Source organism: Aeribacillus sp. FSL K6-8394 (assembly GCF_038008865.1).
GTDB classification, from domain to species: domain Bacteria; phylum Bacillota; class Bacilli; order Bacillales; family Aeribacillaceae; genus Aeribacillus; species Aeribacillus composti.
In genome coordinates, this window is record NZ_JBBPAA010000002.1 from 732,874 (window position 1) to 790,544 (window position 57,671).

Consider the following 57,671-nt stretch of genomic DNA (forward strand, 5'->3'; position numbering starts at 1 on the left):
AAGGCCGGAAGATGTGTATTTAAGTGCTGTTGTCGGATTAGGTGAGTTACTTAAAAGCGGCTGTACGGCATCAGCTGACCATTTTTACGTTTTTCCGAATGGAGTCAGCTGTGAATTAATTGATGAGGAAATACGGGCAGCACGTGAGATCGGAATTCGTTTTTACCCAACTAGAGGTTCTATGAGTTTAGGACGATCAAAAGGGGGATTGCCGCCAGATGAAATCGTTCAGCCGGAGGATGTTATTCTTCGAGATACCATGAGAATTATTGAAACCTATCATGATCCTAGTAAATTTTCGATGCTGCGGGTAGGTGTTGCACCTTGTTCACCATTTTCGGTTAGCAAAGACTTGCTGCGTGAATCAGCGGATTTAGCACGCAGTTATGGCGTTCGGATGCATACCCATTTGGCGGAAACGACCGATGAAGAGGATTTTTGCAGAGAAAAGTTTGGCATGCGTCCTTTCGAACTAATGGAAGAAACAGGTTGGGTCGGCGAAGACGTGTGGTATGCGCATGGAATCTGGTTTGATGACAAAGAAATTGCCAAGCTGGGTGCTTGTGGCTGCGGAGTTGCTCATTGTCCGAGCAGCAATATGAAAATGGCATCCGGAACGATGCGAATTATGGACATGCTGCAGGCAGGGGTAAAAGTGGGATTTGGTGTTGATGGTTCAGCTTCTAATGATTCTTCCAATCTATTATTAGATTTAAAAATTATGAACCTGCTCCATAATCTTCAGCATGGAACGACAGCGCTAAGTGCTGAAGATTGTTTGTCGATTGCGACGAGAGGTTCAGCTAAAGTGCTTGGCTGGGAAGATGCCATTGGCTCATTGGAAGTCGGCAAGGCTGCAGATATGTTTATGATTGATACGAATCGATTAGAATTTGCCGGTGCGCTTTTCAACGATACGGCGCTTCCGATTCTAGCGGGCACACCGACAGTCGATATGACTATCGTTGGCGGACAGATTGTTGTAGATAAAGGGCGTCTTGTCAATATCGATGAAGAATCATTTGCCATGCGGGCGCAAAAAGCTGCTGAAAGAATGCTGGAAACGGCTCTTGAGCATACAAAAGTCAATTATAAAAAACCAAGAATAAGAAACTCAGCTATTCTAACTTAGATAAGGGGGGATAAGCAGTGGAAGCAATTCGAAACGAGATTGTCGCATTTCATCATGTTAGTAAGATTTACAATACCGGCACAGTCGCTTTAAGCCAATTCCATTTTTCCATCACAGAAGGGGAATTTATAAGCTTCCTCGGTCCGTCTGGCTGCGGGAAATCAACGGCATTAAGAATGGTGGCAGGTTTAGGCGAACCTACTGAGGGCAAGGTAGAAGTATTTGGGCAAAACCCGAAAGAAGTTATAAAAAATACAAATGATGTTGCGTTTGTATTCCAAGATGCCAACTTGCTTCCATGGAGAACGGTGCTGGAAAATGTGATGCTGCCTTTAGAATTAAGGGGTTCGGATAAAAAAAGCCGCAAAGAGGATGCGATCAAAGTATTGGAGATGGTTGGACTAAAGGATCATATAAAGTCATATCCTAGGCAGTTGTCAGGCGGAATGAGAATGAGGGTGTCTATAGCTCGAGCGTTGGCTGCAAAACCTAAATTGCTGTTAATGGATGAACCGTTTGCTGCATTAGACGAGATTACAAGACAGACCTTGCAGACGGAGCTGCTTGAAATATGGAAAAGGGAGAAAATGACAATTTTGTTCGTGACTCATAATGTATTTGAAGCTGTCTATCTTTCTACTAGAATTGCAGTGTTGTCAGCTCGGCCCGGACGATTATCATCTATCATCGATGTCGATCTTCCTTATCCGAGGGAGCGGACAGATGAACGGTTTACAGAATATGTCGATATTTCCTCGCAAAGTCTTGAGAATAGTTCAACCCGAAGGGAGTTGGTATAAATGTCTGTACAAACAGCAACCACTCAAACGAAGGAAATTGTCGCTCAATCAAATAATACTGGCAAACTGAAAATATGGAGCAAATCAAAATGGAAGATTATTGGTCCGATTGCTGCGCTTGTTGTTTTTCTTTCTTTATGGCAGTTTGTACCGATTATGGTTGGCGTGCAGCCGTTTATACTTCCAAAACCGACAGACGTCCTTCAAGCGGCGGTTGAAGATTGGGAGTTATTATGGCCAGCCATACAAATAACGGTGGCTGAATCTGTGATCGGATTTGTAATAAGCGCCATCATTGGAATTGGCTTTGCGGTTTTATTAGCAAGCTCAAAAATTTTAGAAATAAGCATTTACCCGTATGCGGTTATTTTACAAACGATACCGGTTGTAGCTGTTGCACCGATCGTTGTTATCTGGTTCGGCTCGGGCTTCAATTCGATTGTGATGATTTCATTTTTAATCGGATTTTTTCCGATTATTTCAAATACGTTAATGGGATTGAATTCAATCGATAAAAATATGAGCGAATTATTTACTTTATATAATGCGTCAAAATGGCAAAAAATGTGGAAGCTCCGAATTCCGGCTGCTATGCCTTACATGATGACCGGCTTAAAAATATCCAGCACGCTATCGATCGTTGGAGCTATTACGGGTGAATATATAGCTGGAATTGGCGGAGGAAAAGGCGGTTTAGGGTATGCCATTACGGTAGCAGCCGTTCAATTAAAAACACCATATTTATTTGCTTGCGGAATTGCCGCTGCTATTTTTGGGATTGTCTTTTACTTACTCGTAAGTTTGTTTTCTCATTTCATGCTGAGATCATGGCACGAATCCGCGATGAAGGGAGAAAAATAAAAAATTTGATCAAAAATTAAGTTGACATAATCACTATTGCTTACAAGAGCTGAATTTAATTTGCCAATTTTTTTTGCATAAAAATGGTTTGCTGCGTTAGGGAACGAGCTTTATTGAGTTTCAAAAAAAGTGCAAAAAGGGGGAAAAAGAATTGAAAGCATGGCGCAAAGCGAGTTTTCTATTAATCGGGATTATATTCATGTTCTTCCTCACCGCCTGCGGCGGACAAGAGTCGAGCAGCTCAACAAACGAGGGAGACAGCGCTTCGAATGAAGAGAAAAAAGACTTAAAAGATGTAAAAATTGTATTAAATTGGTTTCCGAAGGCGCAGCATGGCGGTTTGTATGCAGCACAAGAAAACGGATTGTTTGAAAAAAACGGTTTAAAAGTCACGATCGAACCGGGTGGGCCGCAAGTCTCGTCTATTCAAATGGTTGCATCTGGAAGTGCTGACTTTGGGCTTGCACATGCTGACCAAATGGTTATTGCTAGAAATCAAGGAATTGAATTAGTCGCTGTAGCTGCTGCCATGCAAGGAAGCCCGCAGGCATTAATGTTCCATAAAGGAAAGGGAATTGACGATTTTGATGAATTAAATGGAAGAAAAGTATATATACAGCCTGGTATTACGTATTGGGACTTTTTGAAATCTAAATATAATTTAAGTAATGTACAAGAATTGGCTTATACAGGACAGCATTCGAATTTTATTAGCGATCCCAATTCTGTAAGCCAAGCCTTTGTGACTTCAGAGCCGTTTTTCTTAAAAAAAGATGGAGTAGATGTAGAAACGAAGCTCATATCTGATGCAGGTTATAATCCTTATAACGTTGTGTTATATGTTACAAAAGACTATTTAGAAAAAAATAAAGAAACTGTCAAAGCATTTGTGGATGCTTTTGTCGAAGGATGGTATTTATACAAAGATTCTTACGAAGAGATTAATAAAGTGATTCAGAAAGACAACGCTGATATGGAATTAGAATCATTAAAATTTGAAGCCGAAACACAAGTGGATTTTGTATATGGAGGAGATAGAGCAGAGCATGGAGTCGGATATATGACGGAAGAACGCTGGGCAACATTAATTAAACAATTGCACGATCTCGGTTTATTAGAAAAAACATTTGATGCAAAGGAAATTTTTACGACAGAATATTTGCCAAAACATGAATCGAAATAAAAACAAAAACGAAAACTGGGCAGCTTATATTTGCTCAGTTTTTTGTTTTAACCATAAGTTTTACTGCAAAAAAAAGAAATCGGCTTATATGCCGACTTCAAAAACTGATCTCATACATTAAAATTTAAAAGTCCTTTTACTCCTCGTTTTTCACTTGATTATATGCTTGATCAAGATTTTGCAGTCTTTTCAATATTTCTGCATTTTTGGTTAGCTGGTCGTAAATTAAAGTTGAGACGACAGATCGGTAGTAGCTGTTCATGGCATCAATCTTTGAAGATTTTTCTTTATTCATTTCAATGTACTGTTTAAAGTTTTCTTTAAAATAGGAAACAGAAAAAAGCTGTGTCATGTTCGTTCCTCCAAAATTTTAGATTCTTTTTTTAAATTCTTCATGTAAAATAGAACTAAAGGGGGGGAGTTCTGATGCATATAAAAATGGACTTAGTCCAAAACCAATCCTTGAGATTGGCGATGACGAAAGAGCTGAAGCAAGCCATTGGGCTTTTGCAATATTCTACAATCGATTTAGTATCTTACTTGAGGGAAATTACGCTTGAAAACCCCTTTGTGGAATTGGAAGAATCCCATCCACCGATATTTTATCATAATCAAAGAAAGCAGCAGAGGGCTAGCAAGGAGGATGGCCGCTGGATCGAAAATATGCCGAAAAAAGGGATGGGGCTAAAAGATCATTTGCGAAATCAGCTCGTAGAATTTCGTTTTACCGAAAACGAACGGCGTGCTATTCATATTTTAATCGATGCAGTGGACTCAAATGGTTATATGTCAGAAGACTTATCCCGCCTATCGGAAAAGTTCCAAATTTCGATCGATCTTTTTGAAAAACAGCTGTCTGTGCTGCAATCATTAGATCCAATTGGCGTCGGGGCACGTTCGCTTCAAGAATGCTTGCTTTTGCAGGCTAAAGAAATCGAGGAAAAACCTGAAGGCTCCGAGTTCGTGTTAAAAGAGCATTTTCATCTGTTTGCCACAAAAGCTTGGAAGGATCTTTCCAAAAAGACAGGTCTGTCGCTGAATGCTCTTCAGCAAATTTTCGATTTTGTTCAAACATTGAATCCAAGACCTGGTCTGCAATTTGATGAGGAAACCCCGAATTATATCATCCCTGATTTAATGATTGAAGAGCGAAATGGAGATTGGATTGTATATTATAATGAAGATCTTTTGCCGCAAATTAAAATCAATCGGGACTATGAACCGATTGTACAAACAGAAAAAGAAGTAAAATCTTACGTACAGACTAAACTCCATCAAGGACGCTGGCTGTTAAAATCGCTTGAGCAGCGGAAGGAAACGCTTGTCAAAGTTATGCAGGAAATTATACGATTTCAGAAAGACTTTTTCTATTTGAAAAACAACATTTTGAAACCGCTAACATTAAAAGATATCGCTAATTCTCTTAACATTCACGAGTCGACTGTAAGCAGAGCGGTCAATGATAAATTTGTTCAAACTCCTTTCGGCTTATATGAGTTGAAATATTTTTTCACTAACAAAGTGGGAGAAGAAGATACATCAAGTGCGAATGTTAAACAGGTCATTCAGCAATTAATTGATCAAGAAAATAAGCAAAGACCGCTTTCAGATCAAAAAATTGCCAACCTGTTGAAAGAGAATTATAATATGAATGTTTCGAGAAGAACAGTGGCCAAATACCGCGATCAGCTCAATATCCCTTCGTCCAATTTGCGAAAAAGATATAATTAGAAAGGAATTGGATTCGTGAATCAAGTGGTTCTTTATACGAAGCAAACATGTCCATTGTGTGATGAAGCAAAGGAATTGCTGTATAAGCTGCAAGCTGAAATACCCTTTGATCTGAAAGAAAAAGATATTTATCAAGATGACCGGCTGCTGGAAAAATATCAACTAATGATTCCAGTGATTGAAGTGAATGGAAAGATTGTTATTTTTGGGAAAATTGAAGAAAATTCTTTAAGAAAACGTTTGCTGGAACTTGTTTCTGTTGATTAACATTTGCGCTCCTGCTAAAATAATATATGTAGCAAGGGGTGAATTTTTTTGCTATAATTGGGACATAATTTGTCTTACAGGGACAAAAAAAGTCCCGGAAAGAAAGAGCTGAAGGGTCTTGAAAATGCAATCATTAATTGAAGCTCAAAAAAAATTATTGCCTGATCTTCTCCAAACTATGCAAAAGCGCTATCAAATTTTGCAGTCCATTCGACTGATGCAGCCTGTAGGAAGACGAAGCTTGTCAAACAATTTAGGCATCAGTGAAAGAATTCTGCGTGGAGAAGTGCAATTTTTAAAAGAACAAAATTTAATTCATATTCACCCCTCGGGAATGACCTTAACGAAAGAAGGGGATGATCTTCTTTCATCATTGGAAGAAATGATGAAAGATGTTTTAGGTTTAACTTTTTTGGAAACTACATTAAAAGAGAAGCTTCATTTAGATGAAGTGATTGTTGTTTCAGGTGACAGCGACCATTCGCCCCTCGTGAAAAAAGAAATGGGAAGAGCTTGTGCACAATGCATTATGAATCATTTGCAGGATGACGAGGTTGTTGCTGTGGCAGGCGGCACAACGCTGGCAGCTGTTGCTGAAATGATGATTCCGTTAGGTCATCGCCGAAATGTTTTATTTGTCCCTGCAAGAGGCGGACTAGGGGAAAATGTTGAAAACCAGGCGAATACGATTTGCGCCAAAATAGCTGAACGTGCACATGGGAAATACAGGCTGCTTCATGTTCCTGACCAGCTAAGCAAGGAAGCATATGAATCCATTATCGAAGAACCGGAAATAAAAGACCTTTTAAAAATTATACGTTCAGCGAAAATGCTTGTTCATGGCATCGGGGATGCTCAAACAATGGCGGAGCGAAGAAAGACTCCGAAGGAAGATTTCGAAAAAATTAAAAAAGGAAATGCAGTAGGCGAAGCTTTCGGTTATTACTTCAACCAAAAAGGTGAAGTCGTCCATAAAGTTCAAACGGTTGGAATGCAGCTGGAGGACTTAAAAAACATACGAAATGTGATCGCGGTTGCTGGAGGAGCCTCTAAAGCAAAAGCGATCAAAGCGTATATGAATCAATCATTAGCCACGATTTTAGTAACTGACGAAGTGGCAGCTAAAGAGTTATTAAGGGAACTGTAAAGCTCCCTCAATATAAACATCATTCCTAAAATTGAAGGAGGACTTAAAGATGGCAGTGAAAATTGGTATTAATGGTTTTGGTCGTATTGGACGCAATGTATTCCGCGCAGCATTAAAAAATCCTGAAGTAGAAGTAGTAGCAGTAAATGATTTAACAGATGCAAACATGCTTGCACATCTTTTACAATACGATTCCGTTCATGGAAAACTCGATGTGGAAGTCGGGGTAAACGGAAATAACTTGGTCGTGGATGGAAAAGAAATTCAAGTATTATCCGAGCGCGATCCAGCTCAATTAGGCTGGGGAGACCTTGGCGTTGACATTGTAGTAGAATCTACTGGTCGCTTCACAAACCGTCAAGATGCAGCAAAACACCTTGAAGCAGGTGCGAAAAAAGTAATCATTTCTGCGCCGGCTAAAGAAGAAGATATCACAATTGTTATGGGCGTAAACGAAGACAAATATGATCCAAGCAATCATCATGTCATTTCCAACGCTTCATGTACAACAAACTGCTTAGCTCCGTTTGCAAAAGTTTTGCATGAAAAATTTGGCATTGTTCGAGGCATGATGACAACTGTGCACGCTTATACAAATGACCAACAAATTTTAGACTTGCCTCACAAAGATTACCGCCGCGCTCGCGCTGCAGCAGAATCTATCATACCGACAACAACTGGTGCGGCTAAAGCAGTTGCGCTCGTATTGCCTGAATTAAAAGGAAAACTTAACGGTATGGCAATGCGTGTTCCGACACCAAATGTGTCCATCGTTGACTTAGTGGCTGAGCTTGAAAAAGACGTAACAGTGGAAGAAGTAAATGCGGCGCTTAAAGAAGCAGCTGAAGGAGAATTGAAAGGTATTTTAGCGTACAGCGAGGAGCCGCTTGTATCCAGAGACTATAATGGTGATACTCATTCTTCTACGATTGATGCGCTTTCTACTATGGTGCTTGAAAACCGCATGGTGAAAGTTGTTTCTTGGTACGATAACGAAACAGGATACTCAAACCGCGTGGTAGATTTGGCGGCTTACATTGCAAAACAAGGTTTATAATCTTTAAATACGGACTTGTAGCTTGCCTGTTTAAAAAGCTATAATGAAAAGCGGGAAGGGGAAGGGGACGTTTACATTCCCCTTTCCCTTTCAACATGTAGGAAGAATTTTTTCCTGATCGTTATTGTGAAGGAGGAGCTTGAGCCATGAACAAAAAAACGATAAAAGATGTCGATGTGAAAGGGAAAACGGTATTTTGCCGAGTTGACTTTAATGTACCGATGCAGGATGGCAAAATAACCGATGATACACGCATTCGAGCTGCACTCCCAACGATCCAATACTTGGCAGATCAAGGAGCGAAAGTATTGCTTGCCAGCCACCTTGGCAGACCAAAAGGACAGGTTGTGGAAGAGCTTCGATTGACGCCTGTAGCGAAGCGTTTAGAAGAACTGTTAGGCAAAAAGGTGGTCAAAGTAGATGAAGCTTACGGTGCGGCTGTAAAAGCGGAAGTAGACAAGTTAAACAATGGCGACATTCTCGTTCTGGAAAATGTACGCTTTTATCCTGGCGAAGAAAAGAATGATCCTGAGCTTGCTAAAGCTTTTGCTGAATTGGCGGATCTATATGTTAACGATGCCTTTGGCGCCGCTCACCGCGCACATGCATCCACCGCAGGCATTGCGGAATATTTACCATCTGTTGCAGGATTTTTAATGGAAAAAGAAATCAATGTTTTATCTAAAGCGCTTGATAATCCTGACCGCCCATTTACAGCGATTATCGGGGGTGCAAAAGTAAAAGATAAAATCGGAGTTATCGAAAATTTATTGGAACGTGTAGATAATTTGATTATCGGCGGAGGACTTGCTTATACGTTTGTAAAAGCGCTGGGTCACGAAATCGGCAAGTCTTTGCTTGAAGAAGATAAAATAGAACTGGCAAAATCGTTTATGGAACGTGCCAAAGAAAAGGGCGTTCGCTTTTATATGCCTGTAGATGTTGTGGTAGCAGATGATTTTTCAAATGATGCCAATACAAAAGTAGTGGATATTGACAGCATTCCGGCTGATTGGGAAGCACTTGACATTGGACCTAAAACGGCTGAAATTTATGCGGATGTCATTCAACAATCAAAGCTTGTTGTTTGGAACGGACCGATGGGCGTTTTTGAAATGGATGCTTTTGCAAAGGGAACAAAAGCTGTAGCGGAAAGCTTGGCGAAAGCAGAACATACTTATACGGTCATCGGCGGCGGTGATTCAGCAGCAGCAGTAGAAAAATTCGGCCTTGCGGATAAAATGAACCACATCTCAACCGGAGGCGGAGCATCTTTAGAGTTCATGGAAGGAAAGAAACTTCCGGGAGTTCAAATATTGGAAGACAAATAACCACAACCATTTCCGTAAAAAGGAAGGTGTAAAGATGAGAAAGCCGATTATTGCAGGGAATTGGAAAATGCATAAGACGTTGGAAGAAGCAAAAAGCTTTGTAAAGGAAGTTAAATCACTCGTTCCCCCACAGGATAAAGTTGATTCCGTTATATGTGCACCTGGCTTATTTTTAGGTCAGCTTGTGGAATTGGCTGAAGGCTCTGAACTAAAAATTGGCGCTCAAAATATGCATTTTGAAGAAAGCGGAGCTTATACAGGGGAAATCAGCCCTGTTGCATTGGCGGATATCGGTGTTGATTATGTGATCATTGGACACTCCGAACGCCGGGAAATGTTTGCCGAAACAGACGAAACCGTGAATAAAAAAGTGTTGGCTGCTTTCAAACACAAATTAACTCCGATCGTATGTGTAGGCGAATCATTAGCTGAGCGTGAAGCTGGAAAAACGAATGAAATTGTTGGCGATCAAGTCAAAAAAGCGTTGGCTGGAGTCGATGCGTCGGCTGTGAAAAGCATCGTGATTGCTTATGAGCCGATTTGGGCGATTGGCACAGGAAAATCGTCTTCTCCGGAGGATGCCAATGAAGTATGTGCCCATATTCGGGGTGTAATTGCCGATATTTATTCCGATGATGTTGCAAACAAAGTTCGCATTCAATATGGCGGCAGTGTTAAACCGGAAAATATTAAAGATTTTCTAAACCAGCCGGAAATTGACGGAGCATTAGTCGGAGGCGCAAGCCTGGAACCACGCTCTTTCTTGCAGCTATTGGAGGAAGGCCAAAATGAGTAAAAAACCAGTAGCATTAATTATATTAGACGGTTTTGCTCTGCGTGACGAAGTGAAAGGAAATGCTGTGGCTCAAGCGAACAAGCTGAATTTTGATCGATTTTGGAATACATACCCGCATGCAACGTTAAAAGCATGTGGAGAAGCTGTCGGCTTGCCGGAAGGTCAAATGGGAAATTCTGAAGTTGGACATTTAAACATCGGTGCAGGCAGAATTGTATACCAAAGTTTAACACGCGTTAACATAGCGATTCGTGAAGGCGAATTTTTTGAAAATGAAACATTTCTTTCAGCTATGAACCACGTGAAAGAAAAAGGAACGAACCTTCACATTTTCGGCTTATTATCGGATGGCGGCGTTCACAGCCACATTAACCACTTATTCGCCTTGTTAAAATTGGCGAAAGATCAGCAAGTGAAAAATGTGTTCATTCATGGATTTTTGGACGGACGCGATGTTGGTCCGCAAACGGCGAAGCAATATATTGATGAGCTGAATGAAAAGATCAATGAATACGGAGTAGGACAGATCGCAACGATTTCAGGCCGCTATTACTCGATGGACAGAGATAAAAGATGGGATCGAGTAGAAAAAGCATACAGAGCGATGGTGTATGGTGAAGGGCCAGCTTACAAAAACGCATACGAATGTATTGAAGATTCTTATGCACACGGGATTTATGATGAGTTTGTCATCCCTTCTGTTATGACAAAAGAAGACGGCAGTCCTGTTGCAACGATTCAAGATGATGACGCGGTCATTTTCTATAATTTCCGTCCGGATCGCGCCATTCAAATTTCGAATACATTCACAAATGAAGATTTCCGTTCCTTTGATAGGGGACCGAAACATCCAAAACGTTTATTCTTCGTTTGCTTGACCCATTTTAGCGAAACGGTGAATGGATATGTTGCCTTCAAGCCGGTTAACTTGGACAACACAATTGGTGAAGTCATTTCCCAAGCCGGATTGAGGCAGCTGCGCATAGCAGAAACAGAAAAATATCCGCATGTTACGTTCTTTATGAGCGGAGGCCGGGAAGAGAAGTTTCCTGGCGAAGAACGGATTTTAATTAATTCACCGAAGGTAGCCACGTATGATTTAAAACCGGAAATGAGCGCATATGAAGTAACTGAGGCGCTTTTAAAAGAAATTGAGGCTGACAAGCATGATGCGATCATATTGAATTTTGCTAATCCGGACATGGTCGGCCACTCCGGCAAACTTGAGCCAACGATAAAGGCAGTCGAAGCGGTTGATGAATGTCTCGGAAAAGTGGTGGATTTGATTCTCGAAAAAGGCGGAACAGCTATTATAACTGCTGACCACGGAAATGCGGACGAAGTCGTCACACTTGACGGAAAACCGCAAACCGCACATACGACAAATCCAGTGCCGGTTATTATAACGAAAAAAGGAATCGAATTGAGAGAAGACGGAATTTTAGGCGATTTGGCACCAACGATGCTCGAGCTGCTCGGGCTGGAAAAACCGAAAGAAATGACAGGGAAAAGTCTTATTAAATCATAAATAAAGGAGATGAAGCAATATGCCAGCTATTACTGATGTTTATGCACGTGAAGTGCTTGATTCAAGAGGAAATCCGACAGTTGAAGTAGAGGTGTATACAGAATCAGGTGCATTTGGACGGGCGCTTGTACCTAGCGGTGCATCCACAGGTGAGTACGAGGCTGTTGAATTGCGTGACGGTGATAAAGAACGCTACCTTGGAAAAGGGGTTTTAACAGCAGTTAAAAACGTGAACGAAATTATTGCCCCAGAACTGTTAGGCTTTGATGTGACGGAACAAAATGCCATCGATCAACTATTAATTGAACTTGACGGAACAGAAAATAAAGGAAAGCTGGGAGCAAACGCAATTTTAGGTGTTTCTATGGCCGTTGCTCGTGCTGCAGCTGATTATTTAGGTGTTCCGCTGTATCAATATCTCGGCGGCTTCAATGCGAAAACTCTTCCTGTGCCGATGATGAACATTTTAAACGGCGGCGCTCATGCAGACAACAATGTTGATATTCAAGAATTCATGATTATGCCGGTCGGCGCAGAAAGCTTCCGGGAAGCACTGCGGATGGGAGCGGAAATTTTCCATTCATTAAAATCTGTATTAAAAGGAAAAGGATATAATACAGCTGTTGGTGATGAAGGCGGATTCGCTCCAAATTTACAATCAAATGAAGAAGCTTTGCAAACTATTATCGAAGCAATTGAAAAAGCCGGCTACAAACCTGGCGAACAAGTTAAGCTTGCGATGGATGTTGCTTCTTCTGAACTGTTTAATAAAGAAGACGGCAAGTACCACCTAGAAGGAGAAGGCGTTGTAAAAACGTCGGAAGAAATGGTGCAATGGTATGAAGAGCTTGTCTCCAAATATCCGATCATTTCGATTGAAGACGGACTTGATGAGAACGACTGGGAAGGCCATAAACTGTTAACAGAACGTTTAGGCGGAAAAGTTCAGCTTGTCGGAGACGATTTATTTGTAACAAATACAAAAAAATTAGCGGAAGGCATTGAAAAAGGAGTCGGCAACTCTATTCTGATTAAAGTTAACCAAATCGGAACGTTAACAGAAACGTTTGATGCGATCGAAATGGCAAAACGCGCCGGCTATACAGCGGTCATCTCCCATCGCTCAGGCGAGACGGAAGACAGCACCATTGCAGACATTGCTGTGGCAACAAACGCAGGCCAAATTAAAACAGGCGCACCTTCCCGCACGGACCGCGTTGCGAAATACAATCAATTGCTTCGCATCGAAGATCAACTTGGCGATACTGCAATTTACCAAGGAATTAAATCTTTCTATAACTTGAAAAAATAACACTATCTATGAAAAGGTCTAACCGAGTTATTTGGTTAGACCTTTTTAATTAAGCTCAAAGCACACAAAATCATAGCCTAGACGATGTGTAAATATTTTCTTATTGCCAATAAACAAACATATAATAAAAACATAGACAGCATAAAAACACAGTCCCGGTTGGTAGTCCGGGCGCACTCCGAAAGAGTGTCAGTATCCTTCCCCTCCTTGGGATGTCCATCGCTGTCGTTACGTTTTACAAGGAGGGCCCTTTCATGAAGTTGACTTTTTTTTACGATGGACAATTCTGGATCGGTGTGGTTGAGCAAAAGGAAGGTGAAGCTTTAAAAGCGGTTCGCTACGTATTTCGTCCAGAGCCAAAAGATGATGAAGTTTTGGCATTTGCGAATGGCCCGATGCTATCGATACTGCACAAGTGCCGCACAACAACCGCTGTGCCGCTTGAAATGAAAAAGCGCAAAAATCCGAAGCGACTGCAGCGTGAAGCTGCAAAGGAAATGAAAACAAGGCCGCTTTCCACATATGCACAAACAGCTCTTCAGCTAGAATTGGAGCATCGTAAAAAAGAGAGAAAAGTTTTGCGCAAGGAGCTTTCGCGAAGCTCTCATCAAGCGAAAAAGAGAGTTAAAGCGTTTAAAAGCGAAGGCAAAACATCGTGGAAGGTAATACAGAGTTGGATGACTTGCTTCAAGACATCCGCTTTCGTATTTTCTGAATGGATACGCTATTGTGTAATGAGCCAATTTATGATACATTAAAACTATTGTAATGTGCGTTTTTTTAGGAGGTGGAGTGGACATGCATACTCTGCTTGTCATACTATTAGCAATTGTATCTATTGCGCTGATCGCTGTGGTGATACTGCAGTCTGGAAAAAGTGCTGGATTATCTGGAGCCATTTCCGGCGGTGCTGAACAGCTTTTTGGGAAGCAAAAAGCGCGTGGAATAGATTTAATCTTACATCGTATTACAATCGTTCTTTCTGTGTTATTTTTTGTTTTAGCAATTGCTGTTTCATGGTTTGGATTATAATAGCTAGAAAGGTCTGTCAAACAGGCCTTTTTTCTATGGGAAATTAAAGCAGTTGAATGAATAATGTTTTTGGTATATAATGGAATTTAAACTTTTTTCATACTACAGTTCGTTGTAAAAAATAAAGAATTTAAAAAGAGAAGGAGATTTTAAAATGAAAGTTTTACCGCCGAAACCTTTTACGTTTGAAGGTGGGAATCGTGCTGTACTGCTGCTTCACGGCTTTACTGGAAATTCAGCAGATGTGCGGATGCTTGGGCGTTTTTTGCAAGATAAAGGGTATACTTGTCATGCCCCTCAATATAAAGGCCATGGGGTTCCTCCGGAAGAATTGGTTCATACCGGTCCCGATGACTGGTGGCAAGATGTGATGGGCGGCTACGAACATCTGAAAGACTTAGGTTTTAAAGAAATTGCAGTTGCCGGTTTGTCTCTTGGAGGAGTTTTTTCTTTAAAACTGGGATACACTGTACCTGTAAAAGGAATTATTCCAATGTGCGCCCCGATGTATATTAAAAGCGAAGAAACGATGTATAAAGGGATTTTAAAATATGCCCGCAAATATAAACAATTTGAAGGAAAGCCGGAAGAACAGATTGAGGCGGAAATGGAAGAGTTTCAAAAAACACCAATGAAAACGTTGAAAGCTCTGCAGCGTTTGATTTCTGATGTGAGAGAAAATGTCGATATGATTTATGCCCCGACATTTGTGGTTCAGGCGCGCCACGATGAAATGATCAATCCGGATAGTGCAAATATTATTTATAACGAAGTAAGCTCAAATATAAAAAAAATCAAATGGTATGAAGAATCGTCGCATGTTATTACGCTTGGCAAGCAGCGAGATGAACTGCATCAGGACGTCTATGAATTTTTGGAGAGCCTTGATTGGCAGGAGTAAAAGGAGGTTATCGTATTGGCAGAACCCGATATGCAATTAGCTGAAAGGCTTCTTTCTTTTATGAAGGAAGAGGCTTATAAACCTTTGACTGTGGAGGAATTAGAAGAAGCTTTTCAGCTAGAGGACGCAGACGAATTTAAAAAGCTGATTATTACTTTAAATAAGATGGAAGAAAAAGGCCTCATTGTGCGAACGAGAGCAAATCGATACGGTGTTCCAGAAAAAATGAATTTGATCCGCGGAACACTGGTCGGACATGCCCGCGGATTTGCTTTCGTTGAACCGGATGAACCAGGTTTTGATGACGTGTTCATTCCGCCCGGCGAGCTGAATCATGCGATGCATGGAGACAAAGTTCTTGTGCGGCTAAGCCCGAAAACAAGCGGAGCGAGACAGGAAGGCACGGTCATACGCATTTTGGAAAGAGGAATAACGGAAATTGTCGGAACATATACGGAAAGCAAAAACTTCGGATTTGTCATACCTGACGACAAAAAGATTGTCAACGACATTTTTATTCCGAAAAATGCATCAAATGGGGCGGTTGAAGGTCATAAAGTAATTGTCCGACTCACGTCATATCCTGAAGGACGAATGAGTGCAGAAGGAGAAGTCGTACAAATTTTAGGCCATAAAAATGATCCTGGCGTCGATATTTTATCAATCATTCATAAGCATCAGCTGCCATTGAGCTTTCCGGAGGATGTATTAAAGCAAGCAAACGAAACACCTGATGAGATTAAGAGCGAGGAAATCAAGAACAGACGAGATCTTCGCAACGAATTAATCATTACTATTGATGGTGAAGATGCAAAAGATTTGGATGATGCCGTAACAGTAACAAAGTTAAATAACGGCTGCTATAAGCTTGGCGTGCATATCGCAGATGTCAGTTATTATGTAAAAGAAGGAACTCCGATTGACAGAGAGGCATTTGCACGCGGGACAAGCGTATATTTAGTTGATCGCGTCATTCCGATGATACCGCATCGCTTATCAAACGGAATTTGTTCACTGAATCCGAAGGTGGATCGTCTGACATTATCGTGCGAAATGATTGTGGATGAATATGGGAACGTAGTTCAGCATGATATTTTTCAAAGTATTATTCGCTCCGCTGAGCGGATGACTTATTCAAATGTCAATAAAATTTTGATTGAAAAGGATGAACAGCTTCGGGAAAAATATCAAGAAATTGTCCCCATGCTGGAGGATATGGCTGAGCTTGCGTCGATTTTACGGAAAAAAAGAATGCTGCGCGGAGCGATCGATTTTGATTTTAAGGAAGCGAAAGTTTTGGTGGATGAGAAAGGCAAACCGTATGATGTCATTATTCGGGAACGATCTGTAGCGGAACGGTTAATTGAAGAATTTATGCTGCTTGCAAATGAAACAGTAGCAGAACATTTTCACTGGTTAAATGTACCGTTTTTATATCGAATTCACGAAAAACCGAATGAGGAAAAACTAAGACGTTTCTTGGAATTTATTACAAATTTCGGTTATGTCGTGAAGGGAACAGGAAACAATATTCATCCGCGCGCTTTGCAGCAAATTTTAGATGAAGTACGGGGAAAACCTGAAGAAATGGTGATTTCAACTGTCATGCTTCGGTCTATGAAGCAAGCGAAATATCATCCGGAAAGCGTCGGGCATTTCGGATTGTCGACCGAATTTTACACCCATTTTACTTCCCCGATTCGCCGTTATCCTGATTTGATAGTTCATCGACTCATTCGCAAATATTTGCTTGAAGGGAAAATAGACGAAAAGACACAGGTGAAATGGGCATCAATTTTGCCGGAAATTGCAGAACATTCTTCTAATATGGAACGGCGGGCTGTTGATGCGGAGCGTGAAACGGATGATTTGAAAAAAGCAGAATTTATGCTGGATAAGATTGGGGAAGAATTTGATGGAATCATCAGTTCTGTCACAAACTTCGGCATGTTTGTCGAGCTCCCGAATACTGTTGAAGGTCTCGTTCATGTAAGCTATATGACGGATGATTACTACCATTATGATGAACGTCATTATGCGATGATCGGCGAAAGAACGGGAAATGTTTACCGTATCGGCGATGAAATTACCGTCCGCGTTGTGAATGTTGATAAAGAGGAACGATCCATCGATTTTGAAATTGTCGGTATGAGAAAAAAACGAAAAAAATCAACACGGCCTGAAACGGTGAAGGTGATTAAGAGCAAACATCAGGAAGAAGAGGAAGAATGGTCAACGAGACCGCCGAAATCAAAAAAGAAAAAGTTTTATAAAAACGTATCGAAAAAGAAGCGGAAGAAGAAAAAGCGTTAAAGCGAGGCCAGATGTCTAAAAAACAAACTCATTGAAACAGCAAAATTTCATTTAGAAAGAATCTTGATTGAGGCGAAAATGTTCATTTGCTATAATTATCTTTACCCCTAATTTTCACGAAAGGGTGACAGAGAATGTCAAAGGGAGAAGGGAAACTGATTGCCCAAAATAAAAAGGCGCACCACGACTATTTTATTGAAGAAACGTATGAAGCTGGGATCGTCCTCCAGGGAACGGAAATTAAATCGATTCGCGCCGGCCGCGCCAATTTAAAAGATGCGTTCGCAAGAGTGGAAAAAGGGGAAGTTTTTCTTCATAACATGCATATCAGCCCGTATGAGCAGGGAAATCGATACAACCATGAGCCGTTAAGAACGAGAAAGCTTCTTTTGCACCGAAGAGAAATCAATAAGCTGATCGGGGCCACAAAAGAACAGGGTTATTCATTAGTTCCGCTGAAGCTTTACATTAAAAATGGATTTGCGAAAGTGCTTATCGGGCTAGGAAAAGGGAAAAAGAAATACGATAAGCGGGAGGATTTAAAACGAAAAGAAGCGAAAAGAGAAATTGAACGGGCATTTCAACAAAAACAAAAAGGGATCTATTAATGATAACAATAAATGACAATTGAAAAATATATTGTTTTTGTTATAATAATATATGTCGTTGCCAGTTGAATATATTTCTCAAGCACTAGCTCGAATAAAACGGGGACGTTTTGGATTCGACAGGGATAGATCGAGCTTAAGCTGCGAGCCGGAGGGATCGTCTCCGTCATCAACGTCGCCTAAAGATAACTGGCAAACAAAACAACTACGCTTTAGCTGCTTAATGCTAAAGGCTCCTTTCTTCCATCGCCCATGTGGAGGAAAAGGGGTTCAACTTAAGTGGGCTACGCCCGATTCCGCCGTCTGAGGAAGAGGGAAGAGACGAATCAGACTAGCTGTCCGGATGCCTGCCGACAGGCTAAGGAACAGTGAAATGTTAAATATGTCGGATACGCTCGTAGATGCTTAAGTGGCGATATCTCTGGACGTGGGTTCGATTAGGAAATAGTCGCCTTGTGTGGCAACACACAAGTGAAAATCCGGCTTAATCGGTGAAACCTAAGTCGTTTCTGCGATATGGCAACACCGAGCGGTATGTGGAGCAATCCAACAGCCGTGTATCGACTCATAGGCTGCCTTCAAGGTAGTACTAGGATGCGAAATTCTGCCGTACGGCAAATCTAAATTTCGCATAACACGCCGGAGGACCTGTTTAGGTTCAAGATATAGTCAGTGCCATTGCGAAAGCATGGATCAGCACGTCCCACCGTCTCCATTATAGAAAGATGTTTCCCGTGATTTTTATAAAATTAACAATGAAATAAAAGAAATCGGCAAACATGCCGGTTTCTTTTATTTACATGCTCTGCCTAAAGGAAAGGGCTTCAGTTCAAAGCTGAGGCCCTTTTTTTCTTATTATTTTGCAGCTTTCAATACTTTTTGAGCGAGAAAATAGGCTGTTAGCAATAAGCAATGATATAAGCAATGGTATGGAAGAAGGCTCGCCGAACACTACCTCTTGACTAAGACTGCCCGTTTTGGCAGAAAAATCTGGCGTGTAAAAAGCAGTTAAAACAGTACCCGATAGTATTTGAAATACCGTATAGAGCAATAGAAAACGAATGATAAAAACAAAATATTTTTTCAAAAATGATCCCGCATTTTTTGTATTTAAGTATACGATCATTTTCTTTTTTGCCACATCCTTGTTAATTGAATTTATCAATAGAGCTCTTATTGAAAAAAAGCGCACATGCTGTGAAAAGCAAGTGCGCTTTTTGATTAAAAGACAATCGTTTTGTTTCCGTGAACAATGATGCGGTCTTCCAAATGCAATTGTACAGCGCGGGCGAGAACGTCGCGTTCAATCGTTCTTCCGACCCTTTTTAAATCTTCAACATTGTACCGATGGCTGACCTCTTTAACCCCTTGTTCAATAATTGGTCCTTCGTCCAAATCTTCCGTCACATAATGGGAAGTGGCTCCAATAATTTTGACTCCGCGTTCATATGCGCGCTCATACGGTCTTGCACCGACAAATGCAGGCAAGAACGAATGATGGATGTTAATAATTCGATGCCGGTAATGCTTGATGAAATCTGGAGATAAAATTTGCATATAACGGGCGAGAACGACGAAATCAATATTATATTTCTTCAACAGTTCAAGCTGCTGCTTTTCCGCTTCCGGCTTATTGTCTTTATTGACCGGTATGTAATAATACGGAATTCCAAGCGATTCAACTGGTTCACGCAAATCTGGATGGTTGCTGATTACCAAAGGTATTTCGCAAAAAAAATCGCCTGATTGATAACGCCAAAGAAGATCGAGCAGGCAATGATCTTGTTTCGATACGAAAATCGCCATTCGCTTTAATTGGTTCATATATGAAAATTGCCATTTCATTTGCAATTCTTTTCCGATCGGCTCAAAGTCTTTTTCAAGCTCGCCTTTTTTACGTTCTATATCCGGTAATTCAAATTCAACGCGCATAAAAAAAGTGCCGCCTGAAGGATCTGTTGAATATTGATCTGATTGGACGATATTGGCGCCGTGTTCATATAAAACTTTAGAAATTTTTGCAACAATTCCTGGCTGGTCGTTGCATGTAATAAGAAGACGTGCGCGATCTTTATATTGATGTAAAAAAGATTCAAGATTCGTTTGTTTCGTATGTAACATAAACCTTTCCTCCAACCCAAATGTGATCTGTACAAAGGATACTAATAGTTTGCTTTCTTGTCAATTTGAACAAGGAAAAAAATATTTATAAGTATTCAATGTAAGAAAATCTCACAATAAAAATTAAAAAATACGAAAAAAAATTGTATAATAAAGTTAATGGCTGAAAATGTTATAAATTTTAACGTAATAACGTTATAAAAGGAGGTATAACAATGTCAGAATCATATAAGGATAAAAAAGTCATTACGATCGGTATCGTTAGTGAACTAACAGGGCTATCACCAAGAAAAATACGATATTATGAAGAAAGAAAATTAATTTTTCCCGAAAGAACGAAACAAGGAACGAGAAAATATTCCTTTTCAGATATTGAAACATTAATGGAAATTGCAGATAAAATCGAAGACGGCGTTCAAACGTTTGAAATTAGAAAAGAAATGCTGAAAAAAGAAAGAGATAAAATGCTCGAAGATAAGAAAAAAATGATTCAAGGCCAGCTGAATGCACACTTCAAAATAAGAAAACAATAGTTCAGGGCGGTTAAAACCGCTTTTTTTTATGATTTAAAAAAGTTCTTCATTTTTATAAAAAATTATCAGAGTTTTTTTGCTTTTAACAAAATATTAGAGGTATATTTAAAATAGATGATTATTTAAAAAGGAGGAAGAAGAAAATGGACTATCGTATAGAAAGAGATACGCTGGGAGAAGTAAAAGTTCCCAAAGACCGCTACTGGGGTGCACAGACGGAACGGAGCAGAAACAATTTTAAAATCGGTACTGAAACGATGCCGATTGAAGTCATTCGTGCATTTGCCATTTTAAAAAGAGGTGCAGCGATCGTTAATGAAAAATTAGGAAAGCTGCCAAAAGAGAAAAAAGATGCGATCGTTCATGTTTGCGATGAAATTATAGAAGGGAAGCTTGATGAGCATTTCCCGCTCGTAGTATGGCAAACCGGAAGCGGAACGCAGTCGAACATGAATGTCAATGAAGTGATTTCGTTTAAAGGAAATGAATACTTGAAAGAAAATGGGTTTGAATCATTAAAAATTCATCCAAATGATGATGTGAATATGGGACAAAGCTCAAACGACACATTCCCTACAGCAATGCATATTGCTGGTGTCATAGCGATAAAAAACAAGCTGTTGCCGGCAATTGATTTGTTGACAGAGACGCTCGATAAGAAATCTAAGCAGTTTGAGAATCTTGTGAAAATTGGCCGCACCCACTTGCAGGATGCAACACCGCTCACGCTTGGACAGGAAATCAGCGGATGGGTACATATGCTGAGAAAAAGCAGAAAAATGATTGTCGAAGCAATGGATAACTTGAGAGATTTGGCGATCGGCGGAACAGCAGTCGGAACAGGAATTAATACGGATCCTCAGTTTGGACAGCTTGTAGCAGATGAAATAAGCAAGCAAACGAATGAATCATTCCGTTCCTCTGAAAACAAATTCCATGCGCTAACTAGCCATGATGAAATCGTTCATGCACACGGAGCGCTAAAAGCCTTGGCAGCTGATCTTATGAAAATTGCAAATGATGTTAGATGGCTGGCAAGCGGTCCAAGATGCGGAATTGGCGAGATCACGATACCAGCAAATGAGCCCGGAAGCTCCATTATGCCGGGAAAAGTGAATCCGACGCAAAGCGAAGCATTAACGATGGTAGCAGTCCAAGTCATGGGAAATGATGCAGCGATCGGTTTTGCCGCAAGCCAAGGAAATTTTGAATTAAATGTTTTCAAACCGGTTATTATTTATAACTTTTTACAATCGATCCGGCTTTTATCGGATAGTATAATTTCCTTCAACGACCGCTGTGCTGTGGGAATTGAAGCAAACAAAGAAGTGATTGATAAATATGTACAAGACTCGCTCATGCTCGTAACTGCTTTAAATCCTCATATTGGATACGAAAATGCAGCGAAAATTGCAAAGCTTGCATATGAAAAACGATTGACTTTAAAGGAGGCAGCTGTTCAACTGAACCTTCTGTCAGCCGAAGAATTTGACCGCATTGTCCAGCCGGAGAAAATGGTGTAACAGAAAACATTGAATTTTTGCTGGGAGATGAAAATATATACCGATACTCACTACTTGATACGATCCCTCTTGTCTAGATAGAAAGAAAAAAACCTATACTGTCTATGAACTGCACCCCTTAAAGTAGATGTTGAAAAATCCCTATTTGGTCAACACTGCTTTAAGAGGTGATTTTTTATGGCAAGAAAAGGACAAAAGTTCATAAACTATCATTTGAGTTTAAACTCTTAGCAGTTAAAAAATATCTTCGAAGACAGTGCTTCTTTCTTCAGCGTACAGACCTACTGAGTTGTATGGGGAGAGTTCTGTTAAGTGATTTTCTTGACAGTGATTCCTTATACAACTATTCTGTAAGCCGCTGAAGAAGGGGGGTATTTTTTTATACTGTCTATTTGATCGGGATATGATCAATTTGTGCGTCCGGTTTTCTTTTTTATATTCAATGCTGCCAGGTGCAAAACCCAGTATTCTTCCACATGAAAATTTCATGAATCCTACACAAAATATTCACCTTTGCAATGTTGCAATATGTATGTATTAAATTTATTCTTTATTTAATAGTTCTCAATTAATTTTTATTGAAGAAAGGAGATTTATTGTGAAAAAAATCATTATATTGCTTGCCGCCGTTTTCCTTCTTGCAGCTTGCGGTCAAAATGAAACGAAACAAGAGAACAGCGGAGAAAGTACCGAAGTTCATCCGCTCGAAGTCAATTTGAAAGTGCCGGACCATGCGAATATACATGAAAAAATTTCGTTGACTGCTGAAGTGAGCTACGGAGGAGAAGCGGTTGAAGATGCTGATGAAGTAAAATTTGAAATATGGAAAGAAGGAGAAAAAGAAGAAAGTAAAATGATAGAAGCAAAACATGAAAAAGACGGCCAATATACGATTGAACACACATTTGATGAAAATGGAGTTTTTTTTGTTCAATCACACGTTACGGCGAAAAATCAGCATAATATGCCCAAAAAACAAATTGTGATTGGTGAACTACATAAAGGTGGAGCTTCAACGGGCGAAAACGAAGAAACCGCAAATCATACTCATGAACATTCTCAAGAATCTGTAGACATCCAATTGGAGCTGCCGACAAATGTAAAGGCGAATGCGGAAACATTGATTCAAACAAAAATTCAAGCAGAAAACGCTCCGTTGTTAAATGCAAACGTCCGTTATGAAATTTGGAAGGACGGTTCTGAAAAGCATGATTGGGTAGATGCTGCAGGAGACGAGAAAGGTACATATGAAGCGAAATATACATTTTCTTCCTCAGGAACTTATCAAATCCAAGTTCATGTCAACAATGATGAAGGACTACATGAGCATGTCACGAAGAAGGTAACGGTTCAAAAATAAAGAACGGATATTGTTTTTTGTAGGAAAGAATTTAAGAAGGAATTGTTGCATAATTTAGTCTCTAAAAAAGGTGCATAGATATGGAGAAGAAGAACGGAGGAAAGATTCAATTAAGTCCCCCCCAATTGCTTGTTGTTGTGTTTCTATTCTCAATTGTCATTGGAACATTTTTTTTAAAGCTGCCATTTTCGACAAAGGAACCGATAAGCTGGATTGATGCTCTTTTTACAGCCACCAGTGCAATGACAGTCACCGGTCTCGTTACCGTTGATCCAGGCACAGTTTTTACACCATTTGGCCAACTTGTGATTGCTTTTCTTATACAGATAGGCGGTTTAGGGATCATGTCCTTTGCAGTGCTAATTATTATGGTGCTTGGGAAAAAAATCGGCATAAAAGAGCGTATTCTTATACAGTATCAATTGAACCAAACGTCAATTGGCGGAGTAATAAGGCTTGTAAAATATTTGTTTATTTTTTCATTTTTAATTGAATTTGTTGCGATGCTTATTCTATCGATAAAATGGGTTCCGCAATTTGGCTGGGAAAAAGGATTATTTTACAGCTTTTTTCATGCCATTTCTGCTTATAACAATGCTGGATTTGCCTTATGGAAGGATAACTTAATGCAATTTGTTGGGGATCCGGTGGTCATTTTAGTAATATCGTTTTTATTTATTTTAGGAGGTATCGGTTTTCCAGTATTAGTGGACATTTGGACAAAAAAATCTTTTAAAAAATTATCTTTGCACACGAAGATCATGATCATCGGAACGCTCATTGTCAACGCGGCAGCGACAGTATTTATTTTATTAATTGAATTTCACAATCCGAAAACATTGGAGCCTTTGACATGGGGAGAAAAAATTTTAGCCGCCTATTTTCAGGCGGTGTCACCTCGTACAGCAGGATTTAACTCGATCGACATAGGCGCCATGGAAGATTCGTCGTTATTTTTCATTTCTCTCCTCATGTTCATTGGAGCCGGAAGCGCCTCTACGGGCGGGGGAATTAAATTATCGACAGCGATTGTGATCATTTTTTCCGTTCTCGCTTTTTTAAAAGGGAGGACAGAAATTAATTTGTTGAAGCGTTCGATTGGAGCAAGCACTGTTATAAGGGCTCTGGCAGTTACAATGTCAAGTATCGTATTTATTATTGTAGCTGTTTTAATTTTAAATATTACGGAAAGACAGCCGTTTTTGCATATCTTATTTGAAGTTGTTTCCGCCTTCGGAACGACAGGCTTATCGGCAGGAATAACCGGTTCATTGACGTTTATCGGAAAAATCATCATTATTTTTATGATGTTCTTAGGAAAGGTCGGCTCTCTCACGTTGCTTTTTATATTATCGTCAAAAGAACAACAAAAGATTCGTTACCCAAGCGAAGATGTTCTTACAGGATGACAAAGGGTGTTTGTGCAAGCTTTGCAGAAATAGATATTCCTTGATGGAATATATAGATACAACCGAGGCAGTATTTTGAAACTACAGAGTTTTGAGGGAGTTCATAAAACTGGAGGCTAAAATTTAAAATGAGGAATTGATTCAAAAGCTTCTTTTTAAATTTAGAACGTTCTATGTTACATGAAATAGGTTAATCGTTTTAAGCCAGAAGAGACGAATGACAAAGAATGTTAAACGAAATGATTGTGGATACGAAAATTAATTCCGTTTACGAATGAATTAAGATTGGTCCATTGCATCTCACTCTAACATCATGATCTTATAACCCAAGATAAAGCGAAAATGCAGTTAAACGAAACAAAAATGCCATAAAAGCTGAACAACCTTACTCCAATGAAAATTGAAGTAAGGTTGCTTTGGCTTTATTCATATTGCTGATTTTCAAGGTAAGAAAAAATTATCTTTTCGACCATCTCAATTTTATTGAGTTAACAATTTTTCTAAGTCGTCCAGCATATGGTTTGCAGCAAGCACACCGCCGGCTGTGTTCCAAATAGCGTCGTCAACTTTGTAAGCTTTTCCGTTTTTAACAGCATTTAAGTTTTTCCAAAGTGGATCGTTTGTCCACTCTTTTTCTGCTTGCAAAGCTTCTTTATCTCCTTGCGGTGCATAGGTGAAATAGAAGATGATGTCACCGTCCATTTCCGGAATTTGTTCTTTTCCGACTTCAACTGCTAAATCTCCTAATTTATTTGCATCTGTAAACAATTTTTCTTGCTGAGCAGGACGTTTAAATCCAATTTGATCGAAAATCACACCAGAAAATGAATCTTTCCAATATATTCTCGTTACACCAGCCATGAAACGAACAACTGAAACTTCTTGATTCACTTGATCTCCTAATTTTTGTTTTACTTCTTCTACATGATTATTAAAATCATCTAATACTTTCTGTCCTTCTTCTTCACGATTGATGGCTTTTGCATATAGCTTAAAGTTTTCCTGCCAGTCGCCTCTTAATGTTTCCGAAAAAACTGTTGGCGCTATTTGATTGAGCTTGTCGTAGATTGCTTCTTGGCGAAGCTTATTGCCTATAATCAAGTCAGGCTGAAGAGCTGCAATTTTTTCAACATTGACTTCACTTTCTGTACCAACGACTTCAACGTCTTTCATTTCATCTTTAATATGATCGTACCAAGGATCGCCAAGCCAAGATTGAACGGCTCCGACTGGTTTTAATCCCATTGCTAAAAGCGCTTCAGTTCCTTCATTCGTTAATACGACGACACGTTCAGGTTTTTTTGGAATTTCAGCTGTTCCCATTGCATGCTCAACTTTGTATGATTGACTTTCAGTTGAGCTTTCTTTATTTTCTTTTGAAGCTTCTTTACTGTCCCCGTTGCCGCAAGCAGCAATTACTGCCAGCATGAGTATGGCAACGATGGAAAATAACAACTTTGATGTTTTTTTCATTATGTACCCCCCTAAAATGTAGTTGAAAATGATTTTCAATTCCTTAATAATAGTAATCAGTGAGAAATAAAAAGTCAATAATTAATTGAAAATGATTTTCACATTCAAAATGATTTGGTACAATTGGTTCAGAAGTTCGACTTGTTAGGAGAGACGTGAAGTTGTCATTATCTAGTAATCGTAAAGCAATCTTACTTTTTCTTTCCTTTTTGCTTCTATTATTCAGCATGTGTGCAAGTATTGTATATGGATATACGGATACAAGCTGGAAGATGGCATGGGATGCTTTTTTTCATTTTAATGGTTCCAATGAACATATTATTATACAAAATGTTCGACTTCCTCGATCCGTAATAGCGAGTGTAGTCGGCGCTTGTCTTGCTTTATCCGGTGCATTGATGCAAGCTATTACGAAAAATCCTCTTGCATCGCCAAGCGTTTTTGGCATCAATGCCGGTGCAGGATTTTTTATTGTTCTAGCTTTTTCCTTATTTTCTGTAAACAGCTTACAAGCGTTTACTTGGATTGCTTTTGCAGGCGCAGCTTTTGCTGCCATGCTTGTGTACATGATCAGCTCATTGGGCAGTGATGGATTGACGCCTGTAAAGCTTACTTTGGCAGGAGCGGCCGTTGCGGCACTTTTTTCTTCCCTTACGCAAGGTTTGTTAGTTTTAAATGAAGCAGCGTTGGATCAAGTATTATTTTGGCTTGCAGGATCTGTGCAAGGCCGCAAAATGGAGGTAATGACAGCTGTTCTTCCATATATTTTGATTGGATTAGTTATTTGTACAATTATCGCCTCTAAATTAAACGTCTTAGTAATGGGAGAAGAAGTGGCGAAAAGTTTAGGACTAAAAGTAGGAACAGTGAAGTTTTTTGCAGCCTGTGCTGTCATATTTTTTGCGGGCGGTGCAGTTGCGGCGGCTGGTCCTATTGCATTCATCGGCGTAGTCGTGCCCCATATTGCAAAGTATGTGGCCGGAAATGATTACAGATGGATTTTGCCGTTCTGTGCAGTATTTGGTGGGATTTTGCTAGTTGCAGCAGATATTGGCGCCCGTTTCATTGTCATGCCTGAAGAAGTCCCTGTAGGGGTCATGACGGCGATAATTGGAACCCCATTTTTTGTTTATATTGCAAGGAAGGGGGTTCGTGCATCATGAAAAAATATGTTTCGCTTCGGATCGGAAATGTCATTTCATTTTTAATTGATAAAAAAGCCTTTTTACTTACGTTCGTTTTCTTTCTTGCGGCGTTTTTCGTAATCCTTGTCAGTGCAAGTGTAGGCGAAGTGATGATCAGCCCTGTCCAAGTTTTTCAAACAATTTTTGGAATAGGGGATGGAACGAACGAGCTTGTTATTAAACAATTTAGGCTTCCGAGAATTCTTATTTCCCTTTTGGTCGGCATGTGTTTGGCTGTTGCGGGCGGAATTTTGCAAAATTTAGTTCGGAACCCTTTAGCATCCCCTGACATTATCGGAATTACCGGCGGTGCTTCGGCAGCGGTTGTACTATTTTTAATGCTGTTTTCCGATAAGAATCATTCTTTAACTGTAAGCATTCATTGGATGCCTTTGGCAGCTTTCATAGGAGCAGCCGTTACAGGCATTTGTGTTTATTTATTGTCGTGGAAAAACGGTGTGACTGCCATCAGGCTTGTGTTGGTCGGCATTGGAATCTCCTTTTTAACTAAAGCATTAACGACTTTGTTAATGATAAAAGGGCCTATTTACCAAGCATCCCAAGCAAATATTTGGATAACCGGCTCAGTTTATGCAGCAAACTGGTCTCAAGTAAAGATTTTGTTTCCAGCAACTATCATTCTTCTCTTGATAACGGTTGTTACTGTAAGAACGATCAATATTCAAAGTTTTGGCGATGAGATCGCAATCGGTATGGGAAACCGGGTACAATTAACCCGCTTTTTCCTCTTATTTCTAGGAACCGCTTTGACTGCTGTTGCTGTCGCTTTTGGAGGAGGGATAGGGTTTGTAGGTCTTATTGCTCCTCACATTGCAAGAAAGCTTGTCGGTTCAAGCTTTGGTTTGATGCTGCCGATTTCAGCCTTTGTCGGGGCACTCATTGTTATGCTTTCTGATTTATTGGGAAAAACAATCTTTTTGCCGCATGAAATTCCAGCTGGTGTGTTTACTTCAGCGATCGGGGCTCCTTATTTTATTTACTTGTTAATGAAGCACAGAAATATTTAGGAGGTGATGGCATGCATAGATTGTATACTCATGAGTTAACTTTTGCTTATGGACAGAATATGATTATTGAAGATCTTAATCTTACTATTCCAACGGGAGAAATTACTGTATTAATTGGAAGCAACGGTTGCGGAAAGTCGACCTTATTAAAATCTTTGGCAAGAATTTTAAAGCCAGCAGGCGGTTCAGTACTCTTGGAAGGAAAGGACATTGCCGAGCTACCGACAAAGGAAGTGGCAAAAAAACTGGCTATACTTCCGCAAGGGCCTGAAGCCCCAGAAGGATTAACTGTTTTGCAGCTTGTCAAACAAGGACGGTATCCTTATCAAAATTGGCTGAACCAATGGTCCAAGGAAGATGAAGAATTAGTTTTTCGAGCGCTTGAAGCAACTAGAATGAGTGAATTGGCAGAACGAACAGTGGACTCTTTATCAGGAGGACAAAAACAGCGTGCATGGATCGCCATGACTTTGGCGCAAAATACAGATATTATTCTTTTCGACGAGCCAACAACTTATTTAGATATAACACATCAAATTGAAATACTAGATTTATTATTTGAATTGAATATGAAAGAGAAAAGAACGATCATCATGGTTCTTCACGATTTAAATTTAGCCTGCCGTTATGCTCATCATATCGTCGTATTAAAGGATAAAAACATTTATAAACAAGGAAAACCGGAAGATGTAATGAATGTACAACTGGTCAAAGATGTTTTTGAAATGGATTGCAAAATTATTCGCGATCCGATTTTTGGAACACCGCTATGTATTCCGTTCGGAAAAGGGAGAAATATTAATAAAGTAGGGATGCAGGCATGGGAAAGTTGACGTTCGATGAAATAAAGGTGCTGTCAAAATTTCGATATTCAGAAGCAAAACGTGCAACCGATTCATCAATTGACATGGAGGAACTGCTAAAACCGGAAAAACTGCAGCTGTTTTTAAAAAATATTCAGCCTAAATTTAATGCACCTCTTTATGTAGCCGGGTCAATGTTTATTAAAAGATATGCTTTTTTAGCCGCTTTAGCTCTTTATACCATGACAATGTTTGATAAAGCTTTAAAAGTGGATATAAAAAATCTTGTCCTGATCACTGATGACGAAGATCCGCTTTGGCTGCCGGGCTTTTATTTCAAATCGAACGAAGTCACAATCGCTCCCCAAGAAAGAAAAAAATGGCGGGATGAAATGTTAACCTTATTATTTAAAGAAAACATCACCCGTCTTTTACAGGTTGTCTCAACAGAGGCAAAAATTTCAAAATGGATTCTTTGGGAAAATGTTGCGATCTATATATTTTGGATGTATGAAACATTGCTCAATGAAAAGCAGCATGAAGATAAACATGAAAAAATAAAAGAAGATTTTATTTATTGCGTGAAGGAAGCAAAAGGTGAATTGTTTGGGGATTTTAATCGGAACCCTTTAAAAAAATTTTTTGGTCCTAAGACATATTCTGATCAATATGATGATTATATTCGAAAAAGAAAAACATGCTGCCTGTTTTATTTGACAGACGATGAAGGGAAAAAATGCAGAACATGCCCGAATGTTAGTGAATGTACAATAAAAAAGTAATTGGAGAGATTAAAAATGGATAACCAGTTTCAAGCTCAGATTGATGCGCTTGTTGAAAAGTATACCGAACTCTTGCTTGGAAAATCGTCTCCTGAATTAAAAGAAAAAGTGAAAATTTGGGTGTTGTATACGTACATGGCAAAATCGATGCCGCCGCTAGTGAAACATTGGAATGAAAAATTTCCAGAAGCAAAAGAACAAATGAAAGCTATTATTAATGAAATAAAAGAATTAAATGAACAGCATAGAAATAATAAAAAACGTTGATCTAAATTTGAAGTTGTCCTCCTTATAAGCAGCAGGGGGATTTTTTATGCGGACAGAATAGTATCATTCAAAATAACTTTAAGGTTTCATAGCATTGACGTTGGACGAAACAATGGAATGCTGATAAAGGTTAAAAATTTTTTGTGCTAAAGCAAAATGCTTCTTACTTTAAAAACAGCAGATAAATAGTGATCATATAGAACAGAATGAGCATTCGATCGCCTATTCAGCAATCGATTGGGAATAACATTTCCGTCCCGTAAAAGAAATAAAACCTTACTCCGCTTGTTTACCGGAATAAGGCTGCTTTAACTCTTTATTTGCTGTCTGCTCGAATGGGGTCAGACACTTTTAAGTTCATTTTTATTGAATGTTTTGATTGTAAGGAGATTGCTGCTGCAAATAATTAGCATATTGCTGATAGCTTTGTTGTATTTTTTGGTTGTCGCACGCCTCAAGGGAATACCATCCATTTTTAAACATGACATTAAATAACTGCCGCTGGCATTTTTGCGTTTCGTCGCAAATCATTTGAATATTTTCGTATAAAACGGTGTGGCTAAGCTCATTCAAAGCTGTGCTATAACCTTGTGTCATATATTTTTCAGTTGCAAGCAAGTCATTTATAAAGTCGCGGTCGTTCATTTGCGGGCTTTTTTGAACTGTTGTTTCCGGATTGCTGATTTTCGTGTTGTTTGATTGCTGGGCTTGCATAATAAATCTCCTTTCTACTGCATTTGTGGATTGCCATTTAATTGATTTAATATCTGCTGATAGTGGCGATGATGCATTTCTCCTACCTTTTCCAACTCAGCTTTAATTTCAGGAATTTGGCATTGTGAAGCAAAAAAATGTGCTTTTTTCATCGCAATTAAATTCCATGACATCATATCTGTTAAATATAGTTGATCTTTTACAGAAATAATTTGCGGCGGTTCGTTATAAACTTGATTTTGCTGCATATTTTGCATATTGGTTGGCATTTGATTCATCATAAAAGCCCCCTTTTTCAAAAATGTACAAATTTAATATCCCACAATTTTTAAAGAGTTATGCAAAAATTTTTTAACAGGAATATTGAACAAAAATTTTAAATATTTTATACTTTAGTAAAACAGAAAAAAATGAATGAATGTTCATTCAAATGAAAGGGGATTTGAAATTGTGCGTCAAATAAAAAAAGCTGCAGTACTCGGATCAGGAGTGATGGGATCCCAAATTGCAGCACATTTAGCGAATGTCGGGATTCATGTATTACTCCTGGATATTGTACCGACAGAACTAACGGCAGAAGAAAAACAGCAAGGATTGACGCTGAAAGATCCAATCGTTCGAAACCGTTATGCTCAAAAGGCCGTACAAAGACTGCAGAAGCAGACCCCTGCTCCATTGACTGCAAAAGAAAATATAGAGCGAATTGAGATCGGGAATTTTGATGATGACATTGAGAAAATTGCTGAAGCTGATTGGGTGATTGAAGCAGTTGTGGAAAGGCTCGATATTAAACAGAAAGTTTTTGAAAAAGTGGACAAATGGCGGCGGCCAGGCAGCATTATCAGCACAAACACGTCTGGAGTTTCCGTTCATTCGATGTCAGAAAACCGCTCAGAAGATTTCCGCAAACATTTTTTAGGCACTCACTTTTTTAACCCGCCACGCTATTTGAAGCTGCTCGAAATTATTCCAACAAAAGATACTGACGAACAAGTTGTAGCATTTATGAAGAGATTTGGTGAAGATGTTCTTGGCAAAGGGGTTGTTTGCGCAAAGGATACACCGAATTTCATTGCCAACCGCATTGGAACATATGGTTTTCTTGTAACCGTACGTGAAATGCTGAAAGGGAATTATTCTGTCGGAGAAGTTGATTCCGTGACAGGGCCTTTGATCGGCAGACCAAAAAGCGCCACATTCCACACACTTGATGTAGTCGGTTTAGACACGTTTTTTCATGTCGTAAACAACGTATATGAAAGAGTAGATGGCGAAGAAAAAGAAATTTTTCGTGTCCCGGATTTTATGAAGAAAATGCATGAAAACGGCTGGATTGGATCAAAAGCCGGGCAAGGATTCTACAAAAAAACGGGCAAAGAAATTTTAGAATTAAATGTAAATACGATGGAATATGAAAATAGAAAAAAACTTCGTGCCGATTCTATCGAAATAGCGAGACGTGAAAAAGGCACCGGGGAGAAGTTAAAAGCAGTTGTTTATTCGAACGACCGTGCAGGCACTCTTATTTGGAAAATTCTTATTCCAACGCTCCTTTATTCCGCAGAACAGCTGGACAGCATTGCCGAAACGATCGTTGACATTGACCAAGCGATGAAGTGGGGATTTGGCTGGGAGCTTGGACCGTTTGAAATGTGGGATGCAATCGGGATAAAACGATCGGTTGAAATCATTGAACAGCAGGGCGGAACAGTGCCAGCATGGGTCAAGCAAATGCTGAAGGATGGAAATGAAACGTTTTATAAGCAAAGCGAAGGCGCTACTTATTTTTATCATCGGGGTGAGTACAGACTGCTGCAAACAAATATGAAACAAATTCATGTGCAATCGTTGAAAAATGGAAAATCAATCATTAAAGAAAATAACGGGGCAAGCTTAATCGATATCGGCGATGATATCGCACTGCTCGAGTTTCATTCGAAAAACAATGCGATCGGCTATGATATTGTGCAAATGATCGATTTTGCCATCGACGAAGTTGATAAAAATTATAAAGGGCTAGTCATCGGCAATGAAGGAAAACACTTTTGTGTAGGCGCAAACCTTGCGTTTATGTTAATGGAGGCGCAGGATGAAAATTATTTTGAAATTGAGCTGATGATAAGAAAGTTCCAGCAAGCGATGATGAAAATTAAATATAGTCCGAAGCCGGTTGTAGCGGCCCCTTTTCATATGACATTGGGAGGCGGCGCGGAAGTATGTTTGCCTGCCTCAAGCATTCAAGCAGCTATGGAAACTTACATTGGCCTAGTTGAAACAGGTGTTGGACTGATCCCGGGCGGGGGAGGAAACAAAGAACTGTATATAAAAATTCTTGACCAAATCGGCAATGATATTGAAATTGATTTGCAAAAGGTCGCAAATAAAACATTTGAAACGATCGCCATGGCTAAGGTGTCCAAATCCGCACAGGAAGCGCAGCAAAACGGGTTTCTTCAACCGACAGACGCCATAACCATCAATAAAGATCACCTGCTGTATGATGCGAAGCAAAAAGCGCTGTTTTTATATGAAAGCGGATACCGTCCTCCTGTCCGCAAAAAAATTCCGGTAGTTGGCGAGACCGGATATGCCGCCATGATATTAGGGGCACAAAATCTTTATTTATCGGGATACGCTTCGGAGCACGATGTAAAGATTGCTAAAAAATTAGCCTATGTGATTGCGGGAGGCAAGCTTCCATACAGGACAAAGGTAGATGAACAATATTTGCTCGATTTGGAACGGGAAGCATTTTTAAGTTTAATAGGTGAACCGAAAACACAAGCCAGGATGCAGCACATGCTGTTAAAAGGAAAACCGCTGCGCAACTGACAGAAAGGAGTTAGAAAAATGAGGGAAGCTGTCATTGTCGCTGGTGCTAGGACACCGGTTGGAAAAGCAAAAAAAGGGGCATTAGCCAACATACGACCGGATGATTTAGGAGCATTAGTAGTAAAGGAAACATTGAAGCGGGCCGGAAGCTATGACGGACATATTGATGATGTCATTATTGGTTGTGCTATGCCTGAGGCAGAACAAGGCTTAAATATTGCAAGAAATATCGCGGCGCTGGCAGGGCTCCCCTATACAGTGCCGGGAATAACCATTAACAGGTTTTGTTCTTCAGGGCTGCAGGCCATTGCTTATGCAGCTGAACGGATCATGCTTGGGCATGCGGAAGTCATTATCGCAGGAGGAACAGAATCAATGAGTCTTGTTCCAATGACTGGAAATGTATTGCGGCCAAATGCAAAGCTTGCCGAGGAAGCGCCTGAATATTACATGAGCATGGGACATACAGCCGAGCAGGTCGCACAAAAATACAATATCAGTCGAGAGGAACAAGATGAATTTGCTGTGCGGAGCCACCAAAAAGCAGCTTTAGCAATTCAAAACGAAGCATTTGCTGAAGAAATCGTTCCTGTAGAAATCACGAACCGAACAGTTGATGCTAATAACAAGCTGCAGGAGAAAAAAACAATATTTCGCCAAGATGAAGGGGTTCGACCAGAAACAACAAAAGAGGTTCTTTCATCTTTAAAACCGGTATTTGCAGTAAACGGATCTGTAACGGCGGGAAATTCTTCGCAAATGAGCGACGGAGCGGCTGCCGTTATGGTAATGGATCGAAAAAAAGCGGAAGAGCTTCAGCTAAAGCCGCTGGCCAAATTCCGTTCTTTTGCTGTAGGAGGAGTGCCGCCTGAAGTGATGGGAATAGGCCCTGTCGTTGCGGTGCCAAAAGCGCTTGAATTAGCGGGTCTTGAACTTTCCGATATTGGACTCATTGAATTAAACGAAGCATTTGCTTCACAAGCGATTCAAGTAATTAGAGAACTCAAATTAGACGAAGAGAAAGTAAACGTAAACGGAGGTGCCATAGCTCTTGGACATCCTCTTGGATGTACAGGTGCAAAATTGACATTAACTCTTATCCACGAAATGAGAAGAAGAAATGAACAATTTGGATTGGTGACGATGTGTATCGGCGGCGGAATGGGTGCAGCGGGAGTTTTCGAGCTTCTATAAAAAACCAAAAGGTTAGGTTTTCTACACATGATGGAAAATGACATGGAGTCTTCGAACTTATTTATGAATCCAAAAGGGGGAATATTGGGTGGCAAACAAAACAGAGGCCTATATAAAGGGCGGAAGCTTCATCATGGAAGAAATTCCTTTTGATCGGATCTTCACGCCGGAAGACTGTACAGAAGAACATAAAATGATTGCGAAAACAGCTGAAGATTTTGTCCTGAACGAGGTTGTTCCTTTTATTGACCGTCTTGAAAACCATGAATTTGATATTTCGGTGAAATTGCTGAAGCAAGCTGGCGAACTTGGTCTGCTCGCAGCAGATATTCCAGAAGAATATTCCGGACTAGGTCTTGATAAAGTAAGCTCTGCTCTTATTGCAGAACAATTTTCCCGCGCAGGGGGCTTCTCAATTACATTTGGAGCCCATGTAGGCATTGGCTCGCTTCCAATTGTATTGTTTGGAAATGAAGAACAGAAGAAAAAATATTTGCCCAGCCTTGCAGTCGGTGAAAAAATCGCTGCATATGCATTAACGGAACCAGGATCAGGATCAGATGCTCTTGGTGCAAAAACTACAGCGAAGCTAAATGAGGCAGGAACACATTATATTTTAAACGGAGAAAAACAATGGATCACAAATTCAGCTTTTGCAGATGTTTTTATCGTGTATGCAAAGGTGGACAGCAAACATTTCACAGCATTTATTGTTGAAAGAGATTTTCCGGGTGTTTCAACAGGTCCTGAGGAAAAGAAAATGGGGATCAAAAGCTCTTCAACAAGGACATTGATCTTAGACAACGTTTTAGTGCCAAAAGAAAATGTTTTAGGGGAAATCGGCAAAGGGCATAAAATTGCCTTCAATATTTTAAATATCGGACGATACAAATTAGCCGTCGGGGCAATCGGAGCCTGCAAGCGCATCATCGAATTGTCGGTCAAATATGCGGTGCAAAGGAAACAATTTGGACGGCCGATAGCCCAATTTCCGTTAATCCAAGAAAAGTTGGCCAATATGGCGCTGAAGCTTTATGCAATGGAAAGCTCAGTCTATCGAACGGTTGGATTGTTTGATGACCGGATGAGTTATTTAACACCTGAAGAGCAAAAGGATGGAAATGCTGTTGCCCAATCGATTGCTGAATATGCGATCGAATGCTCATTAAACAAAGTATTCGGTTCTGAAACGCTTGATTATATAGCGGATGAAGGAGTTCAAATTCATGGCGGATACGGATACATGGCGGAATATGAAGTGGAAAGGGCCTATCGCGACTCCAGAATTAACCGCATTTTTGAAGGAACGAATGAAATCAACCGCTTGCTTGTTCCGGGAATGTTTTTGAAAAAAGCAATGAAAGGGGAGCTACCTCTTCTTCAAAAAGCACAAAGCCTTCAAAAAGAACTGTTGACATGGATGCCGGAAGAAATCGGCGATGGCGTATTGGAGCAAGAAAAATATTTGTTGAAACAAGCGAAAAGAGTGACGCTTTTGCTGGCAGGTGCTGCAGCTCAAAAATTTGGCCAATCCTTGCAGCAGGAACAAGAGATTCTTGCAAATATCGCGGATGCGGTAAATAACGTTTATGCGATGGAATCCGCTATTTTGCGCACAGAAAAGGCCATTGTGAACTCAGGAGAAGAAAAGAATAAACAGAAGCTTCTTTATACACAAGTGTTTGTGCAAGAAGCGTTTCAGGAATTAGAGGCGAATGCAAAAGAAACGATTGTTGCGATCGAGGAAGGAGACGACTTGCGGATTCTTCTCTCTGCTCTAAAAAAATTGATGCGACAAATCCCTGTAAATGTCATTAAGAAAAAACGCCAAATTGCAGCTAGAGTGATTGAAGAGGAAAAATATATAGTATAACTGCGGGACTTAGGGGTGTCTAATAAGTCGTTTTTACGGCTAATTGACGCCCCTTTTAATGTTTTAGAAACGTTGATATATTGGTGTTTATAATTTTTTGTTTTCAATGGGAATTTGACTTTCTGGACAGCTCCAAAAATTTATTGATCAAGTTATTATGTTTGTCCAAATCGGATATGATAAAATATTATTGGTGTTGTATGAAGGAGGTGAGAAGGAATGGCTTTAACAATGTACTGGTATCCGAAGTGCGGAACTTGCAGAAAAGCGAAAAAATGGCTGGAAGATCACGGAATTGATTTTCGTGAAATACATATCGTGGAAAATCCTCCTTCTAAAGAAGAGTTAAAATCCTTTTATGAAAAGAGCGGATTGGAGTTAAAAAAGTTTTTTAACACGAGCGGTCAAAAATATCGTCAATTAGGTTTAAAAGAAAAAGTAAAAACAGCAACAGATGAGGAGCTCTTTGATTTGCTCGCATCAGACGGTATGCTCATTAAGCGGCCGATTGTTACCGATGGGGAAAAGGTGACCGTTGGCTTTAAAGAAGAGGAATTTGAGAAGATTTGGGGAAATTAAATTTAGAAAAGATTCTATTTAAATAGAATTCTTATATAAAAATGATAATTGGAGGGAATGACATTGAATACACCAAAAGAATTGCGTTATTCTGAAGAGCATGAATGGGTAAAGGTGGAAGGTGACAAAGTAAGAATTGGGATCACTGATTTTGCGCAGTCTGAACTCGGTGACATCGTATTTGTTGAACTTCCAGAAGTTGGAGATGAAATAGTCGCTGACGAACCTTTCGGAAGCGTTGAATCAGTGAAAACAGTTTCTGAGCTTTATGCCCCTATCAGCGGAAAAGTTGTTGAAGTGAATGAGGAATTGGATGACAATCCTGAATATGTAAATGAATCTCCTTATGAAAAGGCTTGGATGATTGTTGTTGAACCAAATGACATTCAAGATGTTGAAAAATTAATGACAGCTGAAGAATATGAAGAAATGGTAAAAGAAGACTAATATGAAACCCCCGTCTCCCTTTGAGAAGGGGGTTTCCTTGTGCGCCCGGCATGGGTGTAATCTATAGGGTGAAAGTCCCGAGCTGCGAAGGCAGAAGTAGCAGTTAGCTTAACGCAAGGGTGTCCGTGGTGACGCGGAATCTGAAGGAAGCGAGCGGCAAACTTTAAGGTCTCTCGGAACACGAACTTCATATGAGGCTAGGTATCACTGGGTGAGTTTGCAAGACAAAACAAAGCCCTTTCTGCCGAAGGTGATACAGAGTAAATGAAGCAGATGGATGGAAGGAAAGATTACACTCTTACCCGGGGAGGTCTGGCGGATATGTGAAGTACTCTTCATAACCTACTTAGTGATAAGTAGCTGAACCGTCAGAAGTCAGCAGAGGTCATAGTATTAGTTGGTCTAGAACAACTAAGAAGGACCGAACAATTAAGAGAGAATAGCCCTTGGCATTCAGTGTGTCATGATGAACACAGAAAACGTAGTACCTCACTTGAGGGAGGAAGCGGTGAATCCCGTGGGAGACCTCTTGGAGGGTGGAGTGACCACTGGCATAAAGAGAACAGCTATTCACGGAAGTTATAAAGACTTGCGTCAATTATCTTAATTGAACCGCCGTATACGGAACCGTACGTACGGTGGTGTGAGAGGTCGGGGGTTAGTCACCCCCTCCTACTCGATTTTATAAATGGAAAAGTGCGGACAATCAAAGTGTTTTGTGTGAAGGAATCAACCACTTCATTTAGAATAAGTATATATCAAAAAGCATCTATAAGCAGGTGATAACAATGGCACTGATAGAAATTGAGAAAGTTATCATTGTTGAAGGAAAGTCTGATAAGAAAAAAGTAGAGAAAATTATTAATGAACCTGCTGAGATTATTTGTACAAATGGCACGTTAAGCTTGTCCAAGCTCGATGAATTGGCGGAAAGCTTATTTTTCAAGGATGTTTATATTTTAGTCGATGCGGATGAAGCAGGAGAAAAATTGAGAAAACAAATTAAGCGGGAGCTTCCGGAAGCCAACCATTTATATATAGACAAAATGTACCGTCAAGTTGCATCCGCACCTGAACAGCATATTGCCGCCGTTTTGCTGAGAGCAAATATTGATGTACATGCAAGATATTTATCATAAATGTGGAGTGTGTTCAATGATTGAAATAACAAAAGAGCAATTAGATGCGATTAGCGATGAAGAGCAAACCATTATATTTTTATATACACCTTTTTGCGGGACGTGTAAATTAGCTAAAAGCATGCTGGAAATTGTAGAAAAAATCATTCCTTCCATAAACATATATACGAAAGATTTGAATTATATCCCTGAATTTGCTGAAAAATGGAAAATTGAAAATGTTCCATGTTTATTGATCTTTGAAAAAGGACAAATTGCCGAAAAAATATATGCGTTTCATTCTATTGACTATTTATATCAAAAGTTAAAAAGTTTTTCTACCATATAATTATATTTCCTGAGAAATATGTCAGTTTTTTCTAGAAAGCGTCGACAACTCCCAGCAGGAAGAAGGAAAGCTAGAAAGAATGAGTAAAATAAAATATTTGCTGGGGGGTTGTCAATGTTTGATTTTTTATTAGAAAAGGCAAATAATCATCATTTTTTAAAGCCTTTATTTCCGGCACATCCTATGTTTATTGCTTTTGAGTTTGGCCAAAGCATTTATTGTTATCAATTGGATTTGGAAGGATTAAGACGAGTTGATGGAAATATCGAATCCATTGATGTAAAAATTATAGGAAATGAAGAGCAAATGGAAGAGCTCATTACAGGCCAGCTAAAGCTCCAACAACTAATGAAATTGAAAGCAGTAAAAGTTGAGGGGAGATTTCGGGATATTTTAAGATTAGAATCTGTCTTGTCTTTATTGGCCTAACAGGTTAAAATAGAGTAAAGATATCGGAAAAGAATATATTGACACAATGTTTGTTGAATGGTACAATCTCTCCCAGTTAGTTTGTATGTTTAAAATAATGTTTTAATAGAAAAATAGCGGGTGCACACGTACAATAAAGCTTTGTCTACAATTGCGTTGAAAAAAGGAAGGTCAATTGAATGTAATCGTGCCTTTCTGCAGCTGTGCAGGAAGGCTTTTAGTATTAAACCGAAGCTGCTGCATGTGTGAAAGAAGGTGTAAACATGATTTCTCTCAACGGTGTTACAAAAATTTATCATACGAATCATAGCCAAGTAAAAGCTGTCGATCAAGTTGATCTTCAAATCCAGAGCGGAGAAATTTTTGGGATCATCGGATACAGCGGTGCTGGGAAGAGTACATTAATACGCTTGTTAAATGGTCTTGAAAAGCCGACAAATGGGACAGTTGAAGTGGCGGGAAAAAGAATAGACCAAATTAAAGGAAAAGAACTGAGATCCGCCAGAAAAGAGATTAGTATGATCTTTCAGCATTTTAATCTATTGTGGTCAAGAACAGTGCGGGAGAACATCGCTTTTCCATTAGAAATTGCCGGCATGAAGAAAAGCGATCGGCTCAAAAGAGTTGATGAACTTATTAAACTAGTAGGTTTAGAAGGAAAAGAAGATGCATATCCCTCGCAATTGAGCGGAGGACAAAAACAAAGAGTCGGCATTGCAAGAGCTCTTGCGAACAATCCGAAAGTTCTTTTGTGCGATGAGGCGACTTCTGCTTTAGACCCTCAAACGACTGATTCCATCCTAGATTTGCTTGTAGATATTAACAAGCGATTAGGTTTAACGATTGTTTTGATCACCCATGAAATGCATGTAATTCGAAAAATTTGTCATAGAGTGGCTGTGATGGAAAACGGGAAGATTGTTGAACATGGTGATGTGTTGACGGTTTTCCGAAATCCGAAGGCTAACATTACAAAACGATTTGTTAAACAAGTTACAGAACCTGATGAAACAATGGAAACGATTGATTACCTGCTTGAAAAGTACAAGCATGGAAAGGTTGTCAAACTTACCTTTGTAGGAGACAGAGCGGAGCAGCCTATGATTTCAAAAATCATTAAAGAGTTCGATGTAGAGGTTAATATTTTACAAGGGAAAATTTCACAAACTCAAAGTGGATCCTACGGGACGTTAATCATCCATTTTGATGGAGATGAAACTACAGTTGAACAAGCCATTGAATTTATTCGCAATCAACAAGTGGAGCTGGAGGTGATTGCGAATGTTTGAGACATTGTTGCCAAATGTAAAATGGGACAAAGTCATTGATGCAACTTATGAAACGGTTTATATGACAGCTGTTTCTGTATTTGCTACATTTTTTCTCGGAATTATTTTAGGTCTTTTATTGTTTTTAACGTCAAAGGGGAACATGTGGGAAAATCGGTTTATCCACTCGTTTGTTGCAGCAGTTGTCAATGTATTCCGTTCAATTCCCTTCATTATTTTGATCATTTTGCTGCTTCCTTTTACAAAAGCAATCGTTGGTACCATTTTAGGTGCTAATGCTGCACTTCCTGCACTCATCATTGGTGCTGCGCCTTTTTATGGAAGGATGGTGGAAATTGCACTGAGGGAAGTTGACAAGGGGGTGATTGAAGCTGCAAAATCGATGGGAGCTACAATGAGCACAATTATTTTCAAGGTACTGCTTCCAGAATCGATGCCTGCTTTAGTTTCAGGAATAACTGTCACAGCAATTGCGTTGGTAGGTTATACAGCCATGGCAGGCGCCATTGGTGCCGGTGGTCTTGGAAACCTTGCCTATTTAGAAGGATTTCAGCGTAATCATAGTGATGTAACATTTGTTGCAACTGTACTCATATTGATTATTGTATTTATCATCCAATTGATCGGCGATATGATTACAAGAGCAATTGATAAGCGTTAAACGAAGGAGGAGAATAATATGAAAAAATGGCTTTTAGCAACTGTTTTAGGTGCGACGATGATATTTGCTTCTGCTTGCGGAGGTGGAAGTAATCAGGGAGGCAGCTCCGGCGGCTCTGACAATGAGAAAAATGAAGTAATTAAAGTTGGCGCATCTCCTGTTCCACATGCAGAAATTTTAGAGGAAGCAAAACCGCTTCTTGAGAAAAAAGGATATAAATTGGAAATTGAAGAATTCACTGATTATGTATTGCCGAATAAAGCTTTAGCGGAAAAGGATATTGATGCAAACTACTTCCAGCATATCCCTTACCTTGAAGCACAGAAACAAGAACATGGATATGATTTTGTCAATGCCGGCGGAATTCATATTGAGCCAATTGGCGTATATTCAAAAAAATATAAATCTTTAGAGGAGCTTCCGAATGGAGCTACTATTATCATGAGTAACTCAGTTGCTGACCATGGACGCATGCTGTCAATGCTGGAGGAAAAAGGTTTAATTAAGCTGAAAGATGGCGTTGATAAAACGAAAGCGACAGTTGATGACATAGCAGAAAACAAAAAGAATTTGAAATTCAAAACAGACATCGAAGCGCCAATGTTGACGAAAGCTTATGAAAACAATGAAGGCGACGCTGTATTAATTAACGGGAACTTTGCTCTGGATGCAGGACTTGACCCATCAAAAGATGCCATTGCTCTTGAATCGCCAAAAGACAATCCGTATGTAAACGTCATTGCTGTCCGCAGTGAAGATAAAGACTCTGAAAAAATTAAAGCTCTTGTAGAAGTATTACAATCAGATGAAATGAAAGAATTTATTCAAACAAATTATCAAGGCTCCGTTATTCCTGCTGAATAATCAATTGGGAAGCTGTGCATATTTACGCACAGCTTCTTTTTTTGGATCAAGCTGAGCTGGTATTGTTTGGACAAAATTTCATTTAAGAAAAAACGTACGAACTTAGGTGAAATTTATGCCGCCAAAAAAGCAAATAGAAAGTGCTGTTCATTTCAATTAAGCGCTTCAGCAGAACATAAGAAAGGGAATGGGGCATTTACTCAACATAATTTTACAATTGCTTGTTTCAAAAAGGTTGAGCTATCAATAGCATGAACGATCAGTGTCAAATGCAAGATGAATATTGTATTTTTTTCTCTCCAGCGGGAATGCAGCCGAAAGGAAATATATGAAGCAGCAGGATTTGCACCAGCTTTCGAAGAAGGACTTGTGATGAGCTTAGCGGCCGCATTTAGAACGGAATGTTTTGCATGAAAAACAAATAAAGATGTAATTTTCAGTATTTTGGAGCATTTGTAAGATTGAACCTTTAATCCTTTCTCATTGGCTTAAAATGGGTTTTAAGCTGTTTTAATCAGCGATACAGCAGGTTGCTTGCAAGCTGTAATCATTGCTAACATTAAATTGTATAAAAAATGAAAGGATTGGTTCATTATTTATTTAAACCAAGAAATGATAGACATTAAATTTACGTCTGAAATGGAAAAAGCAATGCATCAATTTCACGGAATGGGATATAACGAATATAGGAGAACACATAAGAAGCGAATGAAGGTTGAAAGAAAAAGAGAACGAAATTACCGCAGTAGCCAAATTGTAACAGCTAATCTGAAAGGGAAATTGTTTTTGTCTACGCTAAACTAAATCAGCCAGTCGGCAAAGACTGGTTTTTCTTTTTATTGAATACATACAACAAGTTTGTTTGAATGATACTAAGATGACTATATACTTTGTTCCTAAAAATTTGGTAATATGAATAATGTTGTGAAATATTAAAAGGTTGTATTCACTTTTAATTTGTTATAAAATAATAATGAGAATAAATTGAGAATGATATTAATATTTGACCTATAGATTAATGGAGGTATTGGTTATGTCAGGATCTACATTAACGATTAAAGATTTGCATGTTTCCGTAGAAGGGAAAGAAATTTTAAAAGGTGTGAACCTTGAAATAAAAGGCGGGGAAATTCATGCGATCATGGGGCCGAACGGAACAGGAAAATCAACTCTTTCCTCCGCGATCATGGGACATCCAAAATATGAAGTGACACAAGGATCCATAACTCTCGACGGACAAGATGTGCTTGAGATGGAAGTAGATGAGCGTGCGCGTGCAGGACTTTTTCTTGCCATGCAATATCCAAGTGAGATCAGCGGAGTCACAAATGCTGATTTCTTGCGTTCAGCTATCAACGCCCGCCGAGGCGAAGGCAACGAAATTTCTTTAATGAAATTTATTCGCAAAATGGATGAAAAAATGGAATTTCTTGAAATGGATCAAGGGATGGCGCAGCGATATTTAAATGAAGGATTCTCGGGCGGTGAGAAAAAACGGAATGAAATACTTCAATTAATGATGCTTGAGCCTAAGATTGCCATCTTGGACGAAATTGATTCAGGCTTAGATATTGATGCGTTGAAAATTGTTTCCAAAGGTATCAACGAAATGCGGAGCCCTGAGTTTGGCTGCCTGATTATTACACACTATCAACGTCTGTTAAACTATATTACACCAGATTTTGTTCATGTTATGATGCAAGGAAGAATCGTGAAATCCGGCGGAGCAGAACTAGCTCAGCGTCTTGAAGCAGAAGGATATGACTGGATTAAAAAGGAATTAGGCATCGAAGACGAAACAGTAGGGCAAGAAGCGTAAGCGTTAGGAGGATCAAAATGACTGTAGAAACGAAACTACCGTTTGACCAGAAATATATAGAAAATTTCTCCAAACAGTTAGGTGAACCGGACTGGCTGAAAGATCTTCGCTTGCTTGCTCTTGCAAAAGCTGAAGAGCTTCCATTGCCAAAGCCGGATAAAACAAAAATCGACAAATGGAATTTCTCTCAGTTTTCTAAACATGTCGTTTCCAGCAGCACTCTATCTTCTCTTGATGAGCTGCCGGAAGAAGTAAAAACGCTTATTGAGGCAGATGAAGAACATAAAAATCTTTATATACAACGTGACAATACACCTGCTTTTTTGACAGTCTCTGAAGATTTGAAAGAAAAAGGAGTTATTTTTACTGACATTCACACGGCTGCGAAGGAACACGGAGACTTGCTTAAGCAATATTTTATGAAAGATGGAGTAAAAATTGATGAACATCGGCTGACAGCTTTGCACGCAGCCTATTTAAACGGCGGGGTCTTTGTGTATGTGCCGAAAAATGTAGAAGTGGAAAAGCCTCTTCAGGCGGTTTTTATACATGAAAACCCTGAAGCCAATTTGTTTAATCATGTGATCATCGTTGCGGATGATAATAGTTCTGTTACGTATGTCGAAAACTACATCTCGACCACCGAAACAGAGGGTGCTGTGTTTAATTTAATTACCGAAGTTATCGCCAATACTAATGCGAAAGTTTCCTACGGTGCGGTTGACAATCTGACTGAAAACATCACAACATATGTGAACCGCCGCGGGGTTGCTGGACGCGATGCAAAAATTCTTTGGGCATTAGGATTAATGAATGACGGCAATACGATTTCTGAAAACACAACAAATCTTGTCGGAGACGGTTCTATAGGCGATACAAAAACAGTTGTTGTTGGGAGAGGAAGCCAAATTCAAAACTTTACGACGAAGGTCGTTCACTTTGGCAAACATACCGAAGGCAACATTTTAAAACATGGTGTTATGAAAGACAGTGCGACGTCCATTTTTAACGGCATCGGCAAAATTGAGCACGGTGCATCGAAATCAAATGCTGAGCAGGAATCCCGCGTTTTAATGTTAAGTGAAAAGGCAAGAGGAGACGCAAATCCGATTTTGCTCATTGATGAAGATGATGTTGTCGCCGGCCATGCCGCATCTGTGGGGCGTGTTGACCCGATTCAGCTCTATTATTTAATGAGCAGAGGAATTTCAAAATCGGAGGCTGAGCGATTAATTATTCATGGATTTTTAGATCCTGTTGTAAGACAAATGCCGATTGAAAGTGTAAAAAACCAATTGACAGAGGTTATTGAAAGGAAAGTTCGGTAATGGATATTAAAGAAATTCGCAAACAGTTCCCGATCCTTAGTCAAAAGGTCAACGGCCGCGATTTAGTTTATTTGGATAATGCTGCAACATCGCAAAAGCCAAATGTCGTCATTGATGCAATCACAAAATACTACCGCGAGTACAATTCAAATGTGCATCGCGGTGTTCATACACTTGGTACAAAAGCTACAGATGCCTATGAAGGTTCACGGGAAAGAGTTCGTCAATTTATTAACGCAAAATCCGTCCAGGAAATTATTTTTACACGGGGAACAACAACAGGACTAAATATGGTGGCACAGAGCTATGGAAAGGCCAATTTACATGAAGGCGATGAAATTGTCATTACGTACATGGAGCATCATGCCAATTTAATTCCATGGCAGCAAGTTGCAAAAGAAACAGGAGCTACGTTAAAATATATACCACTAAAAGAAGACGGAACTATCTCTTTAAGTGATGTTCGAAATATGATTACAGCCAATACGAAAATTGTTTCGATTGCGCTCGTATCCAATGTTCTTGGCACGATCAATCCAGTAAAAGAAATAGGCGAAATTGCTCATCAAAATGGAGCTGTTCTTGTCGTAGATGCTGCTCAAGGAGCACCACATATGAAAATTGATGTTCAAGATTTAAATTGTGATTTTCTTGCTTTCTCGGGACATAAAATGTGTGCTCCGACAGGAATCGGTGTTCTATACGGAAAAAAAGAGCTGCTCGAAAATATGGAACCGGTTGAAACCGGCGGAGAGATGATTGATTTTGTCGGTTTATATGAATCTACATGGAAGGAGCTCCCATGGAAATTTGAAGCTGGTACACCAATTATTGCCGGAGCAGTTGGATTAGCCGCAGCAATTGACTTTTTAGAAGAAATTGGACTTGAGAATATTTTCAATCATGAACATAGACTTGCCCAATATGCATTGGAGCAATGCTCAAATATTGAAGGCATGACAATTTACGGACCGAAAGAACGGGCTGGGCTCGTTACCTTCAACCTCGAAGGCATTCATCCTCACGATGTGGCAACTGTTCTGGATGCGGAAGGTATTGCGATCCGAGCCGGGCACCATTGCGCCCAGCCATTGATGAAATGCTTAGAAGTATCAGCGACAGCACGGGCGAGCTTTTATCTATATAATACTGAAGAAGAAATTGATTTATTCGTTCGCGCAATTCAAAAAACAAAGGAGTATTTCGGCAATGTCATTTGATAATCTTGACACATTGTATCGTCAAGTCATTATGGATCACTATAAAAATCCTAGAAATAAAGGCTCTCTTCAAGACAGCGTTACGGTTGACATGAACAATCCAACCTGCGGTGATAGAATTCATTTGACAATGAAAATTGAAGATGGAAAAGTCATCGATGCGAAGTTTGAAGGGGAAGGCTGCTCCATTTCGATGTCATCGGCATCCATGATGACCGAAGCGATCAAAGGACAAACGATTGAAAATGCTCTTAAGCTTTCTAAAATCTTCTCCGATATGATGCAAGGCAAGGAATACGATGATGATATTGATTTAGGAGATATTGAAGCATTGCAAGGCGTTTCAAAATTTCCAGCTCGAATCAAATGTGCAACGCTTGCCTGGAAAGCGATGGAAAAAGGTGTGCGATCTGAAGTCGAGTGATAAAATTTAAATTAGATTGGAGTGAGAAAGTATGGCGAAAAAAATGCCTGAAATAGGCGATTATAAGTATGGCTTTGTCGATAAAGACGTTTCTATATACCGAGCAGAACGCGGATTGACAAGAGAAATTGTTGAACAAATTTCGAAAATGAAAAATGAGCCTGAGTGGATGCTGCAATTCCGCTTGAAAGCTTTAGACCATTTTTATAAAATGCCAATGCCTCAATGGGGCGGCGATTTGTCTGCTTTAGATTTCGATGAAATTACTTATTACGTAAAACCTTCTGAACACTCAGGACGTTCTTGGGATGAAGTTCCAGAAGAAATTAAACGCACTTTTGATAAGCTCGGAATTCCTGAAGCGGAACAAAAATATTTAGCAGGTGTTTCTGCCCAATACGAATCAGAAGTTGTGTATCACAATATGAAAGAAGACCTTGAAAAAATGGGTATCATTTTTAAAGATACAGACAGCGCCTTAAAAGAAAACGAGGACATCTTTAAAAAATATTGGGCGACGGTCGTTCCGCCGACTGATAACAAATTTGCCGCTTTAAACTCTGCAGTTTGGTCAGGGGGTTCATTTATTTACGTTCCGCCTGGAGTAAAAGTTGATACGCCTTTGCAAGCATATTTCCGAATTAATTCAGAAAACATGGGACAATTTGAACGTACGTTAATTATAGTTGATGAAGGTGCCCACGTTCATTATGTTGAAGGATGTACGGCGCCTGTCTACACAACTAACTCGCTGCACAGTGCTGTTGTAGAAATCATTGTGAAAAAGGGAGCCTATTGCCGCTATACAACGATTCAAAACTGGGCAAACAATGTGTATAACTTAGTAACGAAACGTGCGGTTTGTGAAGAAAATGCAACAATGGAATGGATTGACGGAAACATCGGTTCGAAATTAACTATGAAATATCCTGCAGTCGTATTGAAAGGTGAAGGTGCACGGGGCATGACATTGTCCATTGCCCTTGCCGGTAAAGGTCAACATCAAGATGCAGGAGCGAAAATGCTTCATTTAGCGCCGAATACTTCATCTACGATTGTTTCGAAATCGATCTCGAAACAAGGTGGAAAAGTAACGTACCGAGGTATTGTCCATTTTGGTCGGAAAGCAGATGGAGCACGTGCAAACATTGAATGCGACACATTAATCATGGATAACCAATCAACTTCCGACACGATTCCATATAATGAAATCCTAAACGATAATATATCTTTGGAACATGAAGCAAAAGTATCGAAGGTATCTGAAGAGCAGCTATTTTATCTCATGAGCCGCGGCATTTCTGAAGAGGAAGCAACCGAAATGATCGTTATGGGATTCATTGAACCATTCACAAAAGAGCTGCCAATGGAATACGCCGTTGAAATGAACCGACTCATCAAGTTTGAAATGGAAGGAAGTATTGGATAATCCTTATAATACTAAGGGGGTGTCTAATAAGTCGTTTTTACGGCTTATTGACGCCCCCATGAATGTTTTAGAAACGTTGATATATCGGTGTTTATAATTTTTTGTTTTCAATGGGGATTTGAGGACAGTCCCACAATTCACCCACAAAAATTAGATATTCATGTTTGTATACCGTTAATACAACTCCAGTGCTTCATCCTCGATTTTTTTAGTCACATGGAGATATGTGTCAGCGGTATTTTTATGCTTTAGTATCTTAATCTTTTGCTCCAGCTAAAGGAGAGCATCATGTAAAGAAAGAACAAGGAGTTTGCATGTTTGCACACTTCTGTGGCGGTCACAAGCAGGAAACGTCACTCACCGGACTATTATTGCATAACAGCTTTTCCCCAATGCCAATAGTGGCTGAGAGAAAGAAGCATCAGAAAGCTTTAAAATTTCGCTTGCCCCTCTCCTCTAGAACACCATAAATGATGGCTTACGTTTTTCTATGAGGCTTGAACATCTTCTCATACAAAAATAAAACCGAGCCGCAAATTACTGCAAGGAGAATAAAAGATAACAAGAAAAATAATGGATTGATAAAACCAAATGCTATATTATTTGCAGTAATTTCATCTCCTGATAAAAATTCATCATATTAGGAGTATAAGATGTTGGCCAAATTTAACTGTTCCTAAAATATATAATTATGGAGTGCAAGAGAAACAATCACGGCTTCTTTCACGATCTTCAACACAGACCACCTCAATATGTATTGCGCGTCATTTTCTGAAGCCTCATCCTTTTTAATGAGATCCTTTCATAAAGAAGAAGCAGACTCATTTATACGATCAAAATATATTTAGCCCTAAGCGATAATTTACCTATTAAAATCCCATGTCCATTCCCAAAACTTACTACCTTGGGCTACTATAAAGTAATCAAACCATTTTTCAAAAGTCAGGTTTAGAAACCCAAACGGATCGTCCAAACTTCCGCCGTTGTCAAGCCAATAAAGATATCCTTTTCTTTCGGGAGCTAAAGCTATAATGAGCCGGCAGCCATCGTAGCCATATCCAATAGGAAACCAATCTGGAGGATAATCAATATATTGATAATCCTCTAGTATCTCTTCGACAGATAATAATTGCAGTCCACCTCCGTTTTCAGGATCATCAAATAATGTAGCACCATTACATATTTTCAGAAAGTCTTCATAGTCACTAGGAATATTAAAAGGCAGCTTCTTGATTTCTTCTTCTGTTGCAGGGGGATTGAAACGAAATTGTAGTTTTCCTAAAAATCCTTCTTCATTTTGAACAACCAGCATATTCTTTTCATCTAGTCTTTTATTCAAAGCATCTAAAGTCATTTTGATTCGTACTGACATGTTGTGGCTATCACTCCTTTTATCATTCATCCAGCAAGGACTAACAATCTTTCTGTGGAAATCCTTTTACAGTTGTATGAGGTTACTAAAATTGTAGAATACGGTGTATTTTATCATTTGGCCAAACTGTGCTCTTATATGTTTATTATACCATTTTCTGTAATTTTTTCTATCTGAAGTAGTCCAATTGGCGGCATCAGCTTTTTCAAGTTGTAAATGATGAATCTGTGAATTATTTCCTGATCATAGATCCTTATAACATCTTTACTTTACCTGTTTCTTCGATCAGCAACTGTACAGGATGAGATATTTGAACTTTTTTGTTGCAAAACTCTTTATTTTTATTGTTGTTATAAATACAATGTCCAAAAATACTGCCAGCCTTTTATAACAAAAAAGTGCTTAAATCGTGAATCTTTTTCGATGCTGTATTATGATGAGTATATAAAGACTACATTGATAGGAGTAAGAAATGATTTACATAGGCTTGACAGGTTGGGGAGATCATGATTCTCTCTATCCATCCGGGACATCATCGAATGACAAATTAACGATTTATGCAGGACATTTTCCTGTTGTTGAGGTCGATTCCACTTTTTATTCGATACAGCCTGAGAAAAACGTTCGAAAATGGGTGAACGAGACGCCCGAAAATTTCCAATTCATTGTAAAGGCGTATAAAGGAATGACTGGACACGAAACAGGCTTAGGATCTTTCGAAAGCCGCTCAGAAATGTTCGCTGCTTTTTATAAAATGCTTCAGCCCTTTCAAGAAGCGAATAAATTGGCAATGGTTCTTTTTCAATTTCCCCCTTGGTTTCACTGCAAAAGAGAAAATGTTGATTTCTTGCGATGGTGCAAAGAGCAAATGAAGGATGCCCCTTGTGCACTAGAATTTCGCCACCGCTCCTGGTTCCTTCCTACATATTATGAAAAAACGCTTCAATTCATGGAGAAGGAAGGGTGGATTCACACCATTTGTGATGAGCCGCAGGCAGGGGAAAATTCAGTTCCGACCGTATTATATTGCACGAATAGAGAAAAGACCTTGGTAAGATTTCATGGACGAAATGTTCATGGATGGCTGAGGCCAAAAGAAGGGAATTGGCGTGAAGTACGATATTTATATAGATATAATGAACAAGAGCTTGATGAATGGAAAGGACACATAAAAATGCTGAAAAAGCAAACTAAAGATCTCTATCTCATTTTCAACAACAACTCGGGCAAAGACGCGGCGGACAATGGAAAAGAACTGATGAAAAAGTTAGGAATTACATATCATGATTTAGCGCCAAGGCAGCTAGATTTATTTGAGTGTTTTGAAAAGTATCCGACTGAAGGAGAGAGCGACTTTGATTGAGACGGTTCATATATATCATACGAATGATCTGCACAGTCATTTTGAAAATTGGCCGAAAATCGTTCATTATCTAAAAACAAAAAAACATATTCATAAAAGTAAAAACGAAACTGTTTTTTTATTCGATATCGGCGATCACGTCGATCGCTTTCATCCAATTACTGAAGCGACCGGGGGAGTCGCAAATGTTGAGCTGCTGAATCATTTAACTCCAGATGCAATAACGATTGGAAATAATGAAGGAATTACTCTTCCTTTTGAAGCATTGGATCGGCTGTATAATCATGCACAATTCCCTGTCATTGTGTCTAATTTATTTTACTTAGACGGTACTAGACCAAAATGGGCAAAGCCTTATGTGATTAAACGTTTACAAAATGGAGTCCGAATCGGTATTTTAGGCGTAACGGTTTGCTTTGAGCAATTTTACCGTCAGTTAGGGTGGATGATAACAGAACCGATGGCAAATATAAAAGAAACATTGGAGGAAATCCGGGGCAAAGCAGATGTTATCATTCTTTTATCACACCTTGGAATATCCGATGATGAATGGATTGCTCAACAATTTCCTGATATCGATGTTATATTAGGAGCCCATACACATCATGTGCTTGATCGTGGAAAGCTTGTAGGCAATACGCTTTTGGCGGGAGCAGGAAAGTTTGGACAGTGGCTTGGACATATTGAACTTAAGATCGACTCTGCTCAAAAGAAGCTGGTAAATAAAAAAGCGGAGATTATTGAAACGAAAACGATTGAAAAAGAAGATGTTTTTACCATAAAGTGGCTTGATCAAAAAAAAGCTGAAAGTGCTCAAAAACTTAACGAAGTTGTTGTGGAATTAAAAGAAGAATTACGGATTGATTGGTTTTCAGATTCACCATTTGCAAAGCTGTTGGCTTCCGCTTTAAAAGAATGGTGCGATGGGGAAGTTTCCATGGTGAATGCCGGAGTATTGCTTGAATCGCTTCCGAAAGGACTCGTCACAAAAGGCGATATGCACCGGATTTGTCCTCATCCGATTAATCCTTGTAAAATCATGGTTCAAGGCGATCAATTAAAAGAAGTTATTTTACAAGCACGGACAAAAGAAATGGAGCAATTGAAGCTTAAAGGATTAGGCTTCAGAGGCAAAGTAATGGGGCGTATGGTTTTTGACGGCATTGAAACGGTCATGGAAACGTTGGAAGATGGCAAGGAACATGTGAAAAAGATCTTTGTAAATGGAAAACATCTTGATCAAAATCATGTGTATGCAGTGGCAACTATTGATATGTTTACATTAGGTCCATTATATCCGCAATTAAGCCGTGTAAAGAATAAAATATACTTCATGCCTGAATTGCTAAGAGATGTACTTGCTTGGAAATTATCGAAACAGTTCCTGCAAATCCATCAATAAATTTTTGTCAACATCTCCTTTCCTTTCATAAAGTGAAGTAGGGAAGGAGGGTATTTTATGGTATCTGTATCGCCGGTTAAAATTGGTGATCATCAATTTACCGCCATTACCATTCAGCTGCCAAAAACGAATTTCATGGCTGTTACAGCCGAAAAAGGTTATATTATGTGCGGTGCGCTTGATGTAGCCTTATTGAATGAAAAATTAAAAGAGAGAAAAATTATTGCCGGCCGCGCTGTCGGAGTGAGGACAATTGAGCAGCTTCTTGAAGCCCCATTGGAATCAGTCACAACAGAAGCGGAGGCAATTGGCATTAAGGCAGGGATGACAGGCAAAGAAGCACTATTGAAAATGGTAGAAAAATAAAAAACAACCATTATCTTTTTATAAAAGAATGATTATTGCTCATCTATAGTGTACAGATGAAAGAAGTTTCCAAAACGTACCATCTATGAATTTAAATAAGATGTATTCCTTAATGGATTTTTCAACAGACATGAAGTATTTTCTATCATTTGATCAGCGATATAGTCGCAAGTTCGAGTAAAAAACATAAAATTGATTCATAAAGAGCCCGTTCCTGAGTTGGTGCGGGCTCTTTATTTTTTTTCTTTTTGCCATTCAAGCCGTTCCCATAGTTTTAAATGCGGATAAGGGTCAAAAGACCACTCGGTTTTACCGTTGTCTTTATACATCCCGTAATGCAAGTGCGGCGGGAATTTTCCAGATGTTCCTGGAGGGCCGTAGCCGCTGCTTCCGACAGAACCGATGATTTGCCCCGGTTTTACGATTTGTCCAACGTGAATGTCTTTGGCAAAGCCGTTTAAATGTGCAAAATAATGGTACGTATTCTGAATGTCCCGAATACCGATTCTCCAGCCCCCATAGCGATTCCAGCCTTTCATTTCGACAATTCCGTAGCAAGTGGAACGAACCGGTACGCCATAATGTGCAAATATATCTGTGCCTTCATGAATTCTCCGGCCGCCCCATCCGCGCGCATCTCCCCATGTGTCACGGTAGCTGTAATCAGTTCTGACGGGAAGAGGAAAAGCATGCTCGTTTAATTGCAGATGCCCGAAATGTTTGAACAATTTCATATGACCTAAAATAATTCCGACCGTTTTATCACGATGATAATAAGACCATAAACCAATTTTTAAATTTTCTATATCATTACCATATTTTGATAAAAAATGTGCAAAACTATATAAGACATCTTCATCATGATCCATTTGCGCTTTGCCGTCGCCGTTTCCATCCATTCCGATTCCCCCGAATAGCTGAATGCTAACCGGATTTTGGTCGTTCAAATTCGGATTGGCTGTCCCAGCCCATTTATCAGGAGGAATGTAAATGCCAATAACTCCTTTTTGTTTTGGGATATCATTTTTTATTTTTCTGACGTTTCGTTCGTATTGGTCGCACGCAGCCAATACATACCAAGGAATCTGGGTGATGGCTTCCACCTTTTTATACAGGCTCATTCGCAAATGATTTATTTGTTGTTCAGTTAATTGACTGGACGCATTGGCATGGCTGGAAAATAAAGATAAAAGTGCAGCCAATAATAACATTTTTCTGAGAACCACAATTGATAAACTCCTTTCCATCATGTCATGTCTTAGTGTAAGAAAAAAGTAAAGTTTCAATGGCTGGAAATTGAAGGAATATAAAATTCCTTTTTCTTGTCCAATATCTTTCCTTATGTTAAATTGACTATAGTGTATCATCTTTATTTTTTTAATGATTACATATTGGAGATGATGAAAAATGGCTCAAAAAGAAGAAAGTTTACGAAAACCTGAATGGCTTAAAATAAAATTAAATACAAACGAGAATTACACAGGGTTAAAAAAATTGATGCGCGAGCAAAAGCTTCATACGGTTTGTGAAGAAGCGAAATGCCCCAATATTCATGAATGCTGGGCAGTGAGAAGAACGGCAACATTTATGATTTTAGGAAGCGTTTGTACACGCGCATGCCGCTTCTGTGCAGTGAAAACAGGACTGCCAACCGAGCTTGATTGGCAAGAGCCGGAGCGTGTAGCGGATTCCGTCCGCATTATGAACTTAAAGCATGTTGTCATCACTGCAGTTGCCCGTGATGATTTGAAAGATGGCGGAGCAGCCGTTTTTGCTGAAACGGTTCGTGCTGTGCGCAAAAAAAATCCATTTACTACAATAGAAGTTCTTCCATCTGACATGGGCGGAGTGTACGAAAATTTAAAAACATTAATGGACGCTAAACCTGATATTTTAAACCATAATATTGAAACTGTTCGGCGCTTAACCCCAAGGGTTCGCGCTCGTGCAACCTATGAACGTTCTTTGGAGTTTTTGCGGAGAGCAAAAGAAATCAATCCGGATATTCCGACAAAATCAAGCATTATGATCGGGCTTGGGGAAACGAAAGAAGAAATTATCGAAGCGATGGATGACCTTCGTGCAAATCATGTTGACATCATCACAATCGGACAATATTTGCAGCCTACGAAAAAACATTTAAAAGTTCAAAAATTTTACCATCCAGATGAATTTGCAGAATTAAAAGAAATTGCTTTGTCAAAAGGATTCAGCCATTGCGAGGCAGGTCCGTTAGTCCGTTCGTCTTATCATGCTGATGAACAAGTAAATGAGGCAGCCAAACAGCGGCAGGCAAAAGCTTAAAGCCACAGAGCCGTCAAGAATTTCTTGACGGCCCGTTTTAATAAAAATAGGTAAATAACCTCTAAAAAATTCACCTATGCATCAACGTTTATTTCATTGATCTTTTATGTCGTGATCAATACTTTCGTTCATTTCTCCGAATCCTTCGCCATTTGCATTTTCACCAGCATTCAATTTTCTTCCTTGGGGAGACTTTAACATGCGCTGAATGGTCTGGTTTAAATTGCGGTTAATATTTGGAGACTCTCCATCAAGAGTGCTGTATGATTCGATTTCTTTAAACAGATTAGGATTATCGGTTACATAAATATGAAAATAACGCGGAACAATGGATGCAGCTGTCTTTTTCACTTGGTCAGCTGTTTCAAATTTGTTGTTTGAATCGGTTTTATACGCTATAAGAACTTCTTCATCTGTTACGAGCGTAGCAGCATCATGAACATTTGGAAGCTGGACGGCAAGCCTTCCGATTACGTCTGCTAATTGTTCCCGATTGATGACAGGAGTTTTTACTGTGGCTTTCTCTATTCCGGCTGTTGGACTTTTTTGATGCCGGACATATCCAAAGCTGTCTGAATCTTTATTGCTGTTATAATTATCATTTCTTTCTGCCACGTTTACCGTATTCCCGTTTTCATTATATAGACCTTTTCCTTCTTGATCATATTGGCACCCGCTGGCTGCAAGCGCAGCTATGATAAAAGGAGTAAAAAGCCTTTTTTTCATTTCAGCACCTCCTTATAATTTTAGGATTGCCGCTTTTAAAAAATTGTTGTCAGGCAATTGATGGAGGGAAATCATTTGTTTATGATAAACATATGGAAGAGGGTGAATTTGTAAATGATCACAATTTTTAATCAAACATACGAGCTTATAAAAGATTTTAAAAATGGTTTTAATGAAGAGGCTTTTAAAGCAAGGTACAGTGAAATTTTAAACAAATATGATTATATTGTCGGCGATTGGGGATATAGCCAATTGCGGCTGAGAGGATTTTTTGATGATCAAAACCAAAAAGCAACACATGATACGAAAATCAGCTCATTAGATGAATATTTGTATGAACATTGCAATTTCGGCTGTGCTTATTTTGTATTAAAGAAAATAAAAAAATAAACGCCAGATGCAAAAACATCTGGGTGTGAAAAAGTAATCAGGACGGCATACAGCCGTCCTGATTACTTTATTTCATACGGGTCTTCTTCATTTTTATCAGGTTCATCATGAGGAGGATGACTGCCCGGAAATTGTCTCGGCAAATTCTGATGCAAGGATTTGAATTCATAGTTAAAACTGCTATATGGACGCTGACCTTCTTCCCAAGGTGTGCTTTTATTCTCCACAGGTTCATCCTTTCCCCGCGGAGCTCCGTAGGCGCCTTCCGGCATATCCTCCGGGATAATATAGTTTCGCATTGTTTCCACTACTGAAAAATCAGTATATTCATTTTGTTTGTCCATTTTGTTCACCTGTCCATGATTTTACCATTATCGTTCCTCATGGAAGGTAATTTATACATTAGACGATCTCATATAAAAACTCCCGAAGCTCTTTTGCGTCTTCATCATTTAATTGATAAACATCTTCTAAATACCCCGGTTCTTTAAGATCATCTTCCCCAATGATCGCAAACCGGTTGCTTTGCAAATTTAGTACAAGATATTTTCCGTAATAGCGGTCCGATTGAATAATGGCTAAATCAAAGCGTTGATTTTCTCCCATAAAGCTAACAAATCTTGTTTTTGTCTCGACGGTTTCATCATACAAAAAAAAGCGTTCGGCCATGGTTCATTACCTCCGTTTCTTATAATTG

The 57,671-nt window shown here is 39.4% G+C and carries 57 protein-coding genes and 1 other RNA gene (1 of these 58 running past the window's edge); 48 read left to right on the forward strand and 10 right to left on the reverse strand.

Annotated features, from left to right (window positions below; translation table 11 throughout):
- The 4 genes from NSR00_RS15870 to NSR00_RS15885 form a co-directional block, all read left to right on the forward strand.
- On the forward strand, positions 1 to 1,132 hold the 3' portion of the coding sequence (locus NSR00_RS15870; RefSeq protein WP_340789762.1) for an 8-oxoguanine deaminase. It extends 293 nt beyond the left edge of the window; only the last 1,132 of its 1,425 coding nucleotides appear in the window; the start codon falls outside the window, past its left edge; its stop codon occupies positions 1,130 to 1,132.
- Between the two features lie 17 nt (positions 1,133 to 1,149).
- Positions 1,150 to 1,932, forward strand: coding sequence for an ABC transporter ATP-binding protein (locus NSR00_RS15875; RefSeq protein WP_340789764.1), 783 nt, complete (start codon positions 1,150 to 1,152; stop codon positions 1,930 to 1,932).
- Complete coding sequence (locus tag NSR00_RS15880) at positions 1,933 to 2,793, forward strand: ABC transporter permease (protein ID WP_340789766.1); 861 nt, start codon at positions 1,933 to 1,935, stop codon at positions 2,791 to 2,793. It abuts the gene before it with no gap.
- Positions 2,794 to 2,944: 151 nt separating this feature from the next.
- Positions 2,945 to 3,976, forward strand: coding sequence for an ABC transporter substrate-binding protein (locus NSR00_RS15885; RefSeq protein WP_063386964.1), 1,032 nt, complete (start codon positions 2,945 to 2,947; stop codon positions 3,974 to 3,976).
- Between the two features lie 136 nt (positions 3,977 to 4,112).
- On the opposite strand, the gene yvfG is transcribed toward NSR00_RS15885, so the two are convergent.
- A complete protein-coding gene (yvfG, locus tag NSR00_RS15890) occupies positions 4,113 to 4,328 on the reverse strand; it encodes a protein YvfG (protein ID WP_063386963.1) in 216 nt (71 codons plus the stop codon).
- Between the two features lie 74 nt (positions 4,329 to 4,402).
- Here yvfG and rpoN point away from each other — a divergent pair, with 74 nt between their 5' ends.
- From rpoN to ssrA, 14 genes are all read left to right on the forward strand, one after another.
- Entirely contained in the window at positions 4,403 to 5,707 is a 1,305-nt protein-coding gene (rpoN, locus tag NSR00_RS15895; RefSeq protein ID WP_340789768.1) for an RNA polymerase factor sigma-54, read from the forward strand.
- Positions 5,708 to 5,722: 15 nt separating this feature from the next.
- On the forward strand, positions 5,723 to 5,974 hold the full coding sequence (locus NSR00_RS15900; protein ID WP_063386962.1) for a glutaredoxin family protein: 252 nt from the start codon (positions 5,723 to 5,725) through the stop codon (positions 5,972 to 5,974).
- A gap of 124 nt (positions 5,975 to 6,098) precedes the next feature.
- Positions 6,099 to 7,121, forward strand: coding sequence for a sugar-binding transcriptional regulator (locus NSR00_RS15905; RefSeq protein WP_066249144.1), 1,023 nt, complete (start codon positions 6,099 to 6,101; stop codon positions 7,119 to 7,121).
- A gap of 49 nt (positions 7,122 to 7,170) precedes the next feature.
- Complete coding sequence (gene gap, locus NSR00_RS15910) at positions 7,171 to 8,178, forward strand: type I glyceraldehyde-3-phosphate dehydrogenase (RefSeq protein ID WP_063386960.1); 1,008 nt, start codon at positions 7,171 to 7,173, stop codon at positions 8,176 to 8,178.
- Between the two features lie 146 nt (positions 8,179 to 8,324).
- The gene (locus NSR00_RS15915) at positions 8,325 to 9,509 is read left to right on the forward strand and encodes a phosphoglycerate kinase (RefSeq protein WP_130156827.1); all 1,185 of its coding nucleotides are present in this window, start codon (positions 8,325 to 8,327) and stop codon (positions 9,507 to 9,509) included.
- A 34-nt stretch (positions 9,510 to 9,543) separates the two neighbouring features.
- Positions 9,544 to 10,305, forward strand: coding sequence for a triose-phosphate isomerase (tpiA, locus tag NSR00_RS15920; RefSeq protein WP_340789769.1), 762 nt, complete (start codon positions 9,544 to 9,546; stop codon positions 10,303 to 10,305).
- Positions 10,298 to 11,833 carry a 2,3-bisphosphoglycerate-independent phosphoglycerate mutase gene (gene gpmI / locus NSR00_RS15925; RefSeq protein WP_340789770.1) on the forward strand — a complete coding sequence of 512 codons (1,536 nt, stop codon included), beginning with the start codon at positions 10,298 to 10,300 and terminating at the stop codon, positions 11,831 to 11,833. The genes tpiA and gpmI overlap by 8 nt, the downstream gene beginning before the upstream one ends.
- A gap of 19 nt (positions 11,834 to 11,852) precedes the next feature.
- Complete coding sequence (eno, locus tag NSR00_RS15930) at positions 11,853 to 13,145, forward strand: phosphopyruvate hydratase (RefSeq protein WP_130156821.1); 1,293 nt, start codon at positions 11,853 to 11,855, stop codon at positions 13,143 to 13,145.
- A 254-nt stretch (positions 13,146 to 13,399) separates the two neighbouring features.
- Positions 13,400 to 13,903 (forward strand): YjdF family protein, encoded by a 504-nt coding sequence (locus NSR00_RS15935; protein ID WP_340789771.1) that lies wholly within the window; start codon positions 13,400 to 13,402, stop codon positions 13,901 to 13,903.
- A 40-nt stretch (positions 13,904 to 13,943) separates the two neighbouring features.
- The gene (secG, locus tag NSR00_RS15940) at positions 13,944 to 14,177 is read left to right on the forward strand and encodes a preprotein translocase subunit SecG (RefSeq protein ID WP_063386955.1); all 234 of its coding nucleotides are present in this window, start codon (positions 13,944 to 13,946) and stop codon (positions 14,175 to 14,177) included.
- A 154-nt stretch (positions 14,178 to 14,331) separates the two neighbouring features.
- Positions 14,332 to 15,078 carry an alpha/beta hydrolase gene (locus NSR00_RS15945; RefSeq protein ID WP_340789772.1) on the forward strand — a complete coding sequence of 249 codons (747 nt, stop codon included), beginning with the start codon at positions 14,332 to 14,334 and terminating at the stop codon, positions 15,076 to 15,078.
- A 30-nt stretch (positions 15,079 to 15,108) separates the two neighbouring features.
- Positions 15,109 to 17,391 (forward strand): ribonuclease R, encoded by a 2,283-nt coding sequence (rnr, locus tag NSR00_RS15950; RefSeq protein WP_340789884.1) that lies wholly within the window; start codon positions 15,109 to 15,111, stop codon positions 17,389 to 17,391.
- Positions 17,392 to 17,525: 134 nt separating this feature from the next.
- A complete protein-coding gene (smpB, locus tag NSR00_RS15955) occupies positions 17,526 to 17,999 on the forward strand; it encodes an SsrA-binding protein SmpB (RefSeq protein ID WP_063386953.1) in 474 nt (157 codons plus the stop codon).
- 109 nt (positions 18,000 to 18,108) lie between these two features.
- Positions 18,109 to 18,439: a transfer-messenger RNA gene (ssrA, locus tag NSR00_RS15960) on the forward strand.
- A 781-nt stretch (positions 18,440 to 19,220) separates the two neighbouring features.
- Here the strand turns inward: ssrA and purU are convergent.
- Positions 19,221 to 20,120 (reverse strand): formyltetrahydrofolate deformylase, encoded by a 900-nt coding sequence (gene purU, locus NSR00_RS15965; RefSeq protein ID WP_063386952.1) that lies wholly within the window; start codon positions 20,118 to 20,120, stop codon positions 19,221 to 19,223.
- A gap of 215 nt (positions 20,121 to 20,335) precedes the next feature.
- Here purU and NSR00_RS15970 point away from each other — a divergent pair, with 215 nt between their 5' ends.
- The 4 genes from NSR00_RS15970 to NSR00_RS15985 all read left to right on the forward strand — a co-directional run bounded on the left by NSR00_RS15970 (position 20,336) and on the right by NSR00_RS15985 (position 24,945).
- Entirely contained in the window at positions 20,336 to 20,653 is a 318-nt protein-coding gene (locus NSR00_RS15970) for a MerR family transcriptional regulator (protein ID WP_063386951.1), read from the forward strand.
- Positions 20,654 to 20,796: 143 nt separating this feature from the next.
- Positions 20,797 to 22,176, forward strand: a complete 1,380-nt coding sequence (gene fumC, locus NSR00_RS15975) for a class II fumarate hydratase (RefSeq protein WP_130156803.1) — start codon at positions 20,797 to 20,799, stop codon at positions 22,174 to 22,176.
- A 598-nt stretch (positions 22,177 to 22,774) separates the two neighbouring features.
- Complete coding sequence (locus tag NSR00_RS15980; protein ID WP_340789774.1) at positions 22,775 to 23,536, forward strand: FixH family protein; 762 nt, start codon at positions 22,775 to 22,777, stop codon at positions 23,534 to 23,536.
- Between the two features lie 80 nt (positions 23,537 to 23,616).
- The gene (locus NSR00_RS15985; RefSeq protein ID WP_340789775.1) at positions 23,617 to 24,945 is read left to right on the forward strand and encodes a TrkH family potassium uptake protein; all 1,329 of its coding nucleotides are present in this window, start codon (positions 23,617 to 23,619) and stop codon (positions 24,943 to 24,945) included.
- Between the two features lie 480 nt (positions 24,946 to 25,425).
- On the opposite strand, the gene NSR00_RS15990 is transcribed toward NSR00_RS15985, so the two are convergent.
- A complete protein-coding gene (locus NSR00_RS15990; protein WP_339212232.1) occupies positions 25,426 to 26,418 on the reverse strand; it encodes an ABC transporter substrate-binding protein in 993 nt (330 codons plus the stop codon).
- A gap of 161 nt (positions 26,419 to 26,579) precedes the next feature.
- Here NSR00_RS15990 and NSR00_RS15995 point away from each other — a divergent pair, with 161 nt between their 5' ends.
- Genes NSR00_RS15995 through NSR00_RS16015 form a run of 5 tightly spaced genes read left to right on the forward strand, consistent with a single transcriptional unit; the run spans position 26,580 to position 30,482 of the window.
- Entirely contained in the window at positions 26,580 to 27,581 is a 1,002-nt protein-coding gene (locus tag NSR00_RS15995) for a FecCD family ABC transporter permease (RefSeq protein ID WP_339212233.1), read from the forward strand.
- Positions 27,578 to 28,630 carry a FecCD family ABC transporter permease gene (locus NSR00_RS16000; protein ID WP_066249179.1) on the forward strand — a complete coding sequence of 351 codons (1,053 nt, stop codon included), beginning with the start codon at positions 27,578 to 27,580 and terminating at the stop codon, positions 28,628 to 28,630. The genes NSR00_RS15995 and NSR00_RS16000 overlap by 4 nt, the downstream gene beginning before the upstream one ends.
- An 11-nt stretch (positions 28,631 to 28,641) precedes the next feature.
- Positions 28,642 to 29,463 (forward strand): ABC transporter ATP-binding protein, encoded by an 822-nt coding sequence (locus NSR00_RS16005; RefSeq protein WP_063386944.1) that lies wholly within the window; start codon positions 28,642 to 28,644, stop codon positions 29,461 to 29,463.
- The gene (locus tag NSR00_RS16010; RefSeq protein WP_082829501.1) at positions 29,451 to 30,215 is read left to right on the forward strand and encodes an IucA/IucC family C-terminal-domain containing protein; all 765 of its coding nucleotides are present in this window, start codon (positions 29,451 to 29,453) and stop codon (positions 30,213 to 30,215) included. Before NSR00_RS16005 ends, NSR00_RS16010 begins: the two co-directional genes overlap by 13 nt.
- 15 nt (positions 30,216 to 30,230) lie before the next feature.
- Complete coding sequence (locus NSR00_RS16015; protein ID WP_063386943.1) at positions 30,231 to 30,482, forward strand: DUF2573 family protein; 252 nt, start codon at positions 30,231 to 30,233, stop codon at positions 30,480 to 30,482.
- Between the two features lie 363 nt (positions 30,483 to 30,845).
- On the opposite strand, the gene NSR00_RS16020 is transcribed toward NSR00_RS16015, so the two are convergent.
- Together NSR00_RS16020 and NSR00_RS16025 are read right to left on the reverse strand one after the other, a co-directional pair.
- Complete coding sequence (locus NSR00_RS16020) at positions 30,846 to 31,196, reverse strand: spore coat protein (RefSeq protein ID WP_063386942.1); 351 nt, start codon at positions 31,194 to 31,196, stop codon at positions 30,846 to 30,848.
- 14 nt (positions 31,197 to 31,210) lie between these two features.
- Entirely contained in the window at positions 31,211 to 31,474 is a 264-nt protein-coding gene (locus tag NSR00_RS16025) for a hypothetical protein (RefSeq protein ID WP_198318588.1), read from the reverse strand.
- 172 nt (positions 31,475 to 31,646) lie between these two features.
- Between NSR00_RS16025 and NSR00_RS16030 the strand changes: the two genes are divergently transcribed.
- The 16 genes from NSR00_RS16030 to sufB all read left to right on the forward strand — a co-directional run bounded on the left by NSR00_RS16030 (position 31,647) and on the right by sufB (position 49,051).
- Positions 31,647 to 34,028 (forward strand): 3-hydroxyacyl-CoA dehydrogenase/enoyl-CoA hydratase family protein, encoded by a 2,382-nt coding sequence (locus NSR00_RS16030; RefSeq protein ID WP_327874020.1) that lies wholly within the window; start codon positions 31,647 to 31,649, stop codon positions 34,026 to 34,028.
- A gap of 18 nt (positions 34,029 to 34,046) precedes the next feature.
- Complete coding sequence (locus NSR00_RS16035; RefSeq protein WP_063386940.1) at positions 34,047 to 35,222, forward strand: acetyl-CoA C-acetyltransferase; 1,176 nt, start codon at positions 34,047 to 34,049, stop codon at positions 35,220 to 35,222.
- Between the two features lie 133 nt (positions 35,223 to 35,355).
- Entirely contained in the window at positions 35,356 to 37,095 is a 1,740-nt protein-coding gene (locus NSR00_RS16040) for an acyl-CoA dehydrogenase family protein (protein ID WP_340789885.1), read from the forward strand.
- Between the two features lie 219 nt (positions 37,096 to 37,314).
- Positions 37,315 to 37,674: an arsenate reductase family protein gene (locus tag NSR00_RS16045; protein WP_066249190.1), complete on the forward strand. Its 360-nt coding sequence runs from the start codon at positions 37,315 to 37,317 to the stop codon at positions 37,672 to 37,674.
- Between the two features lie 63 nt (positions 37,675 to 37,737).
- Positions 37,738 to 38,121 (forward strand): glycine cleavage system protein GcvH, encoded by a 384-nt coding sequence (gene gcvH / locus NSR00_RS16050; protein WP_063386938.1) that lies wholly within the window; start codon positions 37,738 to 37,740, stop codon positions 38,119 to 38,121.
- A gap of 788 nt (positions 38,122 to 38,909) precedes the next feature.
- Positions 38,910 to 39,260: a toprim domain-containing protein gene (locus tag NSR00_RS16055; RefSeq protein ID WP_063386937.1), complete on the forward strand. Its 351-nt coding sequence runs from the start codon at positions 38,910 to 38,912 to the stop codon at positions 39,258 to 39,260.
- A gap of 16 nt (positions 39,261 to 39,276) precedes the next feature.
- Positions 39,277 to 39,588 carry a thioredoxin family protein gene (locus NSR00_RS16060; RefSeq protein ID WP_340789777.1) on the forward strand — a complete coding sequence of 104 codons (312 nt, stop codon included), beginning with the start codon at positions 39,277 to 39,279 and terminating at the stop codon, positions 39,586 to 39,588.
- A 114-nt stretch (positions 39,589 to 39,702) separates the two neighbouring features.
- Positions 39,703 to 40,017, forward strand: a complete 315-nt coding sequence (locus tag NSR00_RS16065) for an SCP2 sterol-binding domain-containing protein (RefSeq protein ID WP_340789778.1) — start codon at positions 39,703 to 39,705, stop codon at positions 40,015 to 40,017.
- 263 nt (positions 40,018 to 40,280) lie between these two features.
- Positions 40,281 to 41,306: a methionine ABC transporter ATP-binding protein gene (locus NSR00_RS16070; protein ID WP_063386934.1), complete on the forward strand. Its 1,026-nt coding sequence runs from the start codon at positions 40,281 to 40,283 to the stop codon at positions 41,304 to 41,306.
- Positions 41,299 to 41,967, forward strand: a complete 669-nt coding sequence (locus NSR00_RS16075) for a methionine ABC transporter permease (RefSeq protein ID WP_066249196.1) — start codon at positions 41,299 to 41,301, stop codon at positions 41,965 to 41,967. The genes NSR00_RS16070 and NSR00_RS16075 overlap by 8 nt, the downstream gene beginning before the upstream one ends.
- An 18-nt stretch (positions 41,968 to 41,985) precedes the next feature.
- Entirely contained in the window at positions 41,986 to 42,831 is an 846-nt protein-coding gene (locus NSR00_RS16080; protein ID WP_340789779.1) for a MetQ/NlpA family ABC transporter substrate-binding protein, read from the forward strand.
- Positions 42,832 to 43,864: 1,033 nt separating this feature from the next.
- Positions 43,865 to 44,650, forward strand: coding sequence for a Fe-S cluster assembly ATPase SufC (sufC, locus tag NSR00_RS16085; protein WP_063386930.1), 786 nt, complete (start codon positions 43,865 to 43,867; stop codon positions 44,648 to 44,650).
- Between the two features lie 17 nt (positions 44,651 to 44,667).
- The gene (sufD, locus tag NSR00_RS16090) at positions 44,668 to 45,978 is read left to right on the forward strand and encodes a Fe-S cluster assembly protein SufD (protein WP_063386929.1); all 1,311 of its coding nucleotides are present in this window, start codon (positions 44,668 to 44,670) and stop codon (positions 45,976 to 45,978) included.
- Entirely contained in the window at positions 45,978 to 47,198 is a 1,221-nt protein-coding gene (locus NSR00_RS16095) for a cysteine desulfurase (RefSeq protein ID WP_340789781.1), read from the forward strand. Before sufD ends, NSR00_RS16095 begins: the two co-directional genes overlap by 1 nt.
- Positions 47,188 to 47,622: a Fe-S cluster assembly sulfur transfer protein SufU gene (sufU, locus tag NSR00_RS16100; RefSeq protein WP_063386927.1), complete on the forward strand. Its 435-nt coding sequence runs from the start codon at positions 47,188 to 47,190 to the stop codon at positions 47,620 to 47,622. Before NSR00_RS16095 ends, sufU begins: the two co-directional genes overlap by 11 nt.
- Positions 47,623 to 47,653: 31 nt before the next feature.
- The gene (sufB, locus tag NSR00_RS16105; RefSeq protein ID WP_063386926.1) at positions 47,654 to 49,051 is read left to right on the forward strand and encodes a Fe-S cluster assembly protein SufB; all 1,398 of its coding nucleotides are present in this window, start codon (positions 47,654 to 47,656) and stop codon (positions 49,049 to 49,051) included.
- Between the two features lie 862 nt (positions 49,052 to 49,913).
- On the opposite strand, the gene NSR00_RS16110 is transcribed toward sufB, so the two are convergent.
- On the reverse strand, positions 49,914 to 50,423 hold the full coding sequence (locus NSR00_RS16110) for an SMI1/KNR4 family protein (RefSeq protein WP_162877020.1): 510 nt from the start codon (positions 50,421 to 50,423) through the stop codon (positions 49,914 to 49,916).
- Between the two features lie 472 nt (positions 50,424 to 50,895).
- Between NSR00_RS16110 and NSR00_RS16115 the strand changes: the two genes are divergently transcribed.
- The 3 genes from NSR00_RS16115 to NSR00_RS16125 are packed head-to-tail and all read left to right on the forward strand — an operon-like array spanning position 50,896 to position 53,554.
- On the forward strand, positions 50,896 to 51,786 hold the full coding sequence (locus NSR00_RS16115; protein ID WP_340789784.1) for a DUF72 domain-containing protein: 891 nt from the start codon (positions 50,896 to 50,898) through the stop codon (positions 51,784 to 51,786).
- Positions 51,779 to 53,188 (forward strand): bifunctional metallophosphatase/5'-nucleotidase, encoded by a 1,410-nt coding sequence (locus tag NSR00_RS16120; protein ID WP_340789785.1) that lies wholly within the window; start codon positions 51,779 to 51,781, stop codon positions 53,186 to 53,188. The genes NSR00_RS16115 and NSR00_RS16120 overlap by 8 nt, the downstream gene beginning before the upstream one ends.
- Before the next feature lie 57 nt (positions 53,189 to 53,245).
- Positions 53,246 to 53,554: a YunC family protein gene (locus NSR00_RS16125; protein ID WP_063387095.1), complete on the forward strand. Its 309-nt coding sequence runs from the start codon at positions 53,246 to 53,248 to the stop codon at positions 53,552 to 53,554.
- Between the two features lie 233 nt (positions 53,555 to 53,787).
- On the opposite strand, the gene NSR00_RS16130 is transcribed toward NSR00_RS16125, so the two are convergent.
- Complete coding sequence (locus NSR00_RS16130) at positions 53,788 to 54,765, reverse strand: M23 family metallopeptidase (RefSeq protein WP_130157080.1); 978 nt, start codon at positions 54,763 to 54,765, stop codon at positions 53,788 to 53,790.
- A 196-nt stretch (positions 54,766 to 54,961) separates the two neighbouring features.
- Between NSR00_RS16130 and lipA the strand changes: the two genes are divergently transcribed.
- Positions 54,962 to 55,858 (forward strand): lipoyl synthase, encoded by an 897-nt coding sequence (lipA, locus tag NSR00_RS16135; RefSeq protein ID WP_063387093.1) that lies wholly within the window; start codon positions 54,962 to 54,964, stop codon positions 55,856 to 55,858.
- Between the two features lie 93 nt (positions 55,859 to 55,951).
- Here the strand turns inward: lipA and NSR00_RS16140 are convergent, their stop codons facing one another.
- Positions 55,952 to 56,584 (reverse strand): YhcN/YlaJ family sporulation lipoprotein, encoded by a 633-nt coding sequence (locus tag NSR00_RS16140; protein ID WP_094245251.1) that lies wholly within the window; start codon positions 56,582 to 56,584, stop codon positions 55,952 to 55,954.
- Between the two features lie 114 nt (positions 56,585 to 56,698).
- Between NSR00_RS16140 and NSR00_RS16145 the strand changes: the two genes are divergently transcribed.
- Positions 56,699 to 56,974: a YutD family protein gene (locus tag NSR00_RS16145; protein ID WP_340789786.1), complete on the forward strand. Its 276-nt coding sequence runs from the start codon at positions 56,699 to 56,701 to the stop codon at positions 56,972 to 56,974.
- Positions 56,975 to 57,036: 62 nt separating this feature from the next.
- On the opposite strand, the gene NSR00_RS16150 is transcribed toward NSR00_RS16145, so the two are convergent.
- Together NSR00_RS16150 and NSR00_RS16155 are read right to left on the reverse strand one after the other, a co-directional pair.
- Positions 57,037 to 57,318 carry a hypothetical protein gene (locus tag NSR00_RS16150; RefSeq protein WP_063387090.1) on the reverse strand — a complete coding sequence of 94 codons (282 nt, stop codon included), beginning with the start codon at positions 57,316 to 57,318 and terminating at the stop codon, positions 57,037 to 57,039.
- A 58-nt stretch (positions 57,319 to 57,376) separates the two neighbouring features.
- Complete coding sequence (locus NSR00_RS16155; RefSeq protein ID WP_063387089.1) at positions 57,377 to 57,643, reverse strand: DUF3055 domain-containing protein; 267 nt, start codon at positions 57,641 to 57,643, stop codon at positions 57,377 to 57,379.
- Positions 57,644 to 57,671: the final 28 nt, after the last annotated feature.

What these genes read in the sequence shown, in the direction of transcription:
- NSR00_RS15880 (WP_340789766.1), top strand. Translation starts at nt 1,933, where the DNA reads ATGTCTGTACAAACAGCAACCACTCAAACGAAGGAAATTGTCGCTCAA.
- yvfG (WP_063386963.1), bottom strand. Translation starts at nt 4,328, where the DNA reads ATGACACAGCTTTTTTCTGTTTCCTATTTTAAAGAAAACTTTAAACAG.
- rpoN (WP_340789768.1), top strand. Translation starts at nt 4,403, where the DNA reads ATGCATATAAAAATGGACTTAGTCCAAAACCAATCCTTGAGATTGGCG.
- NSR00_RS15905 (WP_066249144.1), top strand. Translation starts at nt 6,099, where the DNA reads ATGCAATCATTAATTGAAGCTCAAAAAAAATTATTGCCTGATCTTCTC.
- gap (WP_063386960.1), top strand. Translation starts at nt 7,171, where the DNA reads ATGGCAGTGAAAATTGGTATTAATGGTTTTGGTCGTATTGGACGCAAT.
- NSR00_RS15915 (WP_130156827.1), top strand. Translation starts at nt 8,325, where the DNA reads ATGAACAAAAAAACGATAAAAGATGTCGATGTGAAAGGGAAAACGGTA.
- tpiA (WP_340789769.1), top strand. Translation starts at nt 9,544, where the DNA reads ATGAGAAAGCCGATTATTGCAGGGAATTGGAAAATGCATAAGACGTTG.
- gpmI (WP_340789770.1), top strand. Translation starts at nt 10,298, where the DNA reads ATGAGTAAAAAACCAGTAGCATTAATTATATTAGACGGTTTTGCTCTG.
- eno (WP_130156821.1), top strand. Translation starts at nt 11,853, where the DNA reads ATGCCAGCTATTACTGATGTTTATGCACGTGAAGTGCTTGATTCAAGA.
- NSR00_RS15935 (WP_340789771.1), top strand. Translation starts at nt 13,400, where the DNA reads ATGAAGTTGACTTTTTTTTACGATGGACAATTCTGGATCGGTGTGGTT.
- secG (WP_063386955.1), top strand. Translation starts at nt 13,944, where the DNA reads ATGCATACTCTGCTTGTCATACTATTAGCAATTGTATCTATTGCGCTG.
- NSR00_RS15945 (WP_340789772.1), top strand. Translation starts at nt 14,332, where the DNA reads ATGAAAGTTTTACCGCCGAAACCTTTTACGTTTGAAGGTGGGAATCGT.
- rnr (WP_340789884.1), top strand. Translation starts at nt 15,109, where the DNA reads ATGCAATTAGCTGAAAGGCTTCTTTCTTTTATGAAGGAAGAGGCTTAT.
- smpB (WP_063386953.1), top strand. Translation starts at nt 17,526, where the DNA reads ATGTCAAAGGGAGAAGGGAAACTGATTGCCCAAAATAAAAAGGCGCAC.
- purU (WP_063386952.1), bottom strand. Translation starts at nt 20,120, where the DNA reads ATGTTACATACGAAACAAACGAATCTTGAATCTTTTTTACATCAATAT.
- NSR00_RS15970 (WP_063386951.1), top strand. Translation starts at nt 20,336, where the DNA reads ATGTCAGAATCATATAAGGATAAAAAAGTCATTACGATCGGTATCGTT.
- fumC (WP_130156803.1), top strand. Translation starts at nt 20,797, where the DNA reads ATGGACTATCGTATAGAAAGAGATACGCTGGGAGAAGTAAAAGTTCCC.
- NSR00_RS15985 (WP_340789775.1), top strand. Translation starts at nt 23,617, where the DNA reads ATGGAGAAGAAGAACGGAGGAAAGATTCAATTAAGTCCCCCCCAATTG.
- NSR00_RS15990 (WP_339212232.1), bottom strand. Translation starts at nt 26,418, where the DNA reads ATGAAAAAAACATCAAAGTTGTTATTTTCCATCGTTGCCATACTCATG.
- NSR00_RS16000 (WP_066249179.1), top strand. Translation starts at nt 27,578, where the DNA reads ATGAAAAAATATGTTTCGCTTCGGATCGGAAATGTCATTTCATTTTTA.
- NSR00_RS16005 (WP_063386944.1), top strand. Translation starts at nt 28,642, where the DNA reads ATGCATAGATTGTATACTCATGAGTTAACTTTTGCTTATGGACAGAAT.
- NSR00_RS16010 (WP_082829501.1), top strand. Translation starts at nt 29,451, where the DNA reads ATGGGAAAGTTGACGTTCGATGAAATAAAGGTGCTGTCAAAATTTCGA.
- NSR00_RS16015 (WP_063386943.1), top strand. Translation starts at nt 30,231, where the DNA reads ATGGATAACCAGTTTCAAGCTCAGATTGATGCGCTTGTTGAAAAGTAT.
- NSR00_RS16020 (WP_063386942.1), bottom strand. Translation starts at nt 31,196, where the DNA reads ATGCAAGCCCAGCAATCAAACAACACGAAAATCAGCAATCCGGAAACA.
- NSR00_RS16025 (WP_198318588.1), bottom strand. Translation starts at nt 31,474, where the DNA reads ATGAATCAAATGCCAACCAATATGCAAAATATGCAGCAAAATCAAGTT.
- NSR00_RS16035 (WP_063386940.1), top strand. Translation starts at nt 34,047, where the DNA reads ATGAGGGAAGCTGTCATTGTCGCTGGTGCTAGGACACCGGTTGGAAAA.
- NSR00_RS16040 (WP_340789885.1), top strand. Translation starts at nt 35,356, where the DNA reads ATGGAAGAAATTCCTTTTGATCGGATCTTCACGCCGGAAGACTGTACA.
- NSR00_RS16045 (WP_066249190.1), top strand. Translation starts at nt 37,315, where the DNA reads ATGGCTTTAACAATGTACTGGTATCCGAAGTGCGGAACTTGCAGAAAA.
- NSR00_RS16055 (WP_063386937.1), top strand. Translation starts at nt 38,910, where the DNA reads ATGGCACTGATAGAAATTGAGAAAGTTATCATTGTTGAAGGAAAGTCT.
- NSR00_RS16060 (WP_340789777.1), top strand. Translation starts at nt 39,277, where the DNA reads ATGATTGAAATAACAAAAGAGCAATTAGATGCGATTAGCGATGAAGAG.
- NSR00_RS16065 (WP_340789778.1), top strand. Translation starts at nt 39,703, where the DNA reads ATGTTTGATTTTTTATTAGAAAAGGCAAATAATCATCATTTTTTAAAG.
- NSR00_RS16070 (WP_063386934.1), top strand. Translation starts at nt 40,281, where the DNA reads ATGATTTCTCTCAACGGTGTTACAAAAATTTATCATACGAATCATAGC.
- NSR00_RS16075 (WP_066249196.1), top strand. Translation starts at nt 41,299, where the DNA reads ATGTTTGAGACATTGTTGCCAAATGTAAAATGGGACAAAGTCATTGAT.
- NSR00_RS16080 (WP_340789779.1), top strand. Translation starts at nt 41,986, where the DNA reads ATGAAAAAATGGCTTTTAGCAACTGTTTTAGGTGCGACGATGATATTT.
- sufC (WP_063386930.1), top strand. Translation starts at nt 43,865, where the DNA reads ATGTCAGGATCTACATTAACGATTAAAGATTTGCATGTTTCCGTAGAA.
- sufD (WP_063386929.1), top strand. Translation starts at nt 44,668, where the DNA reads ATGACTGTAGAAACGAAACTACCGTTTGACCAGAAATATATAGAAAAT.
- NSR00_RS16095 (WP_340789781.1), top strand. Translation starts at nt 45,978, where the DNA reads ATGGATATTAAAGAAATTCGCAAACAGTTCCCGATCCTTAGTCAAAAG.
- sufU (WP_063386927.1), top strand. Translation starts at nt 47,188, where the DNA reads ATGTCATTTGATAATCTTGACACATTGTATCGTCAAGTCATTATGGAT.
- sufB (WP_063386926.1), top strand. Translation starts at nt 47,654, where the DNA reads ATGGCGAAAAAAATGCCTGAAATAGGCGATTATAAGTATGGCTTTGTC.
- NSR00_RS16110 (WP_162877020.1), bottom strand. Translation starts at nt 50,423, where the DNA reads ATGTCAGTACGAATCAAAATGACTTTAGATGCTTTGAATAAAAGACTA.
- NSR00_RS16115 (WP_340789784.1), top strand. Translation starts at nt 50,896, where the DNA reads ATGATTTACATAGGCTTGACAGGTTGGGGAGATCATGATTCTCTCTAT.
- NSR00_RS16125 (WP_063387095.1), top strand. Translation starts at nt 53,246, where the DNA reads ATGGTATCTGTATCGCCGGTTAAAATTGGTGATCATCAATTTACCGCC.
- NSR00_RS16130 (WP_130157080.1), bottom strand. Translation starts at nt 54,765, where the DNA reads ATGTTATTATTGGCTGCACTTTTATCTTTATTTTCCAGCCATGCCAAT.
- lipA (WP_063387093.1), top strand. Translation starts at nt 54,962, where the DNA reads ATGGCTCAAAAAGAAGAAAGTTTACGAAAACCTGAATGGCTTAAAATA.
- NSR00_RS16140 (WP_094245251.1), bottom strand. Translation starts at nt 56,584, where the DNA reads ATGAAAAAAAGGCTTTTTACTCCTTTTATCATAGCTGCGCTTGCAGCC.
- NSR00_RS16145 (WP_340789786.1), top strand. Translation starts at nt 56,699, where the DNA reads ATGATCACAATTTTTAATCAAACATACGAGCTTATAAAAGATTTTAAA.
- NSR00_RS16150 (WP_063387090.1), bottom strand. Translation starts at nt 57,318, where the DNA reads ATGGACAAACAAAATGAATATACTGATTTTTCAGTAGTGGAAACAATG.
- NSR00_RS16155 (WP_063387089.1), bottom strand. Translation starts at nt 57,643, where the DNA reads ATGGCCGAACGCTTTTTTTTGTATGATGAAACCGTCGAGACAAAAACA.